Below are 57,671 nucleotides of genomic sequence, written 5' to 3' on the forward strand. Positions count from 1 at the left end.
CAGACGGCGATTCTCGACGCCGTGTCCGTGCTCGTCATCGCCTGCCCCTGCGCGCTGGGCCTGGCGACGCCGGCTGCGCTGATGGCCGGCACGGGTGTCGCCGCTCGTCGCGGGGTGCTCATCAAAGACGCCGAAGCGCTCGAGCTCGCGCAGCGCGTATCGATCGTGGCGTTCGACAAGACCGGAACGCTGACGGCCGGCAAGCCGACGCTCGTCGCATTCGAACCGTTCGGCGTCTCGCGCGATGACGGCCTCGCGCTCGCGGCCGCGGTCGAGCGACACAGCGATCATCCGCTGGCACGCGCCCTGTTGGCCGAGTACGACGCGTTGCGTGCGACCTCATCGCCATCGTCCGCCGCGGCCGGCGAGCCGCGTTCGAGCCTGGCCACGGCCAAGCAGGCGAAAGCGGTTCCCGGACGCGGGATGCAAGCCGAAATCGACGGACACACGCTCTGCGTCGGCAATAGCCGCTGGCTTGCCGAGCTCGGCGCCCAGCCGACGGCCGAGGCGCGTGCTCGCGCGGTACAGCTCGAAGCCGCGGGCAATACCGTTTCGTGGCTCGTCCGTGCAAGCGACGGGCAGACGCCCGCGCAAACGCTGGCACTGATCGCTTTCGGCGACACCGTCAAGCCGACCGCCCGGGCAGCCGTCGAGCAGTTGGCCGCGCGCGGCGTCAAAAGCGTGCTCGTGACGGGCGACAACCGAGGCGCCGCAGCGAGCGTCGCGGCCGCGCTCGGCATCGATGAGGTCTACGCGCAAGTGCTGCCGGAAGACAAGGCCGAGATCGTCGCGCGGCTCAAAGCGCGCACGGGGCAGGTCGTGGCGATGGCGGGCGACGGCATCAACGACGCCCCGGCGTTGGCTGCGGCCGATATCGGCATCGCGCTCGCCACGGGCACCGACGTCGCGATGCATGCGGCCGGGGTGACGCTCATGCGCGGCGATCCGGCGCTCGTGGCCGACGCGATCGACATTTCGCGGCGAACCTATCGAAAGATCCAGCAGAATCTGTTCTGGGCGTTCGTCTACAACTTGATCGGCATTCCGCTCGCGGCGTTCGGGCTGCTCAATCCGATGCTCGCCGGGGCGGCAATGGCGTTCTCGAGCGTGAGCGTCGTTACGAACGCGTTGCTGCTCAAGCGGTGGAAGGGCGTCGAAAGAGGGTGACGCCAATTGCGGCGCCCAGCGTCGTCGGACCGCTGAGTGCCGAGTGCTACTAGCCCAATGCAGCGCCGGAACTTGCTGTTGCAACCCGCGGACTATGCAGATCGTTCAGTGTCCGGCGTAGGTGGAGCGACTCCACTCCGTTTGCCGTTGATGCCGCTCCCTTGCCCTGTGATGCCGCGCGTGCCCGGACCTCGCGTGATGCGTCGGCTGCGGCGGGGCGGCGTTCGTCGAGGATGCCGCTGACTCGCCGTCAAGTGCCGACATCGGCCCATCCGCCGCGCGCAAGCTCCCGGGCGAGGCAGCCGCGGCGCTGGTCAAGTTCGCCAGCGCGGCTTGCTGCTGGTTCAAGGTCAATTGCTGTTGATCTTGCGTGGCCTGCACGCGGTTGCTGAAGCCCATCAGCGCGAGGGTCTGGACGATGGCGATGCCGAGCAGCACCACGAGCCCCGCTAGGGCAAGGGTGAGCCAGCGCCGCGTCCGTTGCCAACGCACTTCGGCCGCCCCCCGCTCTTCGACGAACGCTTCTTCCAGCGAAGCGAGGTTCATCGCGAGTGCGGTCGTTTCGGATTTCGCCAACCCGAGTGCGCCTTCGTCGGCACGATACGCTGCGCGGCCCGCGCCGGCGGTGACGGCGCCCGTCGCGAGCGCTGCCGCCCTGCGAGCGGCAGCCCGCTTCTCGGCTGCAGCGAGCTTGTCGACGGCGGTAGACGGCTTTGCAATCGCCTCGGGCGTATCGTCTACGGCCGGGCTCCCTGCTACCACCGGCTTCTCGCCTGCTACCGGCCTCTCCGGTACGACCGGCTTTCCGTCTACACCCTGCTTGCCAGCTACCGCCGGCTTCTCGCCTACTGCGGACTCATCACCGAGTACCGGGTTGCCATCGACTGTCGGCTTGCCACCTACAGCCGGCTTGTCATCGACAGCCGCCTTGTCACCTACTGCCGGGTTGCCATCGACTACCCGCTTGGCACCTACAGCCGGGTTGCCATCGACTGCCGCCTTGGCCTCGACGGCGGGCTTCTCATCCACAGCCGGCTTGCCGGCCGCACTCGGCCCAAGGCCGACAGCTTCCGCCTTCCCGACCGGCACCGGGTCACGCTGCGGCACCGCTCCGATTTCCGACGACGCCGCAGTCTCGGCATCGGCACGCTCATGCTCAATCGTCATAGCGACCACCCTATCGGCCGGCAGCTCGAAACCTAGCAGCGTGCCTTGGCGCGGATCGAAGTTCGGCAGGAACGGCGAAGAATCGTCCTGCTCCTGGGTCCCCGCGCGCGCCGTTTGCGATTCGGGCTCGATTGCGGTGCGCGTGGGTCGACGCTCCTCGCTCGACGAAGCAGCGCGTGACCGATTTTTGGACGGCGAAGCGCCCGGCGAACGGGAGGAAGCGGATGCTGCAGAATCTGCCATGGCGTGTGGTGACGGCTGCGCCCGCGCGCAACTCGTTGGAATTGTAGTCAAGCATGTGACGAACGCCGCATTGTCTCATGATCGGTCTGCCCCGCGGCGCGCCGGCACAGGCCGTCGCGCCATGCCAACGGGGCTCGCGTCGCCTCAGCGGCCCTCGCCTCGCACGTCCGGCGGGCCATCATCGTTGCCCTCCCCATTCTCGCTGACGTCGCTCAACGCACGGACCCCGCGCGAATGACGCAGCCGGTCGCAGATACCCGCGAACTCGTCGGCGGGCACGCGGGCAAAGCCGATGACGACGTCATCGCACTCCGGCTCCTCTTCGCTTTGCTGGACGATGAATTGCTTGACCCGGCCGTTCGAGCGCCCAAGCACCGCGCGCAGCGAATCGAGCGTGAGAGAACCTCGCTCGACGCGCAACGTCACGCGTCGCCGCAGGCGTGCGGAAATGTAGCGCCGTTCGATCGGCTTCAGGCCGGCCAGGATCGCCAGAATGATGATCGTCGCCGCGATCGCGGCCGTATCGAGCCCCGCACCGACAGCCAGCCCGATGGCGGCGACGGACCAGACGCTTGCCGCCGTCGTCAGGCCGCGGATGACCTCACCGCGCAGCAAGATCGCGCCCGCTCCCAGAAAGCCGATTCCGGACACGACCTGGGCCGCGATCCGGGAGGGGTCCAGCACGACGTTGGGACGACCCAGGACGTCGGCAAAACCAAACGCCGACACGATCATGACGAGCGCCGAGCTGACGCAGACGAGCATATGCGTGCGCAAGCCGGCAGCCCACGCCTGCCGCTCGCGCTCGAATCCGATGACGCTGCCGAGGATCGCCGCAAGGATCAGCCGCAGGATGAGTTCGCCGTTGCCAAGCATCGCCAGCCTCCTTTGTTGCCGCGGGACTGCCCCGCGCCGCGGCTTTGGATTATCCTTTGCGCTTCGCGCGGCGCCGGTAAGGCGCGCGCCGTTACGTCCCCACGCCAAACCGTATCATGTCCATTTCGATCGAGCGTTCGATCGCGGCCGAGGCCGCCGCCCTGCACGCGCACTATGCGCAAATCATCGTACCCATCTGGCGTGGGCCGGGCTACAACCAGGCGTTGCAATTACCGTACGAGGCCGTCGGCACGGACGATCACGCGCCGTTACCGGTCCTGCGGTACCGCGCCATGGCCTGCGCAAGGCAATTGTTCGTGTTTTCGCAAGCGGGCGACGCGGCACATGCCGGGCAACTCTTTCAAGCGATGTGCCGCTATTTCCATGACGCGAAGCATGGCGGATGGATCTACAGCGTCGACGCGCAGGGTGCACCGCTCGATACGACGAAGGACCTCTATACGCACGCGTTCGTAATCTTCGCCTGCGCGCACTACGCCGCGGCAACGGGCGATCGCGATGCATTGCGCGTCATCGACGAGACGGCCTCGCTCGTGCAGGCGCGTTTCGCCGCCTCCGATTCCCTGCTTCATGCCGCGCTCGACGCCGATTTCTCCGCGCCGCGCACCGGCCCCCTGCAAAATCCGCTGATGCATTTGACGGAAGCTTATCTGGCCGCCTACGAAACGACGGGCGAGCCCGGCTACGAATCGGCACTGGGACAACTGGCAGGCGCGGTGGCACGCCACTTCGTCCATGCGCCGACGGGCTCGATCGCCGAGCTGCCGATCGGGAGCGCCGACAACCGGCTCGAGCCGGGGCATCAATTCGAATGGTTCTACCTCGTGAAGCGGGCGGGGCCGGTCGCTGCCGCGTCGGGGCTCGAAGGCGATCTGTCGCGCGCGTTCGACTTTGCACGGCAGCACGGCATCGATCCGGCGACGGGCGGCGTCTGCGCGGCACTCGACGAGACCGGCGCCGTCAAGGATGCGACGCAGCGGATTTGGGCGCAAACCGAGTATCTTCGCGCGCTTGCCACGCGCGGCCGCCCCGAAGACATGGAAAGGCTAGCGTTGCAGATACCGCGCTTCCAAGCGCGCTTTCTGCACGCGCGCGGCTGGCACGAGTGCCTCACGCCGACAGGCGACGTGGCGCGCGCCGACATGCCGTCGACGACGCCTTATCACCTCGCCACGGCATACGCTTCGCTGCCCGTCTAGGGCCTCGGGGGCACAAGCGCTCGCCTAAGTTCGCGCTTGCGGACGTACGCTGAGCGCACCGCGCGACGCTGACGAAGCGTGCGCCCCGATGTGCGATTCGATCCGGCCGCCGCCGACGGACGGCCTCGTTGGGCTCAGTAAGCGAGCATCGGGGCGGTGGCAGCCGCATGCGCGGCGGCGGCGAAACGGGCGTCGCCGAGAACGGCCTGTGAAATCTCGAACACCGAAACGGCTTCCTTCAGCTGGCGCGTTTGATCATGCAGCGACGACGCCGCCGCTGCCGCCTCTTCGACGAGCGCAGCATTCTGCTGCGTCATGCGGTCCATCTGCACGACGGCTTGATTGACCTGCTCGATGCCGGTGCTTTGCTCGTGCGACGACGCGCTGATCTCGGCCATCATTTGCGCCACGCGCGAGATCGACATCGATACCTTCTGCATCGCGCCGCCCGCACGCTCAACGAGCTCCGAGCCGCCTTCGATCTGCGAGACCGATTCGCTGATGAGCCCCTTGATCTCCTTGGCCGATTGCGCGCTGCGCTGCGCCAGGCCGCGCACTTCGCCCGCCACCACCGCAAAGCCGCGGCCCTGCTCGCCTGCGCGCGCGGCTTCGACGGCCGCGTTCAGCGCGAGGATGTTCGTTTGAAACGCGATGCCGTCGATGACGCTGATGATCTCGGCAATGCGATCCGAGCTTTGTGCGATGCCGCGCATCTTGTCGACGACGCTGTCGACCACGCTCGCCCCTTCGGACGTCGAACGCAGCGCGTCGTCGGCCAGCGAATTCGCCTCGCGCGCGTGCTCGGCGTTCTGACGCACCGTGGCCGTCAGCTCTTCCATGCTCGAGGCGGTCTCCTCGAGCGACGCCGCTTGATTTTCCGTGCGTGCCGAGAGATCGGCATTGCCCGTCGCGATTTCGTCGGCACCCGTATGAATCGAGTCCGCCGCGTCGCGCACGGTCTTCACGGTTTGAGCGACGCTCGCCTGCATGTGCGCGAGGCCCTCGAACAGACGGCCGATTTCGTTCGTGCCGCGCGCTGCGATCGGCTCGACGAGCTTGCCGCGCGCGATGCGCTCGAAGTGGCGTCCGGCTTCCTCCAGCGGCGCGATGACACCGCGCTTGAGCGCGGCATAGACGGCAGCCGTGCCGCCGAGCAGCGCCGCGAGGATCGCGAGGCTCACCGTGCGGAACATCGCCAGGCGCGAATCGATCGACTCGAGCGACGCGCGGCTTTGCGCATCGCCGAATTGGGTAAAGGCGTGCTGTTCGCCGATGAACGCGTCTTGGAACGACTGCGTCGGCTGATCCATGAACGCCTTCACGTTGTTGGCATCGAGGTACTGAGCGAGTTCCGTCAGCGCCGTGTGCAGCGCCCGATACTTTTCAGCGAGCGCCGCCGCGTGCGCACGGTCCTCATCGCTCGATTTCGGGGCGTCGGCGAACCGCGCGAACGACTGATCGGCAAGCGCGAGCTGCTCGCGCGCGTGCTCGACGATCTGCGTGGGTTCGGCGCCGCCACCGACCATCCGCGTTCCGGCGCGCGACAAATTGATGCGCGCGTCCATGAGGTGCTGAGTCGTTTCATTGACCGCGTTGACCTGGACGAGCGCGACGTTGTCGAGGTCGCCCACGTCATGATGCGTGCTCGTCAGAAACCAGAATCCGATCCCGCCCGTCACGAACTGCAACAGACAGAAGGCGGCCAGAACGAACAACAGGCCGGAAGCGAGCTTGATCTTGCTGAACATCGAGAACATCCGAAAGAAAAACGAAAGGAAAGCCAGACCGGCGCTACTTACTTAGCGACTTAGACAGGCCTTAGGGTTAACGGCAAGTCGACGGCTCGCTTGAGCGGCGACAGGCGAATCGCGCCGATCCGCACGAACCGGCCGGCGGTTTGTCGAACGCAATGAAGGAAGCGACTACTCGCTTCCTTGACGGAACGCGTCCGCCCTTCCTAGAGTGGTACGCGACACGACACGGGGCCCGGCCCCGAAGGGGTTCGGCATGACCGATTTTTTCGACCTCGCGCGCGGTGCGCTCCACGCGCAACCGTTCAGCATGCTGCTCGGCACGGAACTCGTGGAGATCGGCGAGCGCGAAGTGACACTGCGGCTGCCGATCCGCGACGAACTGCGTCAGCAGCAGGGCTTCGTGCACGGCGGCGTCACGAGCTACCTGGCCGACAACGCGCTGACGTTCGCCGCCGCGCTGGCCCTGGGGCCGCGCGTCGTCACGGGCGAGTACAAGATCAACTACCTGCGGCCGGCCGTGCGCGGCACGCTGCTCGCGCACGCCGAACTGATCTATGCCGGGCGTGGCCACGCAATCTGCCAATGCCGGGTGTTCGTCGTCGACGGAGAAAAGGAAACGCTCATCGCGTTGGCGCAAGGCACGATCAACCGGGTCGGCGACGGCCCGAACGCCTCGCTGCCGCACGCGGAGCACGACGCGCACGGCGACGAACGCGCTTGACGCCCGAAGCCATAGCGCCCTGTCCCACAAGTCGCGTTGATATGAAATCGCTCAAAGAACCCGTTACCGGCCAGGGCACTAGATCGCAGGCTCGAGGAACGCTAGAATGGCGACCCTTCAAAAAAGCGCGCGCGGCTTCGCTCGTGCGCGCCGTCGTTCGATCTCATGGCCAAACTTCTGACTGACACTGAATTCCAGCGCTTTTCCGAACTCCAGCAAAAGCAAGCCAGCTTCACCATTACGAGCGAAGAAGCCGACGAACTGCGCGGCATCGTCGAACGCGCGCAGCAAAAGCGCGATGACCGCGCCGCGGCCATGCAGGCGATCGAGACCCATATCGCTCAGTTCGAAATCACGCCCGACGAGCTCTTTTCGCCCGAGCAGATCGGCGAAGCGGCACGCGCCTACGGCCTGATCGCCGCCACGAAGAAGGAGCGCGCGCTACCGCCCGCGCTGACGCACAACGGCAAGACCTATCAATGGACGCGCGCGCTCCCCGACGACATCCGCGTACCGCTGTTCGATGCGTTCAAGGCCGGGCAATCGATCAAGCCGTTCCTCGCCACGCCGAAGGACACCGCGCGCAACGCAGCCGCGATCGCGCGGCTCGAGCGCGAGACGGGCGCCGTCTACGCCGATGCTTGGCTGGAGGAGCTCGCCATCGCGCGCAATCTCGTCGAAGAAGCCGCCGCTAAGTTGGCCGCTTAAGCGAGTAGCGAGCCGGCATACAAGCATTCGTAGAGAGAAACGTAGAAGCAAACGGAAAATCACCGCTGCGACCACCACCGTGCCCGCGCCGCGTCACGGCGCGTGTGCGTCTTCTCGCAGCGGCATCTTGACTTCCACCACGGCCGGGTCGGCCGTCGAACTCGTCATGAATCCCAGCGCCGCGGCCAGGTGCAGCATCGGGCGGTTTTCGCGCAAAACTTCGCCGACGATGCAGCCCGTGCCGCGTGCGCGCACATAGGCGACGATGCGCTCCATCAAGAGCCGGCCCAGCCCCTTCCCCTTCAGATCCGAGCGCACGGCCAACGCGAATTCGGCACACTCGTTGTCAGGATCGGTGATCGTGCGGACGACACCCAGCGTGACCGCCGCACTGCCTTCGCCGCTGGTCGCGATCAGCGCCATCTCGCGGTCGTAGTCGATCTGCGTCATGCGGGCCAACTGGGTGTGGTCGAAGCCGCTGATTGCGCCGAAGAATCGCAAGCGCAAATCGTTGGGCGTCATCGCTGCCGCGAAAGCGCTGTGGGCCGGTTCGTCTTCCGGACGGATCGGCCGTATCGTCAGCCGCTCGCCGTGCCAGTCGATCGTCTCTTCGAGCTGTCGCGGATACGGCACGATCGCGAGGCGCCCGCGCGCGGACGCCAGCGTCACACGCGGTCCCACGAGCCGCGCACGCGTGCGCGTCACCCTGAGCGTCACCGCGAGCCCGACGATCTGCTCCACGCAGCAGACGGCTTCCGACAGGCCCGTCAACGCTTCGAGCACGGCCTCCACCCGTACGCATTGCGCGTACGGTGAACGCGAGACGAACTCGCGAGCCAGGACGGGATTCAACGGTGGCAGGCCATAGGCCGAAAAGGGAGCCGACATCCCGTCGGCCGCCGGCGCAGCGAACTCGAAGACGGGACCGAAATTCGCATCGTCGCGCAGGCTGACCGCGATATCGACGATGGGCGCCTCGTCCTCTTTTGCGTCGGAAGCCGTTGGCTGCGGCTCATCGTCGGCCAGCCGCAGCCCGAAACCCGCCAGTAATCGCGCGGCGCCTTCGCCGGCCAGCGTCACCGTGCGCTCCGATGCCAGCGCGGCCTTTGCGTAGGCCTGCGCCGCTTCGATACAGGCCGGCACCTGGGCCGGCAACCCCTGCGGCGTCTGCATCAGCAGCTCGCGGCCAAGGCGGTAATCGACGAGGCGCGCGAACGCGCGCGCGAGCCGATGCGGCGTCGAGTGGACCGCGATGCCGTGAGCGCGCAGCGCATCGCGCGTTTGCTCGTCGACCGCGCCGAAGAAGCAGGCCAGCAGCCCCCGATACGCGAGCCGTTGCCGTTCGATCAGCACGCGCGCCACGTCGGCGGCGGGCGCGCTCAGCGTCGAGGCGTGGACGACGAACGCCGTCCCGGTGTCATGATGCGGTGCCAGCGCCTCGAGCGCCAACCCGAAATGCTCGGGCCGGGCATCGTTGCCGAGCACGAGCGGATTGCCAGGCACGGCATCGGGCACGACGGCCGCGATCGACGCCGCCGCAACGCTCGGCCATTCGGCCAACATCGTACCCGCCTGAGCAAATGCATCGGCGGCCAGGGCCGCCACACCGCGGTCGCTCGTCACGAGCGTGGCCGACGAACTCGCCGCGATGCGGCCCACGCCAAGCGTTTCGATCTCGTCGATCAAATCGTCGAGCGATGCCACGCGCACGAGTCCCGCACGCCGGAACGCGGCGGCGTAGAGCGCATCGGCCGGGTCCGCGTGGCCCGTGCGCAGGACGAGCACCGGCTTGTTGCGTGCCGCCGCCCGCGCGGCCGACATGAATTTGCGCGCCGCCCGAACCGTGGACAGCTCGAGCAAAATCGCATGCGTGGCCGGATCGCTCGCGAGATAGTCGAGCACGTCGCCCACGTCCACGTCAATCTCGCGCCCGAGCGCGATCGCGTGCGACACGCCGAGCCCGCGAGCCTGCGCCCAGCCGAGCACTGCGTTCGTCAGCGCATTCGATTGCGAGACCCACGCCGCGCCGCCCGGCCGCACCATCGACGACGGCGCGCCGAGATGCGCGTTCAGCTCGGGCGTCACGACCCCAAGGCTACCGGGGCCGACGATTCGCAGCAGGTACGGCTTGGCCGCGGCCAACGCTCGCTCGAGCGTTGCGGAATCGGCGTCTCGTTTGGTATCGCTGACGATGATCACGGCGCGCGTGCCGAGTCGGCCGAGCTTGCCGATGATGTCCGGCCAGGTCTGGCTCGGCGTGCAAATCAGCGCGACGCACGGCGCTTCGAGCAGATCGGCCGCATCCGAGAAGACGGTGCATCCGTCCAATTCAGCGTACTTGGGGTTGACGGGCCAGACGGGGCCTTTGAAGCCGCCTTCCAGGAGGCGGCGCCAGACTTTGGCACCGACGCTTTCGGACCGGGCCGACGCGCCGATGACAGCTATCGAGGTCGGGCGAAATAGCAGATCGAGGTTGCGAACGGTCATCGCTGCACGCACCTGGCGAAGAAGGGGAAGCCACGAATGGATTGCCGCCCCGTCAGCTTAGATCATGCGGGCGCTCTGTTGTGACCTATCGTGTGCGGCGCTGTTCGCGTTCATGGCTCGGGCTGCTCCCAAAGACGCCCAAGGGCAAAGCGAAAAAAAAGGGCAAGAAGGCGAAGGTTGCCGCCTAAAAATCAAAAGCCCCGCGTTGAGCGGGGCTTTTGGTCATGCAGTCCGAATCCGCTTACCCAGACTTAGCTGGACCCTCTTGGGCGGGATGTCCCTTGCATCGGCTTATAGGACGTCATTGTCTTCGGATGGTAAAGATACCGTCCACCAGTGTCTAGCCTTTTTTGCTGAGCGGACAATGCAGTCCAGCCCCATTATCTAGCGATTTCAACGGTTGACCGCGAAACCAACGCTACAGCTCAACGCCTCACATATTCTTCTTGAACGGCGCGCCCGAATGCTCGCGCAACTCGTTGAAGACGATGTTGGGCCAAGCCTTTTGCGCCACTTCGATCTCGGAGATGTGCGAGGCGAGGTAAGTCGGTGCATTGGCGGCATCGAGCGCCATGCGTGCAGCATAAGCATCGGTGAACCGGCGCAGCTCGGCCGGATCGCCGCAAGTCACCCAGCGCGACATCCGATAGCGCGCAGGCATGATCCGCACGTCCACCTTGTACTCGGCGGAGAGCCGGTGCGAGACCACCTCGAACTGCAACTGCCCCACCGCGCCAAGGATGATCGAGCCGCCGTAAGCAGGACGAAACACCTGAATCGCCCCCTCTTCGCCAAGCTGCTTCAGCGCTTCGCCAAGCTGTTTGGCCCGCATCGGGTCGACCACTTCGACCGTCTGAAAAATTTCCGGCGCGAAAAACGGCAGGCCGACGAATTGAAGCATTTCGCCTTCCGTCAAGGTATCGCCAAGGCTCAGCGTGCCATGGTTCGGAATACCGATAATGTCGCCGGGATAGGCTTCGCTCACCGTCTCTCGCCGCTGCGACAAGAACGTGACGACGTTGTTCGCGCGGAAGGTCTTGCCCGAGCGGGTGACCTTGAGCGCCATCCCGCGCTCGAAGCGCCCCGAGCAAACGCGGATGAACGCAACGCGGTCACGGTGCGCCAGGTCCATGTTGGCCTGCACTTTGAACACGACACCGGTGAATTTCGGTTCTTCCGGCTGCACGGGTCGCTGGACAGCCATCCGGGCCGACGGCGGCGGTGCGAGCTCCACCAAGGAATCCAGGATTTCCTTCACGCCGAAGTTGTTGATCGCCGAACCGAACAGCACCGGCGACTGCTGGCCCGCCAAGAATGCCTCGCGATCGAACGACGGCGTCGCGGCGCAAATCAGATCGATCTCTTCCTTGGCCTTCTTCCATGCAAAACCGAAGCGCCGCTCGCCCTCTTCCTCGTCGATCGCCGAAACGGTCTCGACCGCACCGCCCGCCGTATCTTGCCCAGCGCGAAATACGCGCACCTGGTCGCGAATGACGTCGTAGACGCCCTGAAAATCCTTGCCCATCCCGATCGGCCAGGTAAACGGCACGGCCGATACGCCGAGGTGCTGCTCGATCTCGTCGAGCAAGTCGAGCGGCGCGCGCACTTCACGATCGAGCTTGTTGATGAACGTGACGATCGGCGTGCGGCGGCTGCGGCACACCTCGAGTAGCTTGAGCGTCTGCGCTTCGACGCCGTTCGCACCGTCGATCACCATGACGGCCGCGTCGACGGCCGTCAGCACGCGATAAGTATCCTCGGAGAAATCCTCGTGACCCGGCGTATCGAGCAAGTTGATGACGGCGTCGCCGTATTCGAACTGCATGACCGAGCTCGCCACCGAGATGCCACGCTGCTTCTCGATTTCCATCCAGTCGGACGTCGCATAGCGATTACTCTTCCGACCCTTCACCGTGCCCGCGATCTGGATCGCGCCCGAAAACAGCAGAAGCTTCTCGGTGAGCGTGGTTTTCCCCGCGTCGGGGTGGGAAATGACCGCAAACGTGCGGCGGCGCTTGAGTTCGGCAACTGACATCGTATGAATGGGACTTTCGGGATTGAGCGGCGCGGGGGCGATGATACACGTCTCGCCCCGCGCGCGCCCGATGTCGAGCCGCTGCCGGCGGTTTCGTGCCGATACGAAACGCGCCGACTTCGAGCCGCTCGGCTTCTCCCGAATCAGCTCACCGATCGCAGATCAGACCGAAGCGTCGGCGGTGCGGCTGCCGAGCGCGTCCCGCACCGTGCCCGCCGGCTGCGCGCCGCCGCTGCCCGGACGCCCGATGGAGTGATACTCGATGCCGAGTTCGTCCATCGCTGCCGGCTCGTACAGATTGCGGCCGTCGAAGACGACCGGATGCTTGAGCCGCGTTTTGAGGCTGTCGAAATCGGGACTCTTGAAAGCCTTCCACTCGGTCATGATGACGAGCGCATCGGCGTTCGCGGCCACATCCATTTGGTCTTCGACGAGCGTAAGGCGCGCAAGCGCGTCCGGCTCGCCGCGCAAGTCCGCCGCGAAAGCGCGCTGTGCTTCCTTCATCGCCACGGGATCGAACGCCGCCACGCGCGCCCCGCGCTCGAGCAATGCCGCGATCAGGACGCGGCTCGGCGCTTCACGCATATCGTCCGTGCCCGGTTTGAACGCGAGCCCCCAGACGCCGAACGAGCGGCCCGTCAAGTCCTCGCCGAACCGGTCGACGATCTTGGCGACGAGCACCTGCTTTTGCGCGGCATTGACCTCGGAAACGGCATCGAGGATGTGCAGCGTCTGCCCTTGCTCGTGCGCCGTTTGCATGAGAGCACGCACGTCCTTCGGAAAACACGAGCCGCCGTAGCCGCAGCCGGCATAGAGGAAGTGGTAGCCGATGCGCGGATCGGAACCGATGCCGCGCCGCACGGCTTCGATGTCGGCGCCGACACGCTCGGCCAGATTCGCGAGTTCGTTCATGAACGAAATGCGCGTGGCAAGCATCGCGTTCGCCGCGTACTTCGTGAACTCGGCCGAGCGCACGTCCATGAACAACATGCGATCGCGGTTGCGGTTGTACGGCGAATACAGGCGCTTCATCGTGTCGCGTGCGCGCTCGCCCGGGACATCCTCATCGCAGCCTACGACGATCCGCTCAGGCCGCGTGAAATCCTCGATGGCGGCCCCTTCCTTCAAGAATTCCGGATTCGACACGACGGAAAACATCGAATCGACGCCACGCTGCGCCAACTGCTCCGCGATGGCCTCGCGTACGCGGCGGGCAGTGCCCACGGGCACCGTCGACTTGTCGACGACGACGGTGAAACCCTCGATGTGGCGTCCGATTTCGCGCGCCGCGGCCAGCACGTACTGCAAATCGGCGGAGCCGTCTTCGCCGCTCGGCGTACCGACGGCGATGAAGATCGCTTCGCGCTGGCTCATCGCGCGACCGGCATCCGTCGTGAACGATAGCCTGCCTGCTGCCTTGTTGCGGGCGACGATCTCGTGCAAGCCTGGCTCGTGAATCGGAATGCCGCCCGATTCGAGGATGCCGATCTTGTCGCGATCGACGTCGTAGCAGCAGACGTCGTTGCCGACGTCCGCCAGACACGCAGCCGTTACGAGGCCGACGTAGCCGCAGCCTATGATGGTCACATTCATGGTGGTGGCCCTTCAAGGAACTAACGAGAAGATTGGGCAGCGTGGGACAGCGCCCTCGACGGCGAAGCGCTTACCCAGCGGCGAAGCGTTCATCAGGCGATAACAAAAAGCGGACGGCAAGCAAAGCAAAATGTAAAAAAATGACGCCTTGCATGAGCCGGCAATCTTTCGGAATTTTTTCATGCCGTGAAAGCACCAACGGCCCGGCCAGCCTCATTCGTCCGTTACCTTCTTTTTGTCGATTTACTTTCTGTCACATTTGCGGTGAGCGGATCGCTCGGCGAAATCGAATGAAGTTAGCGCGTAAGGGGCAATCCTGGCCGCGAGGAAGCACAAGAACGAGCGATGAACGCTCGCGGACGGCAACGTCGCGCGAGCGCTTCAGTGCGGCAATGCTGGCAATTTTTACAACGGGCGTGTCAGGCGTGGTAAAGCAACTCGGGCGGCTTCGTATCGCCACGACTGTCTGCGTGCGAGTGAAGAAGCCACTCGGGCGCGCGGCCGCGGATAATGCTCGGTTCAAGCGCATGCGCGCTCGGGTCCGCCGGCACCGCAGCCAGGGCAGGCGCCGGCGTGCGAGGCTGGGGGTCTTGCTCGCTCGGTTGCGTTTGAGATGCCGCAGCGGCGGCCTCAGCCGTGAGAGGCTCCCGCTGGGCTTGCGCCGCTGCCTCGTGCCGATCGACCCAATCGCGCGCCCATTCGAGCGCATAGGCCTCGGCCGTGTAGTTGTCGGGGAAGCGCGGGCCGATCAACCCCGAACGTTCGATGCGCCGGCCTTGCTTGACGATCTCCGCCGACGCGCGGTAACTGGCCTGGCATTGCTTCACGACTGGCTGAGCCGATGCGTGAATGACATAGTCGCCGTATTCTTCAGAACGTTTCGTGACGGCCAACGAATCGACGCTCGCCACTTCGTTCGGCCGCTCGCCGCCAGCTCGCTGCGGGACGCCGGACATCGGCGCGCGCCTCGATGAAGCGATGGGTAGTTCACGGCGCGTGGCGTGGCCGCACACCGCATTGGCGCCGGCGATGTCCGCTGCCTCGATGGCATCGGCGGCATCGACGCTATCGGTGACGTCCGCCGTGTGCGTGCCGTTCGTTGTATCGATCGCTTCGCTGCCCATGTGCCACGATTCAGGATTCGTCCAGAACACGCCGCGCAAACGCGGCGATTCCGGCGCCGGCAACGGCGCGGGCGCCTTCGGTGGGGCATGGGGAACGGTGTCCGGTTGCGGAACGTAAGCAAACGTACGGCCGGACTCCGACAAGACAGCGACGATCTGGCCGAGCGTGCCGTCTGCGAGCCAGTCATCGAAACGGCGGCGGCACGTGGGACCGGACGGATAGCGTGCGGGCAGCTTCGACCATCGCTCGCCGGTGGTCAAAATCCACAACACCGCGTTCGTGACGACGCGCGGCTCGGCCCGAGGCCGGCCGCGGCGATGCGGGTGCACGGGCTCGTCGGCAGCCAAAGGCGCCACGCGAGCCCACTCCTCGTCGGTCAATTCCTCAAAGAACATGTTTTTCTCCACGCAGCCTGGCCGGCTGCGACACTTGGCCGTCGCGAATGGCCCATTCGCGGCGACCGCCAGGTTGCACAAATCGTATTGTTCTCGGCTACGCCAAATCAAAATCGCACATTGATTGTGCGGCTTTGCCCTCGGTTGACGCACAAAAGGCAGTCTTGTTCTGCATGGGAAAAATAGCTGCAGAAAGCATACCATCGCGGCGACGTAACAAAAAACATGCCACGCCTAAATACCGCACGTAACAATCAGCCAAGCGAGGCTTCGCCGGCAGTGAATTCCTGAGAGGTGTCCATATTAGAAGATTTTTTGCGGACCGCAATCCCGGGATATGTAACGAAGTGATTCCGAAACGATTTCAGCGCCCACATCGACGCGTCGAACTGTCATTTCGCGCAATAATTCATACCAGCAATCGTTTGCGCGCAGCAAACGTACCCCAATTTAGTCGAGATCGTGAAGTAGGGCTTTTCGGACGGCTTCGTCCACCACGGCGGGCGGCACGCGGTAATGCGGGTGGTCACAACCCAGACACAAAGGCGTGCCCGTCCGCAGCGCGGTTTTCATGGAATCGGTCAAATCGAAACATAAAAAATGGACAGCGGAAGTTTTTTCACTATTCTCCCTCGGAAGATCTTGGTCGGCGGCCGCGTAGACGGCGGGGAGTTCATCGCCCACACGGATAAATATGCGATCTTCGATACCGATTAGCCGTCCGAGCGCGGCTCGCCGTTCGGTTTCGTTTTCATATTCGATTTGCATCGTTGCCTTCAGATTGCTTCCATCGGGCACAAGCGGTAAATACGCCTCTAATTCGGCATCGATGCCCACATCGTCAAAAATTTTCTCGATGTGCAGCATTTCCTGTATCTGATACCGGATGGTCGTCTCATCTTCGAACAGAAAAGTCAGATGATTACCGAGGTGAACCACCCTCTTTTTCTTGTGTTCGATGACGTCGGCCCGCGCCTGGTCGCGGATCCTTGCATAAGCTTCCAACGTCAATAGGGAGTCGCGCGAGATGGTCATTTACGGCTCCTCGCCAACGAATGACACGATAGGATTTTAGAGGCCATACGCCTTGCGCAGCAGCGACAACGGATGCGCGAGCGGGGCGCTTTGGGCTCCGCTTTCGCCGATGCCTTGCTCGATATGGTGTCCGGCCAGTTGGCAGTCGGATGCAATATAAGTAGACGGATGCTCCGACATCGCCTTGAAAACAGGCTTGCCGAGCCGCATCGCCGTCGCATGGAACTCCTTCTTGACCCCGAAGGTGCCCGCATGTCCGGAGCATCGCTCGACGACTTTTAGATCGGTGCCCGGTATCAGCGAGAGAAGGTCATATGTTTTCCGGCCCAGGTTCTGGACGCGGCCGTGGCAAGGCACATGATATGAAACCGTGCCCAGCGCCTGCCGGAAATCCGTCTTCAAGAGCCCGTCGCGATGGCGCGAGACGAAATATTCGAACGGGTCCCAGAATGCTTCCGCAACCAAGCGCGCATCGGCGCTCTCCGGAAACATCAGCGGAATTTCCTGCTTATACATCAGCACGCAACTCGGAATGGCAGCCAACAACGCATACCCCTCGCGAGCATAGCGGGCGAGCACAGGGAGATTCTTGGCCGTTTTTTCTGCCACCCCTTCTAGGTTGCCCTGTTCGAGCAGCGGCATGCCGCAACAGGCTTCCTTGTCGACGAGCACATACGGAATCTCGTTGTGCTCGAGCACGGCGAGCAAATCATGGCCGATCCCCGGCTCGTTGAAATTGACGTAACAGGTCGCATAAATGGCGATTTTGCCCGGGGTGCGCTCGCCGTCGCGCACGGGCGCGTCGGGCGAGGCCTTCGCGTGCGGCCGAAATTTGCGCGCGGCAAACGGCGGTAGCCACGCGTGCCGGTCCACACCGAGCGCCGTCTCGAGGGCGGCGCGGGCCGGCTTCGTGCCGTTGACCGCGTTCACCGCTTGCGTGACTACCGGAATGCCGGCGAAATGGCCGAGCGCATCGGTATTCGACAGCACCTTGTCGCGCAAGGCCACGTCGCCGCGCTTATAGCGCGCGGCCTTCGCGCGCAGCATCAGGTGGGGAAAGTCGACGTTCCACGGATGCGGCGGCACGTACGGACATTTCGTCATGTAGCACAGGTCGCACAGGTAGCACTGATCGACGACCTTCGGAAACGCCGCATGCTCGACGTCGTGCGCTTCGCCGCTGTCGGTCTCGTCGACGAGATCGAACAGCGTAGGAAATGCCCCGCAGAGTGAGACGCAACGCCGGCATCCCGCGCAGATGTCGAACACGCGGGCGAGCTCGGCGTCGATGGAAGCCTGGTCATAGAACTCCGGGGAGCGCCAGTCGAGCGGATGACGCGTCGGCGCCTCGAGGCTGCCTTCTTTATGGGGCATGGGATGACGCTCCGGCCCGGCCCGTCAATCCGCCAACGCGTCGAGCGCCTTCGTATAGCGATTCGCGTGGCTGCGCTCGGCTTTGGCCAATGTCTCGAACCAGTTTGCAATCTCGTCGAATCCTTCTTCGCGCGCGGTCTTCGCCATGCCGGGGTACATATCCGTGTACTCGTGCGTCTCGCCCGCGATAGCCGATTGCAAGTTCTGCCGAGACGTACCGAAAGGCAGCCCTGTCGCCGGATCGCCGACGGCCTCGAGATATTCGAGGTGCCCGTGTGCATGTCCCGTCTCGCCCTCCGCCGTCGAGCGGAACAACGCGGCTACGTCGTTTTGACCTTCCACGTCGGCCTTGGCCGCGAAATACAGATACCGGCGATTCGCTTGCGATTCGCCGGCGAACGCCGCTTTGAGATTGTCTTCGGTTTTGGAGCCTTTCAACTGAGCCATAGTGAGCCTCCTTCGTCGACCGGCGCGCGGCGCAAGGCTCGTGGCCGATGTCTTGTGCGGTATCGGGGGATGGGTACGGTGAGCCGCCGCGCCCGGCAGCGAGCGCGGCTCTTTCAATCTAGGACGGCGCGGTACCGTTCCCCAATTGGCATTTTCTATGTCGACGATAGGCTTTTACGCATCACTGCCCCTTGAGCCGGATGTCTCTCGAAGACGCGCCGACATAGAACTGGCCGCCCGTGGCGAGCTTCCAATCGTTGTGGCTCGTATCCCACACGCGCCGCATTTGCGCCGGGATTTCCACGCGCACGCGGCGCGCTTCGCCCGGATTGAGACTCACCTTGTCCCACCCGACGAGGCGCTTCGGTGGCTCCACCGGATCGTTCAGGCCGGCCAGATACACCTGCGGCACTTCCGCGCCAGCCATCTGCCCGTCGTTGCGCAACGTGAACGACACCGTGGCCGAATGATCGCCGTGCTCACGAACGCGCAGGTCGGAATAGGCGAAGTGCGTGTACGACAGACCATGGCCGAACGGGAACATCGGCTGGATGTGCTTGGCGTCGTACCAGCGATAGCCCATCTTGAGCCCTTCCGAGTACACCGGGTTTTGCGCGATCGAGCCATTGTCCCAGGTGGGCGTATCCGCATCGCGCAGCGGGAACGTGACGGGCAGCTTGCCTGAAGGATCGACCTTGCCGAACAGCACGTTCGCAATCGCGTTGCCGCCCCCTTCGCCCGGATACCACGCTTCGACGATCGCCGAGACTTGATCCTTCCACGGCATCAGCACGGGGTTACCGCTTTCGACGACGACGACGACGTGCGGATTGGCCTGCGCAACGGCTTCGACGAGTGCATCCTGATTCGACGGATTGGCGAGCGCGAGACTATGCAGTTCGCCGAAGTCCTCGCCGCCCGATTGCGTGACGAAGACGACTGCGACGTCCGATTGCCGCGCCAAGTTCGCGGCCGCGTCGATCTCCTGCTGCGTGTACGCTCTGAACGGGTTTTGCATGTCCTCGCTGCCGGCGAACGTCACCGTCGCGTTCGGTGCCAGGTTCTTGATCGCCGCCGTGATCGGCGTGGGCAGCTTGATCCAAGGATTGGGCCACCAGTTGCACCCCGTCGAGTTCGGGAACGTCAGGCCGCCGCATCCCGGGAACGCGCCCGTGACCGGGTCGCGCGTATCGCCCGAGCCGCCGCCGGTGATCACGCCGACGTCCGCGTGCCCGCCGATCACCGCAATGCGCTTCACGCTCGATGCATCGAGCGGCAACTGCCGATCTTGATTCTTTAGGAGAACGATCGATTGCTCTTCTGCGTGCTGCGCGAACTTACGTGCAGCGTCGAAGTCGATCGGCTGGCCGCCCTTCGGAGGATCATCCATGACGCCCGTGCGGATCATCACGTACAGCTTGCGGCGCACCATGTCGTCGAGGCGCGCTTGCGTGATTTGATGGCTGTCTAGCACTTGCTTCACGAGCGTAGGCGTGAGAAATACCGTCGGCCCCACGTCCTCTTCCTCGTCCAAGCCCGCGTTGATGGCTTTCGCCGTGCTGTGTGCCGCACCCCAGTCGGATTGCACTTGCCCCTTGAAGCGCCAATCGCCCTTGAGCACGTCGCTCAGCACATGCTCGTTTTCACACGCATAGTCGCCGTTGACCTTGTTGTAACTGCACATCACGCTGCCGGGATGCCCTTGCTCCACGGCCAGCTCGAACGGCAGCAGATAGAGTTCGCGCAGCGTGCGTTCGTCGATCGTGTCGTTGCCGCCCATGCGGTTGGTCTCTTGCTCGTTGCCGACATAGTGCTTGATCGTCGCAATGACCTTGTGATCTTGCGTGGCACGCGTGCGCGCCGCCAGCATCTCCCCTGCCAGCACGGGATCTTCGCCGAGATATTCGAACATGCGGCCGCCTCGCGCTTCGCGGGCGAGGTTGGTGCCGCCGCCGAGGCCCATGGCGAAACCTTGCTCACGCAGCTGGTGCGCGATGACCGCGCCGAATCGATAAGCGAGCATCGGGTCCCAGCTCGCGGCAAGCGCGAGCGTGGCCGGAAATGTCGTGCTCGGTTGAACGGTGCTGCCCGAGCCGGTGGCGGAATCGACCATGTTGATGCTCGGAATGCCGAGCCGCGGCACGCCTTGGATGTAACCCGCGCCGCCGCCCGGCACGTCGCTCATCTGGAATTCCGAGTGGATCAGTTGCAGCTTTTCGTCGAGCGTCAACCGTTTCACGAGCGCATCGGCGCGGCGCTGCGCGACGTCGTCCATGAACGTATTGCCTGCCGGCTGGCCGGCAGCGTGTGAAGCAGTGTGCGCGAAGAGGCAAATCGCCGCCGAAGCGAGGGTGAGGGATAAACGCTTTACCTGCATGGGTTCGTCTCCGTGATTAATGGTGTGATGTGCACCGCCTCGTGATTGCTCGATTGCTCGCGCGACGCCGTGCAAGGGCGAGCGAAAGCACGAGACAGGCGTCTCGTCGCAAAGCGTCTTACGGATGAAACTCAGTCATGCGGCGCGGTGGGCCGGTGTGGCCGATAAGCGGCATCGACGAAATCGGCTGACCGCGAGATGTAGCGAAACTCCGGGGTTAGTAATAGCGCATAAGTAGCCTGACTACAAGAAAAGTTTTGAATGATTTGAGGCGAGCGGTGTTCGACGCGATAAAAGCGGAATAATTTTCCGTCGACCCACAACTATTTGGATATGCAGTCGCCGCCTCGGAAATTCTTATACGACTCTATGACCGATGCGCGTCCGGCGCGGGAAGAAATGCCGGCACGGCGCGCATTCCGGCATCAATCTCGCATCAATGCGGATATTCGATGCCCCGAAGCCGGTCATCCGTGGCGGGCGCGGCGGCCGCGGCGGCTGCTTTTTGGCAATGAAGTTTTGTAGTCGGTATCGATAACGTCCGACTTTATGTTGTTACATAATAAAAAAATCGACTACAAAACTCCGTGAAAAACGCCCGTAATCGACGTCGAGCGAACATTTTTCATTCGGCGAATCGCTTCGCCCGCACTCATGCGCATTCGTCGATAGATGCGGTTTCCACTTGAATAAATCGAATGCCGAGCAAGCGACAAAAAATCGAGATCGCCTTTCGATGAATGAAGTGAAATACGCTCAAAAATCCATGAGGCCATCGGCCGGTTCCGCACGATGGCGAGCGTGACTGACCTTTTGGCGATTCTGGCGCTAGAAGAAGTCGGACAGATCAATAGAATGAAAACGGTTCTACTCGCCGAATGGCAAACGCGGCACATATCCGGGCTCATTCGGCGCCTATCAATAAAAGGAGCTCACCGTGCAGGCCTCATGGATGGGACGATCACATCGCTTGCAACGCACCGCGCTGCCGGCTCTCACACCGATCTTCATCGCACTTTCGCTCGCCGCGCCGAGCGCCGCACACGCCGCCGGGCCGCTCCCGAGCGGCGGGCATTTCGTCGCCGGAACCGGCTCGATGACGGGCAATGCGACATCGCTGACGATCAACCAAACATCCAATCGCGGCGTCATCGATTGGACCAGCTTTTCGATCGGCAGCGGCAATCGCGTCAACATCCAGAACGGCACGGGAGCGACGCTGAACCGTGTCACGGGAGCCAACCCCTCGTCGATCCTCGGCACGCTTTCGGCAACAGGCAGCGTCTATTTGATCAATCCGCAAGGCATCGTCATCGGCAGCAGTGGCGTCGTCTCGACCGGTGGCAGCTTCCTCGCCTCGACGCTCGACGTCGACAACACCGCTTTCATGAAGAACGTCCCGCTTACCTTCACGGGCGATACCGGCTATGTGATCAATCTCGGCAAGATCTCGTCCAGCGGCGGGGACGTGTATCTCATGGCGGCCAACGACATCGTCAACCTCGGCACGATCAGCGCGCCCCGAGGCAACGCCGAATTGGCCATCGGACAATCGGTGCTGCTCGGCGATACGTCGCTCGACCGGAAGCTGTGGGTACAGGCTGGCACGGGCGGGGACGCAACCGTGATCAATCGAGGCGCGATCGAAGCGGCACAGATCAACGTGGAGGCGGCCGACGGCAATATCTATGCGCTCGCCGGAAACCACGCCGTCCTGCGCGCGACCGGCACGGCTACGCGCGACGGTCACGTGTGGCTCGTCGCCGATACGGGCAACGTCACGATCGACGGCGCCATCGAAGCGCGCAATGCGAACGGCAGTGGCGGCATCGTCGAAACGAATGCCGCCAACTTGCGGATCGCCGACGATGCCATCGGCAAAACTCTGGTAAAGGCCAGCCGGTGGAACATCACCTCGCCGAGCTTCACCATCACCGGGCTCGTCGCTCCTGTCTTTCAGCGCAGCCTCGACAAAGGCACGTCGATCAATGTCCAAACGACAGGCGCGCTCGGCGCGAGCGGCGACATCGACGTGGCCTCGAGCATCCATTGGGTGGGCGCGGCATCGCTTACGTTGGGTGCCTATCGCTCCTTGACGATCGAAGCCGGCGCAAAATTAAAGAATTGCGGTAGCGGCAATCTCACACTGCGTGCCGATTCGACCGGCATCGACAACGGCGGCAGCGTCGTCAATAACGGCACGGTGGACTGGTCGCACAGCCGCGGCATCGTCAGCGCTTTCTACGACATGAATGGCCGCTACCGGCCCGGTAAGCTGCTTGCAAATGCGTCGTGGACGTCGCCGGCCTATAGCGGGCTCGTCACGCAGATCACGGGCTACAAGCTCGTCAACTCGTTGACGGACCTCGAGAAAATCAATTCGGACCTCACCGGGAGTTTCGCGCTCGGCAAAGACATCGATGCAAGTGCGACGAGCGACGGCTCGTACATTCCGATCGGCAGCGACGACACCCCGTTCACCGGACAGTTCGACGGCGAACACCACCTCATCAACGCGCTGACGTTGCGGGGCGAAACCGAATATGTCTTCGACAACCGGCCCGTCGTTTTGGGGTTGTTTCGCACGCTCGGCGCGAGCGCCGTGGTTCGCGATTTGGACATCACCGGACACGTTTTGATCAGCGACTCAGGCGAGTGGAAATCCGGGACGGTGGGTGTCGAGGGCCTTTTGGCGGCCAACAACTACGGCACGATCGTCCGCGTGGGCACCGCGGGAACCATCGAGAACTCAGGCTGGTACGATCTCTCGACAGCAGGTGGGCTCGTGGGCGTGAACCACGGCACGATCGAACGCTCGTCGAGCAGCGTCGATCTTTCCGGCGGCGGCACGTTCGGCGGTCTCGTTGGTGAGAACGACGGTGTCATCGCTCAATCGTTTGCCGGAGGAACGGTGGAAACGACGGACGGCGTTGCCGGCAGCAGCCAATCGTGGGGCGTTCCCGGCGGGCTCGTTGGCGTCAACAACGGAACGATCGCTCAGTCTTATGCGACGGGCGCAGTGTCGATCGAATGCGAGTATCCGTGCTCTGCCGGAGCGCTGGTGAACATCAACCGAGGGACGATCACACAATCGTTCGCCACCGGTGCAGTGTTGGGCGCTTTGGAGGCGGGCGGCATCGCGGCGGAGAACTACGGCATCATCGGAAGCGATGTGTATTGGAACAAGGACACGACTCACATGACGGCCGGTGTGGGCTCCGGCATTCCTATGCCGGCCTCGAATGGACTGACGACGGCGCAGATGTCGAATCCGGCAAATTTCTCGGGCTGGGATTTTAGTTCTACCGGTGCGTGGAAAATGCCGGCCAATGAGCCTTTCCCGTTTTTGCGGTGGCAGTTTTTGGGGCTGTCGGGTATTTAGAGGTCAGCCGACATCGATGGGTCGACTCACACGATGCCGACCCTACTCGCCTCGCCCACCCACCGTTACCACCGTGCCTGACCGGCCAATGGGTCGCAGCGCCAGGCAAATCGGTGAATGATGGATATTCACCAGATTGATATTGGGTCGGTGGCCATCGGGAAGCACCACGGGTGGTGCGCCTGGCGCGTGTTCTTGGTCTTCAAGGACGCGCATCATCGAAGTTGAGAGACGTCCCCCCGATCTCTCGCCTTGGGTAAACTCCAATTCCGGCGGTTCGACCTGGACCGTAGAACGGTTACCAAGACCAACATTGCGGGGATAACAAGGTGCAAAGATCGGCAATCACGATCAGGCTCAAAGTTTGGCTGGCATTCGGCGCTTGTACGGCACTCATGTTCTTTGCGGGGCTCGTCGGCGTAATCGGATTGTGGTCGTCCAATGTCCCCGAGGGGTACAAGCCCTGGCTGCTCGCACTGGTCGCCGCCGCGTCGGTCGGCGGCATGGTGAGCATCTATAGCGGCTTGCATTTCTTGCGCGTCGTATGCGGCGGGCTCGAGCGCATGTGTAGGAAGTTCGAGGACATCGCCGAATCGCTCGATGTCTCCAAGCGGTCGAACAGCCCCCGCAAAGACGAATTCGGCCGCTCGGCCGCCGCATTCGACAAGCTGATGCTTCGTATGGAGCAAACCATATCGTCCGTGCGGTTGTCGACAGACTCGGTTACCACGGCGACGCAGGAGATTGCCGCGGGCAACTTGGATTTGTCCACTCGCACAGAGCAGCAAGCCGCCTCACTGGAGCAGACCGCGTCGAGTTTGACGCAGTTGACCGCCACGGTGAAGCAGACGGCCGACAACGCCCGCCAAGCCAAAACATTGGCGACGAATGCTGCCGATATCGCTGTTGCGGGTAACGATGCCGTGCAATCCGTCGTCGCCACCATGGAAAGGATCAGCGATAGCTCGGGCAAGATTTCCGCCATCACGGGCGTGATCGAAGGGATCGCATTCCAGACGAACATCCTCGCACTCAACGCTGCCGTGGAGGCCGCCCGTGCCGGCGAGCAGGGGCGGGGTTTTGCCGTCGTGGCGAGCGAGGTTCGAAGCTTGGCTCAACGGTCCGCCACTGCAGCGAAAGAGATCAAGGACTTGATCGCTCTGTCTGTCACCACCGTTCAAGACGGTTCGCAGCAGGCCGTCCAGGCGGGTACGGTCATGCACGACGTCGCATCGGCCATCACGCACGTATCCGGCATCGTGAAGGAAATCGCGGAAGCGACGAGCGAGCAAAGCCGAGGCATCGAACAAATCAATGACAGCGTCGGCCAGATGGACGACGTCACGCAGCAGAACGCGGCGTTGGTCGAGCAAGCGGCGGCCGCGACTCAATCGCTCGAGGAGCAGGCGGCGAAGCTTAGGGGTATCGTGTCGTCGTTTCGGTTGGCTGATGCGGCGGCGAGGTAGGCCCGGCGAAGGTTGCCCGGAGAGGCAATGCACGGCCTTGCTTGGCAATCTGTCGAGCGCCGTCGCGCCGGTCAGCTCTCGGGATCGTAGCCGAACTCGCGGAGTTCCTGCGAGCAGCAGCAGGCTTGCGCTATCTTCGCGGCCCATTGGACGGCGGCATCCTTTGCCTCACGTATGACCGCGTGTGCCGCTTCGCCAACCGCTGCCAGCACGGACGTAAAAAAGCCAGCTCACCAAGGCTGGCTCATCGACTACGGCAGGTCGCCGTTCAGCCCGGCAGGAACTCCTCGTCCAACACCTGCGCCATCGACCAAGGGCACGACTCCGGCAGCAACGCCACGCCGATCTGCATCTCGGCAGCAGCCAGTTGACGGGCATCGCCCCACATATCGCTAATCCAGTCGCCATCACTCAGCATGGGCTTCAAACTCGGCGTCTTGTCCAACCGCCGCACACTCGCCGCTCGCTGAATGCGCAGGGTCGTCTGCCAACTCGCACCACGCCTTTCCGGCTGGCATTGCCACTTTAACAAGTGCGCCAACAGCACCGCCATGCGGCTCGCTAGCTCGCGCTGTTCGCTCTTGCCCACGTCCTCGATCTCCTCCGCGATGTGCTCGATGTCCAGCGCCGAGAACTGACCCGCGCGCAACAACGCAGCCTGTTCGTTGGCCCAGGCCACCACGTCCTTTTCGTAGCTCGTTCCCATTTTTTGGCCCCTAAGCTCAGTCACGCATGGCGCCATTTTAACCATTTCCATCGCTCACCCTATTCCTCCGTCTGGCCCTCTGCTCGCGCCTCGGCGGCAGTGCATCCAGTAAGCCAGCCACCGTCGCCGGTGCCTCGTCTAGCCTCAGTGTCGCACGCGTAAGCCGCGCAGGATGCGTAGCCGAATGGATATCCTTCAGCGCCCGGATGCTCACCCGCGTCATGAGCGCCCCAGCCGCTCCGCCAATCGCCCCATATCCAGCACCCGAGGCAACCTTTGCCTGCAATGGCCCGCAAACCTAGACGCGGCGTGGCTTTGCGGCCCGTCATCGCCTAGATGCAGTTCGGTAGTGAGGATTTTTCGCCCAGACGCGGTTTTACGGCCATCTGAGGCGTCGGCGGAGGAAGTTAAAGAGCGAGGCGCACAAGCGCCGATGGGCCGGATTGTAGCGGCCGGTGAAGCGCGCAGAAGGTAGAGAGCCGCCCTAGGCGGCTAAGAGGGGAAGGCCAGTCGGTCAGTTGCCATCAATTCGAGATAGGTGTATAAACACCTATACACCGATTTGAGGGAAACAGCCATGAATTCAGTACGTTGGAACGTCGCCGTGTCAGCCGACACCGATCAGTCGGTTCGCATGTTCCTTGCCTCCCAAGGTGGAGGCCGCAAGGGCGATCTGTCGCGCTTCATCGAAGAAGCCGTGCGTGCCCATCTGCTCGAGCTATCGGCCGAACAGGCCAAGATGGCCAATGTCAACGTCAGCGAAGCTGACCTGATGGCCATCGTCTCCGAAGCGGTGCAATGGGCGCGTGAACATTGATGCGGGTCGTTCTAGACACCAATATCCTGCTGAGCGCCCTTATTTCTCCACACGGCTCGCCCGACATCATCTATCGTGCTTGGCGAGCCGGCCGCTTCGAACTCGTCACCTCAACCATACAGCTCGACGTATTTCGCCGCGCCAGCCGTTACCCGAAGTTGAAGGCCATTTTGCAGCCGCATCTTGTCGGCACGATGATCAACAACCTACAGCGCGCCATCGTCCTGAATCATCTGCAGGTGAACATCGAGACCGATGATCCCAACGATGCCTTTCTGCTTGCGATGGCCCAGACCGGCGAAGTGGACTATCTCGTGACCGGTGATCATCGCGCCGGACTCTTGCAGCGAGGCAACCTTGGCCGCACTCGCATCGTTACACCAGCAGCATTCTGTGCCGAAGCACTCTAACTGACGCTCATGCCATTGGCGCTCGTCAATGGCTTCGACTTAGCTACTGCCCTGCTCGTCCATCTCTTCGGCGTCGAGCGCGGCTAGCAGGTCAGGCGATTCGTCGCTCTCCTCACCGATCCTCGACACCGTACGGCCAAGCCGCGCCGGATGCGTAGCCGAATGGATATCCTTCAGCGCCCGGATGCTCACCCGCGTGGAGACCTGCGTCGTCTTGATGTCCGCGTGCCCTAGCATCGCCTGGATGAACCGCACGTCGGCCCCGTTCTCCAGCATTTGTGTCGCCATCGCGTGTCGGAACAGGTGGCAGCTCCCGATGCTGCCCAGCCCCGCCGCTCGCACGCAATTGCGCACCATCTGCGTCATCCGGTTATCCGAGAACGCTTGGCCCGTTACCGTCAAGAACAGCGTGCCGTCGTCACCGGCGATGGCCAGTTCCGGCCGCACCTCGTCGCGATACCGGGCCACCCAGGCCAACGCCCGATCGCCGATCGGGATCATCCGATCTTTCTTGCCCTTGCCCTGCCGAATCATCAGCGTGCCGCGATCGTAATCGACGTCGCGCTGCTGTAGCCCGTGTAAAGCGAAGCGCTTCACGCGTCTCGTCCCGGGCCTCGCATTCATCCTTGACCCAATCGACCAACATCGTCAGCAAGCGCCGCGTCTGCGGCGGCAGTTCATCGAGCGTGCGGCCCAGCACGTCATGCTCGATGCGGTTCGCCAGCGATAATGTTTTCCCGCTCCGACCATTGATTGGTATGCGAGCGGCGATTGTAGCCGCCTCGGAATTCTCGATAGCCTTCGGCGCTCTCACTGCTCGCATTGGTATGTCCTCGAGGTAGCCTCCCGGGCGCGGCGAGCACGGCCTGGCTTAGGTTCGCGCTGAGTCACAGCTCGAGGACTCGAACTGATCGGTGGGTTGTCATCAATTCGAGATGTCTGCATAAACAGAAATACGCCGACCGGGACGGCGGCGGCCGGCAGCCAATTCCCGTGGCCCTGCGTCGCTCTCGGCTCGAGGTCTGCACACCCCCTCTCCGGCTTGATTTTCGGGCGCATGGCCCGCTCTGCATTGCTCAGAGTCCTAGGCCTCTCGGCTAGTAGTTAGGACTGCTTATTTCTAATACGATCAAATACTTGACTTCACCGCAAACAGGAGAACGGCTACCCCTTCCATCGCCGTAAACGCAGCGCGGGCCGCATGGGCGCCAACCCATGCGACCCGCTGACCAACATCAACTCACAAGGAGAGTCGATATGGCTACAGTCGATATTAACGCACGTCCCGCTTACCCGGCGCGACACGCCACCATTCAGCAGTCCTGGCGCTATCGCCAATGGAAGCCCAACCGCAGTCACCGCGACGACCCGCCGCTCGTCCCTTGGTTCAAGGTCTCGGGCCGATGGCTCGAAGAAGCCGGGTTCTTGCCCCGCCAACGACTCAAGATCGAAGTTCAACAGCAGCGGCTCGTGATTACACCCACCTGAATGGGCGCATAAGCTGCGAACTCGTTCGCAGCCGCATTCACTGCTGCGGCTGCGTGCTGGTTCAGTGCCGCCTCGATCGTTCCGTTCAACAGCGTCGTACCGACCGTGATCATGGCCAACTGCGCCTGGTTGGTCACCCACTAACAGGAATGGCTCTCCACTCCCGTTGGCGGCAAACGCCGATACCGCCTCGCCAACGCCTCTTGACGAACCTCAGTGCGCCTTCCACCAATCAGTCGCCTTTTGCTTGTCCCACGCCGGCAGCAGTTCCTTCTGGACCTCGGCTTTCGCCAGCACCGGGAACGTCGTGCGGAAGTCGGTCATGTCGTGATCGAACTGGTCGCTCGCATCGATCGTCCAGGTACCGCCGCTGAATCCAGTAACCGCTTGATCGACCAACGGAATCACAGGCCCGGCTCGCAACTCGCCTTCCTTGCGCTCGACGATGGTTGCATCGACGTGCCCGAGGTAGATTACCGAATTCGGTGCAACGTCGATATCGTAGTCAAGCGGTGTAAAGAACATGCCGTGGAACGGGAAGATGCCACTCTGGCCAGTCACGCCGCGCAGAACGTACTTGCCGGGCGGCAGCGACATGCGCACGAGATAGTGGTTTCCGGTCTTGCTCTCGCTCGTCCCCTCGCTATCGAACAAGAAGTTCAAGCGATCCGATCTTTGGTCCGCCGCACCCCGTTCTACGTTGACGACAATAGGGCTGGGCTGATAGCTCGGATGGAAAGCGTTCGTCAACGTCAAGGACATCAGGACGACGGAGTCCTTCGACGTGTCGAGGGTCTGCGTGGCCGTTGTCGGGCTCATGTGGATCGGTGTCGCACAACCCGACAGGAGAACCATGATCGTAACGATGAATGCCCCGTATATCTTCTTCATTTGCTGCTCTTCCTTGTTTTAAAAAAATGCTCCTCGATGGAGCTGATTGGTATTTTTAGTTGGCTGGCGGTTGGTCGCTTTCATGGGCTGGCCGGTGCCGGATTGGGCCGGATGAGCCTTTGTGACGGGCCTCGATCGACACTTTCGTCATTTCGGGTACCTTGGAACGTTTGTCGGGAAGGCGGTGTGGATCCCGCCTCCCTTGCTAGGAGGCTCAATAACAACGCGAATGTTCACCGCCATTTTTTGGGCAACGCGACTCGCGCGCGCGATCGCCGCGCGTGTCGTTTTCCCGCATTCCATGGATCTTTATGCTGGTATTAACGGCCTTGGATCATTGGTCTTCCCCGCGAATGCATCGGAGATCTTCGAAGAAGGGCACGACGCTATCCGAACGTCACCTACCGATGGCATACGGATGCGCGGTTCGCTGGATTCACGGCAGTGGAAAAGGGCCGCTAGCCCCACCCGACGACCGGGGCGGGAAAACCGCAACCCGGCGGATGGCATCGCATCGCGGCGCGAATGCGCGAAACGCCCGATCGCGGAGGGGATCGATGAGATTCGATTTAGATATCGGCCCACGCGCCAATGTGGCGCGAGCCAGGATTCGACGGTTTCAGCCGTGAACCCTGCACGGTGTATCCGCATTGCATTGGTCTCTCTCATCGGCGCGATCATGCCGCCATGGCTGGCGGTCTTGCGCACCGTTGTGGTTCATCGCTTACGTTGCTCCGCCATCGAACTGCGCAATGGCAGGTGGCCCCCGGAACAGCGTGCGAATCCTATCAAAGGAACCGCAGAGGTTTCCATATGAAAAATCAACCCATATGGATGCGGGAATCGGACCGGTTAGTCCATTTCATCGACGCATCGATGCGATGAAAGGAAACGATCAAGGCGCGCAACCGAGGCACACCCCGACGGAACATGGGATATCAGGAGGTGGCGGAGCCAATAGCGAACGAGAAATCCTTACCAATCATTACGTCATTCTTTCTAAAAACTTTCCATTTAAAGATAATTCAGATTGTCAATAGCTGTTGTAAAAGACCATCGGTTTTGATTGCCGACGATACGCAAACGTTTGCGGAACTTGCGCCCATTTACACACACGCGGCAATTTGCAATCGGGCAGATAACGCTACGCCCCCTCGACGATGATCGCCTCGGCCCGCGCGGCGCGTTCACGAATCGCTCTTGCCGCTCGGTACGCGGGCGAGTCGTACCAAGTGCGCGCCTCCTCCACGGTATCGAATTCCAAGACCACGACGCGCTTCGGGTCCCAGGCCCCCTCGAGCGTGCTCGCCGGCCCACCGCGAACGACATAGCGCCCGCCGTATTGCGCAACGGAAGGCCCGGCCAGTTCCCGATACGCCCCGTATTGCTCGGGATCATATACGTCGATGTCGAAAATCACGTAAGCGGTCATGGGCACGCCCTCCTTCATCAAGTTGAACTGCAAAGCCCGATAGTACCGGCGGATGAGGCGGCCCTCCAAGCCGCCGGCACTTAATTCTCCGATCAGTGCTTCTGCATCTCCGCCATCGCGCGCTGCATTTCTTCAGGGCTCGGATCGCGCATGTGCGAGGCAATGTGCCAGAAATGGCCGTACGGGTCTTCCACTGCACCCCAGCGATCGCCCCAGAACATGTCGGCGAGCGGCATCTTCACCGTCGCGCCGGCAGATACGGCCCGGTCGAACGCTTGATCGGCGTTCTCGAAGTACAGATAGAGGCTGACGGGCGTGCCCTTGAGCGTCTTCGGGCTGAGCGATCCACATTCGGCGTTTTCTTCGGTGATCATCAACACCGAGTTGCCGATCTTGAACTGTGCATGTGCAATCTTGCCGCTAGGGGCCGGCATGCGGAACAACTCCACGGCGCCGAATGCCTTCTGATAGAACGCGATCGCCTCTGCTGCGTTCGCGCAGACGAGATGAGGCGTCACGGTATGCATGCCTTCAGGAATGGGTTTCACGGATGAGGTCATGGCAGCGCTCCATTGTCAGTAAGTAGTCAGTACAAGGTTGATGAACGGGCCTCTTGGACATCGGTAGACCAAGGGCGAGCCTGCGTGCGTCCGGTCGCATCACAGCGTTCGCCCCGAGCATTCGTCATTTCGTGAGGCTCCGACCTTACGACGAGCGGGCGCGCGCCATTTCGACATCGGTGCCTAGTTTTTTTGAATGGATACGCTGGCGTGCTCCCGCGCGCACTGAAATCTAGGCGATCCATCGCGATCGAGCCGGACTTTCTGCCTGCACGAATCACGAATTTGCCGTGGTGCAGCATGCCGACCTCTGTACGAACGTCCGTATTCGCACCACTTGTTAAGTAGTTGACGACATGTCACATTCGCAAGGGGGTGACTTTGGAAGCGCTATTCGATCGAAACGCAGGCGCTGCAAGGCATTCGAAGACATTCGACAGCACAACGCAAAAGAACGGAAAGAGGCGAAGATGTCAAATCAGCAATCTCTAGCAATCGCAGCGCGGTTCGACCGCCTGCCGCCGTCGCGCACCGTGTGGACCATGGTGATGCTCATCTCGCTCGGCGGCGTATTCGAGTTCTACGACCTGTTCTTCACCGGCTATGTCGCGCCCGGCATGGTGCAGTCGGGATTGTTCAAGCCCGAATCGCTCGGCTTTTTCGCCGCACTCGCGCCGATCTCCGTCGCGGGCTTCGGCACGTTCGTTTTCGCGACGTTCGCCGGGCTCTGGCTCGGCACGCTCGTCTTCGGTTTCGTGGCGGACCGGTTCGGACGCCGGTTCGTCTTCACCTGGTCGCTGGTCTGGTACGTCGTCTGCACGGCCATCATGGCGTTCCAGCACTCGGGGCAGGCCATCAACATATGGCGGCTCATCGCCGGCATCGGCATCGGCGTCGAGCTCGTCACGATCGACTCCTACATTTCCGAGCTGATTCCGAGCGGCGAGCGCGGCCGCGCTTATGCGGTCAATCAGTTCATCACGTTCTGCGTGGTGCCGGTCGTTGCCTTCCTCGCTTTCATCCTCAAAGGCACGCAGCCATTCGGGCTCGACTACTGGCGCGTCGTCATTCTGATCGGCACGCTCGGCGCGGTGTTCGTCTGGATCATCCGCCGCAACGTTCCCGAAAGCCCGCGCTGGCTCGCACGGCAAGGGCGCATGGACGAAGCCGAGCGCATCGTCGCCGATATCGAGCGCCGCGTCGAAGCCGAAAAAGGCATCAAGCTGCCGCCGCCACAGGCCATCGGCAACGAAGCGGAAGGCCAAGGCGCATTCAGCGAAATCTTCGGTCCGCTCTATCTGAAGCGCACGATCTTGCTGTCCATCTTCAACATGGCGCAGGTGATCGGCTTCTACGGCTTCGCCGCCTGGGTGCCGACGCTGCTCATCAGCCGCGGCGTGCACGTCACGACGAGCCTGCAATACGCGTTCATCATCGCCATTGCGAACCCGTTCGGTCCGCTGCTCGGCACGCTCTTCGCCGACAAAATCGAGCGCAAGACGCAAATCTGCGGCGGCCTGCTCATCATGGGCATCGTCATCGCGCTGTTCTCGCAAGCCTCGGCCCCCGCGCTGCTGATCGTGCTCGGCGTGCTCTTCACGCTGGCCGCGAACGTCATGTCGTACGCCTATCACGGCTACCAAGCGGAGCTCTTCCCCACGCGCATCCGCGCGCGCGCGGTGGGCTTCGTCTATTCCTGGAGCCGGCTCGCCGCGGCATTCGCGGGCCTTGCGATCGGCGTCTTGCTGCACAAGTACGGCGTGCCCGGCGTGGCCATCTTCATCGGCGCCGCGATGGTCATCGGCATCATCATGATTCTCATCGGGCCGTCGACCAAAGGACGCTCGCTCGAATCGATCAGCCACTGACCGCCCCGATCCGCCTCCGACGAACCGCACGCGGTGCAACGCCGCGTGCGCTCGATGCGCAACAGGCGTACTCTTTTTCCATGGTGGGTACTTCGCCAGTTGATGCCAGCCGCGCGCGCCCATGCCGGCTTGCATCGTCGAGCAAGCGCTAACTCTGGTTCCGAGGAGGCCTCAATGACCGCACCGGTTCGCACGGGCACCCATGTCGAAGGCATTCATTGGGTCGCCGAATATCTCGAAGACACGCATGAAATCCGCGTGCTGCGCGAGGGTTTCGAAGTCGGCGTGTGTGACGCGCCGCCCAGCCTCTTCGGCGAGGAAGCCGATGCCGGCTCGAAGAGCGTCGCCGATCATCGTGCACTCGACGCTGCGCTGCGAGCGTACTTGTTGCGCTTCGTCGCCGAGCACGACGCCGAAGAATAGCCGCGGCGCCAACGCTTCGATTCGCATCGCTTCCGGCAGGGGTGCCGGGCGCGAGCGATACGCAAGAAGTGGGAATCATGCAACAATGCCGCGATCTCAGAGAGCCGCGCAGGCGCAGCACACCAGGAGCAAACGATGAAGGAAGGACCCCGAGCGAAAAAGGCGGGCCCGGCGAGCAAGCGCGGCAAACGCGCGGAGGCATCGGCAGCGCTACCTTTGCGCCCGAGCCGCGACGAGGCGGAAGCCGCCGTGCGCGTGCTGCTGCGCTGGGCCGGCGACGATCCCGCACGGGAAGGTTTGCTCGATACGCCGGCGCGCGTCGTGCGCGCCTACGAGGAATTCTTTCAGGGCTATTCGCACGATCCGCGCGACATCCTTGCGCGCACGTTTTCCGAGGTGGATGGCTACGACGAAATGGTCGTGCTCAAGGACATTCGCTTCGAAAGCTACTGCGAGCATCATATGGTGCCGATCATCGGCCGCGCGCACGTCGCGTACCTGCCGAATCGCCGCGTCGTCGGGATCTCCAAGCTCGCGCGCCTTGTCGATGCGTTCGCGAAGCGGCTCCAAATCCAAGAAAAGATGACGGTGCAAATCGCCGACACGCTCAACGATATCTTGCAGCCCAAGGGCGTCGGCGTGATCCTCGAAGCCGCCCATCAGTGCATCACGACGCGCGGCGTGCATAAGCCGGGCGTGCAGATGGTGACGTCGCGCATGCTCGGCTCGTTTCGCGACGATCCTTCGACGCGGCGCGAATTCTTGGCCATCATCGGCAACGTGGGCGGAGCGATTCCGAACGTCTGAGCGGTGCGCCGTCGCACGCAATGAGCACGACGGCACCGAGCACGCACGCGATCGCCCACCATTGTGCCGGCACGATCGCTTCGTGCAGCACGATCGCTGCAAATGCGGCTGCCGAAACCGGCACGAATGCCGTCAACGCACTGGCTTGCGCACCGGCAATGCGCGCCGCGCCGGCGAACCACAACATGAACCCGCCGACGGTCGGCACCAGTGCGTAATAAACGACGCCCGCGACGGCCGTTCGCTCGTAGTGAAGCGCCCAGGGCCGTTCGAGTAGCGCCGGCGCGAGCGACAAAGCCAGGCCGATCCCCGACATCAGCGTGGACATTTGCAGCGGTGAAACCGGTGTCCGCAGGCGCTTTCCGAGCAAGATGAACAACGCTTCGCCGAGCACGGCGAGAAGGACGAAGGCGTTGCCGAGCAGCACCGATGCCGATCCGCCCGAGCCAGCCTCGCCCCCCCCGTCGCCGCCCTGCATCGTGCAGACGAGCACGCCCGCGGTGGCCAATGCAACGGCGCCCATCGTCAGCGCTCCCGGCCGTTCACGCAGCGCGACGATCGCCACGAGCGCCGCCACGGCCGGCAGGCAGCCCGCGATCACTCCAGCATCGGTGGCCGAGGTCAATCGCATGCCGCTCAGCAACAGCACCGTATAGCCGACGCTGCCGGACCCGGCTTGCAGGACGAGCAGCATCGCCTCCCTTCCGCCCACGCGCGGCCATGCTTCGCCCGTCAGCTTCATCGCGAGCACGAAGAGCGGAAATGCGATGGCAAAGCGCAGCGCCGTCGCGGTGAACGGCGGCAGCCCATGCGCGATCAGTTTGCTCGCCACCACGGTGCTGCCCACGCCGATCATCGCCAGCGCGCAAAAGAGGTAACCCATCCAACGTGAACGCATCGTGTCGCTCCCAACGCAAAAGGATGCGACGCAGATTAGGCGGATCGGAACGAAGGGTCTTGAACGAAATTGCAGCGAAGCGACGATGACCGCGAGGCGCAGAGCAGCCGACTCGACGAAGTCCACTCCAAAAACGCTTCAGCTACGGACGCTGCCCCGCGGCTAGCGAACCGCGCCGGCGTACTGTGCCGGCGTCACGCCGAAGGCACGCGCGAACGCGCGCGTCATATGGCTTTGGTCCGCGAAGCCCGCACTCGCGGCTGCATCGGCGAGCGGCAAGCCTCGCTCGATCAGGCGCCGGGCGAGCGCAATGCGCCTTTGAATCAGATAAGCATGCGGCGGCAACCCCGTCGCACGCACAAAGCCTCGCAACAGCTGGAACCGGCTCAAACCCGCATCGAGCGCAAGGCTGGCCAAGGTAACGGGTTGGCACGGATCATCATCGATACGCGCCTTGGCGTGTTCGATCGATGCGACAGCGCCGTCGATCGCTGCATGCGCCGAGGCATGCAGCCGCACGGTGGTATGGCTGCGCACGCACTCGGCCATCAACGCGTACAGCGCTTCTTCGCACGCCAGGGCGTCGGATGACGCGGCAGCGTTCGTCGCCGCGGCAAATGCGCGCTTGAAACACGCGGCGAAGCCGTCATCGCGCAACACGGGCCGCTCGAGTTCGACCGCGGCCGGCGCGGCCGCCCCTAGTTCCAACGCGACGTCATGAACGACGCTCGGCTCGAAGTAGAGCATGTGCCACGCACGGCCGCGCTCGTCGAACGCCCTGCCGTCATGCACTTCGCCAGGGTTGACCGTAATGACGTCGCCGGCCCGCGCCTCGACGGGCCCGCGCCCGCTTGCCGACCGCTGGGCGCCGCGCCACATCACGCCAATACCGAACGTGTCGTGCGAATGACGGGCAAACGAGCGCGTCGTATCGGCTGTCGTCGCCTGCACGCCGGCGACGGTGCAACGATGCATGACGACGCGCCCGCCGCTCATCGGCGTGTACGGACGCGCGGCTCGCCGTCGTCGCCGCGCGCGCCCTCGCGCACGCTGCCTTGCGAGACGCTCGCACCGGCCGCGACGCTGTGCGTGAGCCAAACGTTGCCGCCGATAACGGCACCGCGCCCGATCGTCACGCGGCCGAGAATCGTGGCGCCCGCATAGATGACGACGTCGTCCTCGACGATCGGATGCCGTGCGTGCCCCTTGACGAGCGTGCCGTCGGCATCGGCGGGGAACGTTTTAGCGCCGAGCGTCACGGCCTGATAAACGCGCACGCGCTCGCCGATGATCGCCGTTTCGCCGATGACGACGCCGGTGCCGTGATCGATGAAGAAGCTAGGGCCGATCTGCGCGCCCGGATGAATGTCGATCCCCGTCAGCGAGTGGGCGATCTCGTTGATGAAACGCGCGAGCAACGGCACACCGAGGCGGTGCAGCGCGTGAGCGAGCCGGTGATGCATCATGGCGAGCACGCCGGGGTAGCACAACAGGATTTCGGTGATGTGCTGCGCGGCGGGATCGCCGACATGCGCGGCTTGAATATCGCTGACGAGCATCGCGCGAATGCCCGGTAGTTGCGCGCCGAACGACCGCGTGATCTCGAATGCGAGCACTTCGAGCTCCGGCGCCGGCGTGTCGGCATGCTCGGGCAGAAAGCGCAGCGCGCGACGCACTTGCTCGCACAGAAGCCGCAGCGTGCTTTCGAGCGTATGCCCGACGTAGTAATCGACGCTTTCGTCGGTCAGATCGGCCGCGCCGTAGTGCGTCGGAAACATGACGGCCCGCAGGCCCTCGACGATGCCGACGATGGCCTCTCGTGACGGCAGTTCGCGAATGCCGCGCGGGTGGCGTGTTCGGTGGAGCTCTTCGCGCGACGCGCGCAACTCGGCCACGATTTGATCGAGGCCCCAATGGCGGGAAAGCGAATTCGGCATGATGGTGAGGACGGCGGCAATACGGCTTGTATGTCGGAGATGCGAAGAGATTACCGCGTTTCACGCGACGTTGCCCGGATGCGTCCTCCGCCGGCCCTTACACCGTCAAGCTGCTTGCGTCGATCCAGCGCACGGCCCAGTCGCGCGCATGCGCAATGGCCGCCGCTTCGTCGGCAAAACGCAGATCGTTGGGGAAAAATCGGTTCGCGACGAGCTCACCGTCGCTCGAGCGCGAGATCACGACATACGGCTGAAAAGAGCCGTCTCCGGACCGCGCGGGCGCGCAATTGAGCAAGTATCCGCGATGCGTGAATGCGGCGTCGGGGTAATGCATGAGTCACCTGCCTCCCTGAATACGCTTGCTGCGGCGTCGTGCGATGCGTCGCGCAGCCGCGAAAGCGAGCGCCTGACTGCGTTTTGACTACGGGCGCAGGCTCGCAGGATTCGAATCATACTCTGTAGGGAACGTCGGTTCTATCGAAAAAATTGCCGTTTTTCCGATCCATGCATCGAATGAGCCGCCGCGCCAAGCCCGGCTTGAGCCGGAACAGCTTTTGCAGCGCCTGCGTGTCGGTTCGTGCCCAAGCGGGCATCCGAACCCGACCCTGTGCCCGCGCACAAGCGACGCTCGTAATGCGTGTAATTGTTCGGGGCCGCCCTACGGCGAAGCAAGCAGCCCAAAGAAGGAGAAGAAGCGAGTACGCAGCCTCGATGCAGCGGGCCTATCGACGGCGAACGAGCGCAGCCATGGCGGCTGCCGCTCGTTCGCGCATTCGTTCGATCAGCGCCGCTCGAACGTGCCGTCGCGCAACCGCCAAAGATTCAGCGGATTATCGTCTTGCACTGCTTCCGGCAGCAATTCGGCCGGCAAGTCCTGATAGCAGACGGGGCGCAAGAACCGCTCGATCGCGAGCGTGCCCACCGACGTCGAGCGTGGGTCCGACGTAGCCGGGAACGGGCCGCCATGCACCATCGCATGCGAGACTTCGACGCCCGTCGGATATCCGTTCGCCAAAATGCGGCCGGCCTTGCGCTCGAGCGTGGGCAGCAGCTTGCGCGCAAGTTCGACGTCGTCGCGCTCCATATGCAGCGTTGTCGTCAATTGGCCTTCGACGTGCTCGGCCAACTCGATCATTTCGTCGATGTTCGCGCAGGTCACGATGAGCGACGTCGGCCCGAAGATTTCATCTTCGAGCGGCGGCGCCGCGAGGAAGTGCGATTGCGTCGTCGCGAACAGCTCGGGCAAGGCCGCATGCTGAGCATCGGTGCTCGCCCCATGCGCGAGACGCGTCACGCCTTCGACGCCCGAGCGCCGCTGCACGCCGTCGCGATAGGCACTGGCGATGCCCGCGGTCAGCATCGTCTGCGCGCCCTTCTTCTCGAGCGCTTTCGAAGCTGCTTCGACGAACGCTTGACGATGCGGGCCGTCGAGCACGACGATGAGCCCAGGGTTCGTGCAGAACTGACCCACGCCGAGCGTCAGCGAATCGACGAAACCGTTCGCGACGGCTTCCGCGCGCGCGGCGAGCGCGCCCGGCAAAACGAAGCAGGGATTGATGCTGCTCATTTCCGCATAGACGGGAATCGGCTCGCGGCGACGCGCGGCGATGTTCATCAGCGCGATGCCGCCACCGCGCGATCCCGTGAAACCGACGGCCTTGATCGCGGGGTGCGCGACGAGCGCTTCGCCGACGGCGTTGCCCGCCCCGAGCACGAGCGCGAACACGCCGGCAGGCAGGCCGCACTCGGCCACGGCCTCTTGAATCGCGCGGCCCACGAGTTCGGACGTGCCCAAATGAGCGGGGTGCGCCTTCACGACGACGGGGCAGCCGGCGGCCAGCGCCGACGCCGTATCGCCGCCCGCCACCGAGAACGCGAGCGGGAAATTGCTCGCGCCGAACACGGCAACGGGGCCGACGGGGATCTTGCGCAGACGCAGGTCGGAACGCGGCAGCGGCTTGCGCTCGGGCATCGCGGAATCGAGCGTCGCGCCGAGCCAGCGGCCATCGCGCACGAGTTGTGCGAAGAGCTTGAGTTGGCCCACCGTGCGTGCGCGCTCGCCTTCGAGTCGCGCTTTCGGCAGCGCCGATTCGGCGTGCGCACGCTCGATCAGCGTGTCGCCGAGCGCCATGATGCGTTCGCCGATTGCGTCGAGCAGGCGTGCGCGCGTCTCGAGCGGCGCCTCGCGGAACGGATCGAGCGCGGCGCCAGCCAGCCGGCAAGCGCGATCGACGTCGTTCGCGTCACCGGCGCCGAAGGCCGGCTCCATTTCGGCGTTACGAGCCGGGTCGAACGCGCGCAGCGTTCCTGCGGTCCCGCGCACTGCGCCGCCGCCGATCAGCATGTCTCCCGTGATCTGCATCGTCAGGTTCTCCAGTTGAGCCGGCGCTTGCCGGCAAGTAGTCGCAATGGCGATGACGGGCCAAGCCACGTCGGAACCTTCGATGATCGCATGGATCGGCTTTCGGCGATGAATGCCGGTCGGGTTGCCCAAACTGTGGAACATCCCGGAAAAGCTCCCTTTTTTGCGCGCTCCCGAAAACGCTCACCTCATTGCTTGCGTTCGTGGTCGCGGCCAGCAATCGCCGGGCTACGGCCCGGTTATGGCCCGCTCAACGTCTGCCCAAGCAACAGCGCATTCATCGCCACGACGATGATTAATACCGCCACGGCCAGCAGCAGCATCGCGCGCCCCAACCGATGCTCGCCCATGAGTCGCCGGCTGCTCGCGAATCTGATCAACGCCAGCATCGGCACCGGCACCGCGAAGCTCAGCACGACCTGGCTCAGGACCAGCGCGCGCGTCACGCCAACGCCGAGCGCGACGACGATGAAGCTCGGCACCATCGTCACGAGGCGCCGCAGCCACAGCGGCAGGGAGACGCCTAGAAAGTCCTGCATGATCATCTGTCCCGCCATCGTGCCGACGACCGAACTGGAAATGCCCGATGCCATCAGCGACGTCAAAAACAAACCCGCTGCCATCGAGCCGAACAGCGGCGTCAACGTGCGATAGGCCGCACCGATCTCGGTCATCTCGCGATGCCCATTGTGAAACGCACCGCACGCCATGATGACCATCGCCATGTTGACGAGCCCCGCCACTGTCAGCGCAATCACCGTTTCTGCGTTCGCATAGCGGACGAGTGTCGCGCGCTCGTCCTCGCTCCGCGGCACGACGCGCTCGCCGCTCAGTCCCGAATGCAAGAACAGCGCATGCGGCATGATCGTCGCCCCGACGATGCCGGCGCAGACGACAAGCGCCTCCCGATCGGGCACCACCGGGACGAACATGCCGTGCAACACCGGGCGCCACGGCGCACCGACGAACAAGAGCTGCGCGACATAGGCGACGGCGATCAAGCCGACGAGCGCGCCGATGGCGACTTCGATCGGACGAAAGCCGCGTCTTTGCAGCAACAGCAGCCACCAGGTGAGCACCGCCGTGATCGTCATGCCGACCAGCAACGGAATGCGCGCCAGCAGCGAAAACCCAATCGCGCCGCCCAGGAATTCGGCAAGGTCGGTCGCCATCGCAGCAACCTCGCTGATCGCCCACATCGCGAGCGCAACGGGCCGCGGCAATCTGCCCGCGCAGAGCTTGGCGAGGCTCACGCCGGTCACGACGCCGAGCCGCGCCGAAACGGCCTGAAACAGCATCGCCGCGGCGTTTGCGAACAGCACGGCCCACAGCAGCGCATAGCCGTAGCCGGCGCCGGCCTGCAGGTTCGTCGCGAGGTTGCCCGGGTCCATATAGGCCACGGAAACGACCACCGCCGGCCCCGCGAACGGCAGCAGCAAATGCACGCCGCGCCGGCGGCCGGCAAGCGCTTCGCGAACCTGCGACGCCGTGCGCGCACTCCGACTGCGCTCGCGCTCCGACACAGGCGTGTCGTTCATGATCAAGCCTCGCTTGGAGACCGACGACGGACCGTTGCCGCCGAGCACACGCGTTCCATGCGGTCTCACTTCGAATGAATACACGTCAAGTTTGGCAGCGTTCAAGGCTTTCGACAGTATCCGCCTAAGCCGCTCGCCGCACGCAAATCGGGAATGGAACCTGCTGTCTGCAACGCGTCCGCCTGCATGCACCACGCCGCCTCATGAACAGACCGCGCGCCTCGATCCACTGCCTCAGGCCGCCGACCGTGCGCCTGTTGCTCCCGCGCGGCCGGCATGTCGTCGCAAGGGCCGTGCCGAGCATCGCAACGGCAATGCCGCTCGCGCGCCCGGCTGCCCCGCTCGAGCATAGTGCGCTTGCGCCGGCCGGCATTCAGGCCGAACACATCGCCCGCCTCTGGCAGTTGACGCTGATCGTTTGCGGATGCGTCTTCGCCGCCGTGCTGATCGGTGTCCTCTTTGCGCTCATGCGGCGCCGCGGCGCCACCCCCGCCACGCCGCCGGACCTGTCCGTCAACGTGACGCCGGAGCGCCGCACACGGCGCGCCGTCGTCTGCGTCAGCATGCTCTCGGTCTTCCTGTTGGTGGGTCTCATCGTCGCCGACGTGTTGACCGACCGCGCGTTGTCGAAGCTCCCTGATGCCGATGCGCTGCACATCGATCTGACGGGATGGCAGTGGTGGTGGCAAGCTCGCTATGCCACCGACCACGCACATGCGGCGTTCGCCACGGCCAATGAGCTGCATATCCCCGTGGGCAGGCCGATCGTCATCACGCTGCACGGCGGCGACGTCATCCATAGCTTTTGGGTGCCGAACCTGCACGGCAAGAAGGATCTGCTGCCCGGCATCACTTCGACGATCGAACTAAGAGCCGACCGCGCAGGGACCTACGACGGTCCTTGCGCCGAGTTCTGCCGCGCCGAACACGCGCGGATGGCATTGCGGGTCGTGGCCGAGCCGCCCGACCGCTATGCGGCCTGGGCGACGGCGCAAAGTGCGAGTGCGGCGCCCGTCCCGGCCGACGCGCACGCCGCCCGCGGCATGCGAGTGTTCGAGCAGTCAGCATGCGCGAATTGCCATACCGTTCGCGGCACGAGTGCCGTCGGGCGGCTCGGGCCGGACCTCACCCACTTGATGAGCCGGCAAACGATCGCCGCGGGCGTCCTTCCGAACGACGCCGCCGACTTGACGCGATGGATTCGCGACCCGGGTGCGGTCAAACCGGGCACGACGATGCCGGCCGTGCCGCTCTCCGCGCCTGATCTCCAAACGCTCGTTGCCTGGTTGACGACACTGAAATGACCGAACGCGCCGCTCTTTCCGGGCCGCAGCCCGGCCCGCGTCTCTTCGACGGCCCCGAGGCACCCGAGACGGTGCGCCGGGCGCTGGCCCTCACCTGGGCGGATCCGCCCGGCTGGCTCGGCGCACTAGCGGCGATCAACCACAAGACGATCGCCCGGCGCTTCATCGCCACGACGTTTGCGTTCTTCTTGCTCGCCGGCGTGCTGGCGCTCGTCATGCGCCTGCAGCTCTCGCGCCCCGGCAACCATGTCGTCGGGCCGGACACCTACGACGCGCTGTTCACGCTGCACGGCACGACGATGATGTTCCTGTTCGCCGTGCCCGTGATGCAGGCGGTTGCCGGCTATCTGATTCCGTTGATGATCGGCGCGCGCAGCATCGCGTTTCCGCGCATGAACGCCTACGCCTACTGGATGTTCCTGTTCGGCGGGATAACGCTCTACGTGTTCGCGCTGCTCGGCGCGGCGCCTCGAGCGGGCTGGTTCAGCTACGTGCCGCTGTCAGGGCCGAACTATGGGCTCGGCAAAGGCCCGGACATCTGGGCGCAGATGATCACGTTCACCGAATTGTCGGGACTGCTCGAAGCCGTCATTCTCATCACGACGATCCTCAAGATGCGGGCGCCCGGCATGTCGTTGAACCGCATGCCGCTCTTTGCCTGGGCCACGCTCGTGACACAGTTCATGGTCATCTTCGCGATGCCGTCGATCATGCTCGCCAGCACGTCCCTGATTCTCGACCGGCTCGTCGGCACGCAATTCTTCAATCCTTCGCTCGGCGGCGACGTGCTGCTCTGGCAACACCTGTTCTGGTTCTTCGGCCACCCGGAGGTGTACCTCATTTTCATTCCGGCGCTCGGCTTCATCTCGTCGATTCTGCCGACCTTCGCGCGCCGGCCGATATTCGGCTATACCGCCATCGTGCTCGCTCTCGTCGCCACCGCATTTCTCGCGTTCGGGTTGTGGGTTCACCATATGTTCGCGACGAGCATCCCAGCGCTCGGCAAGAGCTTTTTCACGGCGGCTAGCGTCATGATTGCCGTACCGTCGGGAATACAGATCTATTGCTGGATCGCGACACTCGTAACGGGCCGGCTCGACGTGAAGGCGCCGCTGCGGTTCGTGCTCGCGTTCTTCTTCATCCTCGTCATCGGCGGCATGACGGGCATCATGCTAGGCGCCGTCCCGCTCGATCTGCAATTGCATGACACGTACTTCGTCGTCGCGCATCTGCACTACGTGCTGCTCGGCGGCGCCGTCTTTCCGCTGTTCGGCGCCTTCTACTACTGGTTTCCGAAAATCACGGGCCGACTGCTCGGCGAACGCATGGGCCGCTGGCAGTTTTGGCTCTTCTTCATCGGCTTCAACGTCACCTTTTTCCCGATGCATCTGCTCGGTCTGCACGGCATGCCGCGCCGCGTGTGGACTTATCCCAGCGGGATGGGCTGGTCGAGCATGAACATGACCGCCAGCGTCGGGGCGGTCATGATCGCGCTCAGCATCGCGCTGTTTCTCGTCAACGTCGCGTGGTCGTATCGCCTCGGCGCACGGGCGGGGAACGACCCGTGGGGCGCAGGCACGCTCGAATGGAGCACGCCCAGCCCACCGCCGCCGCACAACTTCGACGCCGTGCCCGTCGTACACGGCCGCGAACCGCTATGGGATCCGCCCGCCGCGCCGGCCTACGTGTCCGGGCTCGCAGCCGACTCTCGCGAGGTGCTCGTCACGACCGTCCTCGATGCCGAGCCCGATTTGCGCTCGCTGTTTCCCACGCCCTCGATCTGGCCGTTCGTCAGCGCGATCGCGACGACGGTGCTGTTCATCGGTTCGGTGTTCACGCCGTGGGCCATCGTATGGGGTTCCATTCCGGTCGTTGCGGCGTTGACCGCCTGGTTTTGGCCGACGCATCGCGAAAACGCAGGTGCCGTTGCCCTGGAGCGCGAACCATGAACACGGGATCGACCACGAGCGCCGGCAGCGATTTCGCCATGTCCGCTGCCTCCGACGCGATCGACGTTCGACATTTGCCGAGCTTCGGCTTCGGCGCCCGCAGCCTCCTATGGTGGGCAACGTCAGGTTTGATGCTGATCGAAAGCACGGGCTTCGCGATCGGCATCGCCATGTATTTCTATCTGCGCGACATCAACGCCGCTTGGCCCCTGAACGCACCGCCGCCCGACTGGCGATGGGGCACGCTCAACACGATCGTGCTCGCCGTCAGCATGGTGCCCAACGCGTTCGTCAAGCGCGCCGCCCAGCGGCGTGATCGAGGCGCCACGCGCGCTTGGCTCGTCGTCTGCCTCCTGTTCGCGATCGCGTTCCTCGTCGTCCGTACGTTCGAGTTCGCGTCGCTGAACGTGACCTGGTATGCGAACGCCTATGGATCGATCGTTTGGTTCTTGCTCGGGCTGCATACGACCCATCTCGTCACGGATACGATCGATACGGCCGTGCTTGCGGTCTTGCTTTACGTCGGGCCGTTCCAAGGCAAGCGCTTCGTCGATGCGAGCGAAAACGCGCTCTATTGGTATTTCGTCGTATTGAGTTGGCTGCCGATCTATGCGGTCATCTACATTGCGCCGCGGATCCACCCATGACCGGACCGGGCGAGGAGGCATCGCAGCGATGAAGACTTGGCTCGGTTTGCTGGCCGCGCCCACCGTCGTGCTGGGCGCACAAAGCGCCGACTATATGTTGGTGCAGTTCGCCTGCCGTTGGGGGACGCCTGCCCCTTTGTGCGCGGTGAGCGCACTCGGTTTCGTCTTCTCGGCTATCGCGACGATAGCGGCGTTCAATCGGTGGCGTGCAACGTCGGCGCCGTTTCCCGCAAGCTACGATGCGCGCAACGCACGCACGGCATCGTTAGCGTTGGCCGCGATGGTCGTCGGCGCGCTTTGCACGCTGATTCAGTTGACGATGTGGTTTCCGCAATGGCTGCTTTCGCCTTGCCTCTAGTCCAGCGCCGTCGGCGCATTGCGGCGCGCGTGCTGTCCGTTGCCTGCGCGGCTGCGCAGTGCGTGCCGGCACACGCGCACGAACTGACCGTAACGGCGGCAGGCACTCCCGTGTTCGGCTGGCAGTTTCCGCTTTGGGTCACGACGTTGCTTGCGATCAGCATCGGCCTTTACGGCGTCGGCTTCGTTCGCCTCGATCGGCGTGGTGCCGCCGGACGCGCCGCGCGCCGAATGCAAGCCGCTGCGTTCGGTGCCGGATGGAGCGCGTTGGCACTCGTGCTGCTCTCGCCGCTCGGCGCGCTCAGCGCTGCACTGTTCTCGGCGCATATGGTCGAGCATGAGGCAATGATGCTCGTCTGTGCGCCGCTCGTGATACTGGGGCGCCCGCTCGGCATCATGCTGTGGGCGTTTCCGCATGCGGCGCGCGTGGCGTTCGGGCGGGCCGTGCGCTCGCGGCAATGGGCCGCGTGTTGGGGGCGGCTCGCCTCGCCGCTGTCGGCATGGATGCTTCACGCCGCTGCGCTCTGGTTGTGGCACGTGCCCGCATTGTTCGAGGCCGCGGTCGCCGATCCGGTCGTTCATACGTTGCAGCACGCGAGCTTCTTGCTTACGGCGCTACTGCTTTGGCACGGCATCGTGGGCGCGGGTGCCACGCGGCACGGCAGCGGCTCCGCGATGCTGTCCTTGTTCACGACGATGGTCCACACGGGCGCACTGGGCGCATTGATCGCGCTGGCGCCCGGCATCTGGTACCCGTCGTACATCGAGTCCGCGAGCGCGCTCGGCATCGACCCGCTCCACGACCAACAACTCGGCGGCCTCATCATGTGGATCCCCGGCGCGGTGGCCTATCTGGCCGGCGCGTTGGCGGTCGCATCGCGATGGGTCAGCCGCGGACATAGCGCCACGAGGCCGAGCCGTTGGCCGGCACTCGCCGCGCAAGACCGCCTTGCTTCGGGGAAACGAACATCATGAAAAAGCCGCCGCGCATGGCCACGGACTTATTCGTGCTGACGCTGCCCGCCATCCTCGCGATCGCCATGAGCGGCTCGAAACATGGCGCGCCGCCAGCCCCCGAGGCGCCCGTCGCCGCCGATGCCGCGTTGCTCGCCCATGGCGAGTACGTCGCCAAGGCGGCCGATTGCGCAGGCTGCCACACGGCCCCCGACGGAGGTGCTCCGTTTGCCGGCGGGCTCGGCATGGCTTCGCCGTTCGGCACCATCAAGACCAGCAACATCACGCCCGATCGGCAATACGGCATCGGCCGCTATAGCTATCAAGAGTTCGACCGCGCCGTTCGGCACGGCGTTGCGCCGGGTGGAAAGGCACTTTATCCGGCGATGCCTTACCCGGAATTCTCGAAGATGTCGGACGAGGACCTGCGTGCGCTTTACGCCTTTCTCATGCAGCGTGTCGCACCGGTCGCGAAGCCGAACGAACCGGCCGACGTCGCCTTCCCCTTCAATCAGCGCTGGACGCTGTACGGCTGGCAGTTCGTCTTCATGCCCCATGGCGGGTTCAAGTCTCATGCACCGAGCGATCCGCAATGGACACGCGGCGCGTACCTCGTGCAGTCGCTCGGGCACTGCGGTGCCTGCCATACGCCGCGCGGATGGGGTTACAACGAGCGCGGCTATGACGAATCGGCGTCTCGCTTTCTGACGGGCGGCATCAACGATCACTGGTTCGCGCCGAATCTGACGGGCGATGCCGGGTCCGGGCTCGGGCGCATGAGCGAAGCCGACATCGCGCGCTTCCTCAAGACCGGGCATGCTCGCGGCAACGTGGCATACGGCAGCATGGTCGAGCAGATCGAAGACAGCATGCAGTACTACTCGGACGCGGATTTGCTGGCGATCGCGCACTACCTGAAAAGCCTGCCGCCCCGGCAGCCGTCGGGCACCTACGCACCGGCCATGCAACCCGCGCGCGCAAGCACGAACGGCAATCGCGTCGCGGATTCACAATCGCTCGGTTACGTGGTCTATCAATCGTTTTGCGCGAAATGTCACGGCGATGACGGCAAGGGCGTGCCGGAGGTATTCCCCGCGCTTGCGGGGAACCCGTCGGTGCTCGCGAAAGACACGACGTCGCTGATCCGCCTCATCGTCGAGGGCGGCAACAGCCCAGAGACGCTGGGTGGCCCCCCGCGACAACGAATGCCCGCCTTCGGCGGCACCCTCTCGAACGCGCAATTGGCCGACGCGCTGACCTACGTCAGAAGCGCTTGGGGCAACGTAGCGCAGCCCATCAGCGGCAACGACGTCGCATCGCTGCGCCAGACTCTGCACAAGTAGAAAGTATCGGACCGTTCTCGGGGACGGCGAAGCGCACTCGCCGTGCGCGCTGGGGTCGGGCGCTTTACACTTCGGGTATTGCCGCCCTCGCGGCGCTTGCAGATAACCGCTCCACTTCCATGGCAATGCCATTTGACGATAATGAACGCGCTGCCATATATCGCGCGATTTACGAACGCCGCGACATGCGGCACTTCGTGCGCGGGGACGTCGACCCCGATGTCCTCGCCCGCTTGATCGATGCCGCTCACCACGCGCCGAGCGTCGGCTATATGCAGCCTTGGCGGATCGGCCGCGTGACCGATGCGGCGTTGCGCGCGGCGCTGCACGCGGCGGTGGAGCGCGAGCGCATACGCACGGCCAATGCGCTCGGCGAGCGGCACGATGAGTTCATGCGGCTGAAAGTCGAAGGCATGCTCGACTGCGGCGAGCTGCTCGTCATGGCGTTGATGGACGGCCGCGAACGCCACGTATTCGGGAGACGCACCCTGCCCGAAATGGATCTCGCATCGGTCGCCTGCGCGATCCAGAACATGTGGCTCGCCGCACGCGCGGAAGGGCTCGGGATGGGCTGGGTGTCGCTGTTCGACGTCGACGAAGTACGCACGCTCATGCGGATGCCGTCCGGCGCCAAACCGGTGGCCATACTCTGTCTCGGCCATGTCGAGGCCTTTTATCCGAAGCCGATGCTGGAGCTCGAACGATGGGCCGCGCGAATGCCCATCAGCGAATGCCTCTACGAAAATCACTGGCCTGGCGAAAAGGCCGCCGCCAAAACGGCCCTCGAGGAATGACGCCGCGCGCGCGTCAGCTCTCGCAGCGGTAGAAATCCATATGCTGGCCGGCCGCGACGGCTCGGCGCAGCCAATCGGGCGGGTCCCCATAGCCATCCCACGTATTGCCCATCGCGTCACGATAAAGGATGGGCCGTTCCGCCTCCTTATCGGCGGCAATCGATTCGGCGACGGCTTCCACGGTAATGCCGTACTCTTCCATGCGGCGTCGCAGCCAGCGAATCAACCGTTCGCGAGCTTCGCCTTCAAGCTGTTCCATCGATGATTCCGGTTATGGTTGATGCGGGGGTGGCTAAATCGCCCCCGCTGACCCGAGCCGAATCATACTCGACTCGCGGCCGAAAGGTTGCAGCCGTCCACAGGCGCATGCCGGGAAGGCAGCGCACGATCGTCATCAGGCGGTGTCGACTCGAATTATCGATACAAAATCAACAAAAAGCAAAAGCAGCAAAAAGCCACTGCGCAAATTCCCATGCATGGAACGTTCCAACCACCGGCGAGCACGTTTCCAAGCGGGCCGCGCCGCCGGAAGTTCGCTATCGTCACACGTTTGCTGAGGGCCGGGAGGCGGGCCACGCTCCGAGCCGCGCCCCGGCGCATGGCCAGCGCTCTCGCCACGGCACGCGCGCGATCGGCATGAGCATTGTGGGTTCTTTCGGCCACGATTAACGTGCGATCACCGACATAGCCATTTTTCTCTCATAATCGCTTTCACGCAGCCATTCGATAATTCCTACAACGCAGTCCTATTAATCATGCGGATCGGCTGATCGAGCCAGGACGATACATAGCAGGATGCCGTTCCCGAAAATGCTCACCTTATCCCTTAAAACGTTTTGAAAGGTGAGCCTTTTCGGGAGACGGCACACCGCCACGATCGCTGCGCTGCCGGGTCCCGGAAGCGCTCACCTTTGAGCGTTTGCTTGCGTGAACCTAGAACGCGAGCGAAGCAACGCGACGGCTGCACCTCATGCTCGACCGAACCGTGACGAGGCGCGTTTCATATCGACGGCATGGGCTTCGCGGGCTTCGGTTCGGCACCCGCCGGAGCGGCGCGTTCTTCGATCGGCGCGTGCGAAGCGCCGGCCGCCAGCCGAGCCGCGATGGCCGAGTTCATCGCCTCCTCGATCCGCTCCTTGTTGTACGGCTTGCGCAGCAGCATCGCACCGGCGAGCGCTTGATGATTGCTGTCCTCGGGCAGCGCGTCGTAGCCTGTCGCGAATATCACGCGCAGGCCCGGCTGCAACGCAAGCGCACGCATGGCTAGTTCGTCGCCCGACAAATCGGGCAGGGAGATGTCGGTGACGATGACGTCGTACGCATGCTCGCTGAGCAGCCGCAGCGCCTCCGTCGCGTCGCCCGCCTCCGTGACGGCATGCCCCAGATAACCAAGCATATCGGCCGTCGTGAAGCGCACCATCGCATCGTCGTCGACGAGCAGCACGCGCGCCGTCAATCGCGAAGCGGCGGGCAACGCTTCCTGCTCGGGCGGCGTCAGGACCGGCAACTGAGCGGGCGCGGGGATTTGACCGCGCGGCTGAGTGCGCAGCACATGGCGAATCTTGCGTGCCATCGCCTCCCGGCTATAGGGCTTGCTGAGCAAATCGACGCCCTCGTCGAGGCGCCCGCCATGAACGATGGCGTTGTCGGTGTACCCGGACGTGAACAGCACCGCGATGTTCGGCAGACGTTCGCGCGCCTTGCGCGCAAGCTCGGGGCTGCCGAGCGGGCCCGGCATGACGACGTCGGTGAACAGCAGATCGATCGGCACGCCGCTTTCGACGATCGCCAACGCGCTGAGCGCATCCTTCGCACGTAGCACGCGATAGCCGAGCTCCGACAGCAAATCGACGACGGTGCCGCGCACGTCTTCATCGTCCTCGACGACGAGCACCGTCTCGCTTCCACCCGTGATCGGGCCCGTCTCGATGTCGGTCTCGACGTCTTCCGGTTGCCGCGCGCGCGGCAGGTAAATGCGCACGGTGGTGCCGTGCCCGACTTCGCTATAGATCTTGATATGACCGCCCGATTGCTTCACGAAACCGTAGACCATGCTCAAGCCGAGGCCCGTGCCTTGTCCCTCCGGCTTCGTCGTGTAGAACGGCTCGAAGACGCGCTCGAGCAACTCGGCCGGAATGCCGCATCCGGTATCCGTGACGGCCACCATCACGTATTGCCCGGCCGCCACGTCGCCGTGCCGCGCGACGTAGGTGTCGTCGAGGAATGCATTGCCCGCTTCGATCGTGAGCTTGCCCTGCCCTTGCATCGCATCGCGCGCGTTGATCGCTAGATTGAGCAGCGCGTTTTCGACTTGGACGGTATCGACGAACGTATTCCACAACCCGCCGGTAATGACCGTTTCGATCTCCACGCTTTCGCCCAGCGAGCGGCGCAACATGTCGTCGATGCCGCGGATCAAGCGGCCGAGATTCACGGTCTTCGGCGAGAGCGGCTGCCGGCGTCCGAATGCAAGTAATTGAGAGGCAAGGCGCGAGCCGCGCGACGTTGCCGCAATCGCCGTCTGCAAGCGTTGCTCGGCGCGCAAGTTACCGGCTACGTCGCGGCTGAGCAATTGCAGATTGCCGGCGATCACCTGCAACACGTTGTTGAAATCATGCGCGACGCCACCGGTCAGCTTGCCGATCGCCTCCATCTTCTGAGCCTGCCTCAATTGCGCCTCCGTATGCACTCGCTCGGCAATGGCCGCCGCCACGCGCCGCTCGAGCACCATGTTCGCTTCCTGCAAGATCCGTTCGGCTTCTTTGCGATGCGTGATGTCGACGATCGAGCCGATATAGCCGAGAAACGCGCCGTCGTCGCCGAAACGCGGTGCGGCGGCGCTGAGGGCCCAACGATAGACACCGTCGGAGCGGCGCACGCGGCATTCCGCACTGAACGTCTCGCCGTTCGCGTTCGCCGCCGCGAAAGAAGCTTCATACTGCTTGCGATCCTCGGGATGCAAAGCTTCCCACGCGCCGGTGCCCAACGCCTCGTCGAGCGATTGCCCCGTGAACTCGCACCAGAGCCGATTCAAATAGGTCAAGGAACCGGTGGGATCGCTGACCCACATCATCACGGGCGCATGATTGGCCATGTTGCGAAAACGCGCCTCGCTTTCGAGCAGGTCGCGCGTCGCATCGCGCCGCAAGCGTGCCATTTCGAGGTTCGCACTCACGCGAGCCAACAGTTCGCGCGACGAGAAGGGCTTCGTCAAATAATCATCGGCGCCCAGTTCGAGCCCCTCGACTCGCGCCTCTTCGCCGGCTCGCGCCGAAAGCATGACGACCGGCAAATGACGCAGTTGGGCATCGGCGCGTATCTCACGCAACAAGCCGAAGCCGTCGAGCACGGGCATCAACACGTCCGTCAAAATCAGATCCGGTTTGCGCCTGCGGATGGCATCGAGCGCCGCGCGGCCGTCGGTAGCCGTCTCCACCTCCCAGCGCGAACTGAGCAAACGGCCGATGTAGTCGCGCATGTCGGCGTTGTCGTCGACGACCAAGACGCGCTCGCCCTTCGTGCCTCGGCCGAACGACCATTGAGACATTTCCTGGTCACGCTCGACCGGTTCAGCCTCGCCGCGCTCGGCCCCCTGCGCGTCGCTCTCGGGGAGCCAGCGCAGCGCTTCCTCCACGTAGGCATCCGCACGGGCGACGCGCGCGGAAGAACTGCGCGCCGTACCGACGTGCTCCGCCGGCAAATGGGCGCAGCCGAACGGCAGCCGCAGCGTGAACGTCGTGCCGCGCCCCACCTCGCTCTCGACGGCGATCGTGCCGCCGTGCAGTTTGACGAGTTCTTGAACGAGCGCGAGCCCGATGCCCGACCCTTCGAACGAGCGGCTGCGCTGCCCTTCGACGCGATGAAAGCGCTCGAACAGCCGCGGCAGCTCGCGCGCCGGAACGCCGACGCCCGTATCGCGTACGACGACTTCGGCTGCCGTGCCGTCGGCCGCGAGCCGCGTCCGAACGCCGATCTCCCCTTCGAACGTGAATTTGAACGCATTCGACAGCAGGTTCAGGACGATCTTCTCCCACATGTCCCGATCGACGTAGACCGGTTGCGGCAACGGCTCGCACGCGATCGAAAGCGCGAGCCGCGCACGGTCGGTCGCCGATTCGAAGTTCGACGCGAGTTCGGCCGTCAGCTTTGCAAGGTCGGTCGGTTCGAACGTCGCCATCACGCGCCCCGCCTCGATCCGCGAAAAATCGAGCAGGGAATTGACGAGCTTGAGCAGACGCAGGCCGTGGCGGTGCGCCGTCAGGAGGCGCTCTCGCTGCGCGGCCGCGGATGGTGCGGACGGTGCGGGCGCCGCCTCGCCGAGCGCGTCCTCGATCGGCCCGAGCATCAGCGTCAGCGGCGTACGGAATTCGTGGCTGACGTTCGAGAAAAACGCCGTTTTCACACGGTCGATTTCCGCGAGCGCCTCTGCGCGCCGGCGCTCGTCCTCATAGGCCTGTGCGTGCGCCACGGCGGCGCCGATTTGACCGGCGACGAGGCTCAGGAAGCCACGATAGTGCTCGTCGAACAAGCGGAACGGATTCAACCCGACGACGAGCGCACCCGCGCGCCCGGTGTCGCCCGAGGGCAAGATCGGCACCACGACGCCCTGAGCCGGCGGCTCGTGCCATGGGCCACGAGGCAGCGGTGTCCGGACGCGCTCGCGCAAATTCGGCACGAGGATGGGCCGATGGATGCGCAACGCTTCCTGCACGGGCCATAGCTCGGCGCCATCCGTCGATAGATGTTCCGGCGCCGCTTCGTGTCCCGCCTCGATGCCCGACGCACCGGCGAGCTTGATGCCGTCCGCACCGGGCTCGGCGAGATAGAGCATCGCAAAAGGCAAATCACGGCCGTCGCGGGCGAGCGCGCGCACGCTGCATTCGCTCGCCTCCTGCCAGGTACGTGCATCGGCCGCCCCCGCGGCCAGATCGCGCAACAGCGCAAGCTGCCGCTCGCCGATTACGCGCTGCGTATCGTCCGTGTTCGCGCAGATGATTCCGCCGATGCTGCCGTCGTCGTTCGGAATCGGGCTATAAGAGAACGTGTAGTACGTTTCCTCGGGATAACCGTTGCGCTCCATGATCAAAGGCTGCGCTTGCACGTATGTCGCTTCGCGGCCGGTCATTGCGAGCTCGAGCATTTCCCCGATGTCGTCCCAGAGCTCGTGCCAGACGTCGGCGGTCGGCCGGCCGAGCGCCCACGGATGCTTGCCGCCTACGATCGACAGATAGGCATCGTTATAGAAATAGATGAGCGACGTCCCCCAGCCGATCCACATCGGCTGGCGAGAGTTGAGGATGATGCGCAGCGCGAGCTTCAGATTCTGAGGCCACGTTTCGGGATCGCCGAGCGGCGTCGAGCGCCAATCGTAGGCGCGGATGAGCTTTCCGAGCTCGCCCCCGCCGGATAGGAAATCGCCCTCGTTTTTACCGGGCGGCAGGCTAAATACGTCGCTCATAAGATGTCCGTGTTCCGATCCACAGCGAACAGAGGCTGAGGGCGCGTAAAGACCGACGGCGATCGGCCGACATGGCGTGTCGAGCCGTAACCGGCGTTTCGGGAACGATGCCGCGACGTCTTCGTCCGCAGGAAAAACGGCCGCGCAGGGCAAAACGTAGAGGCTCGGACCAGCTGCCGCAGAGCAGATGGCCGGAATGCGTTGGCGACCCCCATATGGCGCACTGCTCCTCACGCTCGCCGTTCGAAGCGGCGAGACAAATGCTTGAAAGGGAGAATAAGCACAGCCTGTGCCACACGATGACGGCGAGCGCCGAGAGATGCAGGCGGGGCATGGCCGAGCCTGCCAGGAATCGCCTGCGGCCACGCGGCGACGCGATCTGGAAGCGGTTTTCGATCGCGTCCGTGCGATTCGAAAGACGCAGCGGTGTCCGAGGGGCCGCGCTGCGTTGCCCTCGGAGAGCCGCTTCTTTTTTTCACTCGCTGTGGAGTAACGACAATGCGCGGCCGACCAAGCGGCGCTTTCGGCGAAGCCTCGGTCCGGATTCGGTGGCGCGCTTGCCGTCAAGGCGGTCACCAGCGTGTTTTGCGGCCCCGGAAAAGCTCACCTGTGAGGGGGCTGCGGCCGGCAGTCGAACGTGCACTCGCTTCGCCGCAAACCGTTCTCTTCCCGAAAACCCTCACCTTTCCGGTCCCGGCGAGGTCGTATAGCGGGCGGCGGCCGATAAAAGGTGAGCGTTTTCGGGAGTGTCTAGGGCTCGGTAGCGCCGGGGCGGTATGGCCTTACGACGTCATCGAGCGCGGTGCGACTCACGCTTGCTGCTGCGCTCGAATGCGAGCGCGGAAGTGCTCGGTGCCCGCGACGATCTTGTCCAGCACGGCATCGAGCGCCCAGAAACGCTCCCGCACGTCGTAATCGATCGCACGGCAGCGAATCGACGAGAAGGTGCCGATGCGTTGGTGGTAAAGCTTGGCGAGCGCGGGATAGCCGAGCGTTTCGGATACCGCCGCAACGACGAGGAAAATCGACAACTCTTCGGCAAGCGCGGGATTCGTGGCGCTGCGGGTGCGCAGCCATTGATAGAGATCGGGATGAAAATTCGCGAATACGCCGTTGAACCCGGCCGACCCGGCTTTCATCGCATCCCATGCAATGGCCGCGTTCGCATTGAGAATTTTCAAAGGCGAGCCTTCGGCGAGCTTCACGCGGCGCTTCACGGTCGCGAGATCGCAGCTCACGTCCTTCAGCATGACGAAGCGGCCCGTGTCGATGCAGGCTTTCAGCTCGTCATCGCTGAGCAAGCGCCGGTAGGGTGCGGGACATTCGTACAAACCGAGCGGCACGTCCGACGGCAGGCGCGCAAGCAAATGCCGCAGATTGGCCAAAAACGCGTCCGTACCGGCGCGTGCGGGATCGAGGTGGTTAGTGACGAGCACGACCCCCTGCGCGCCTGACGCGGCCGCAACGTTGAGCTCTTCGACCTGAGCGTCGAGATCGTCGCTGATGTGACCGGACGCCACGACCGGCACGCGCCCCGCCACGCGCTCGACGACGAAGCGCGCGAGCTCCCCGCGTTCCGCGAGGCTCAGAAACTGCATCTCGCTCGACTGCGCAACGGCGAAGAGTGCATCGGACCCGTGCGCTAGATACCAATCGATCAGACGTTCGAGGCCCGCGTAATCTATCCGGCCGCTGTCGTGAAATGGCGTGAGCATCACCGGCACGATGCCCTCGATGACAGTGGATGGATGCGAGACGGCTGACATATTCCCTCCTTTGGGTGAACGATCCTGCCGGCGCTGAAAACGAGCGCCTCCTATCAAGCAGGCAAAGCGGTGCTGGCTTCGGTGCCGTCCTGCTCGGGTATGGGTTTGCGCACGAGGGCCAAATAGGCGATGGCGCCGGCAAATGCGACACCGGCTGCCGTCAGCAGCGCGGGCACGAACGACGAGACTTGGGCGATATAGCCGGTCACGATCGGTGCCAGGGCGCCGCCGAGGAAGCCGCCGAAGTTCTGGATCGCACCGAGCGACGCGACTCGGTCGGACGGTGCGACGGCCGTCGCTAGCGCCCACGAGCACGCGGAAGCCGCATTCGCCAAAAAGATGACGACCGAGATGCAGGCAAGCGCCACCACGTTGCTTTGAACGAGCGGCACAGGAATCGTGAACGCAACCATGCCGAGCATCGTGATGACCACCGCATTGCGGCGGCTCGCCACGGGCGAGCGGCTGCGCTTCGTGATGACGTCCGAGAACCAGCCCGCCATGAGCGCGCCGAGGAATCCGCAGAGGAACGGCACCGAAGCGGCGAAGCCCGTGCGCACGAGGCTCATGTGACGTTCCAGCGTGAGATAGCCGGGTAGCCAGGTCAGATACACCCAGTTCAAGTACACGGAGCCGAAGAAGCCAAGCAGCATTCCCCACGTCTCGCCATGCGAAAACAGCTGACGCCATTCGGCGACGCTGAGCCGGCGGCGGACCACCGGAGTGTCGCCGGCCTCGAGATAGCGGCGCTCGTCGTCGGTCAGACGCAGTGCTTGCGGATCGCGATATACGGCCAGCCAGACGACGGCGACGACGAGGCCGAGCGCGCCCGTTGCGATGAAAGCGGTACGCCAGCCGAACGAGGCGATCACCACCGACAGGCAAAGCGGGGCAAGCGCGGTGCCCAGCGGCGATGCGGCGTTGAAGATGCCGGTGGGGGTGCCCCGCGCCCGCAGCGGAAACCAGTTCGCCACGACGCGCGCCGCCGACGGAAACTGCGGGGCCTCGCCGATACCGAGCACGATGCGGGCGGCGATGAACGCGCCGAATGTCCCGACGAGCCCACCCGCCGTTTGCGCGATCGACCATATGATGAGCCCCGCGCCCAGCAAGCGGCGCGGCCCGATGCGGTCGACGAGCCCGCCCACCGGCAGTTGACACAGCGCGTAGCTCCACGAGAAAGCGGATAGCAGCACGCCCATCTGCACGAGCGACAACCCGAGGCTTCCGCGAATCGCCGGACTTGCGATCGACAACGTGCCGCGGTCGAGGTAGTTGACGATGCCGCTCACCATCAGCAAGGCCAACGAGATCGTCTGCGCCCGGCGCACGCGGCGCGGAACGGGCTGTTCCTGGATATCGCTCATGCTCGTGTCTCCATGTTTATGTT

Annotated in this window: 46 protein-coding genes (1 of these 46 only partly in view); 20 read left to right on the forward strand and 26 right to left on the reverse strand. The window is 63.9% G+C overall.

The window, feature by feature from the left end; all coding sequences use genetic code 11:
* Positions 1-1,167: the 3' portion of a heavy metal translocating P-type ATPase gene (locus tag ACTHNZ_RS22845; RefSeq protein WP_440544904.1), read on the forward strand. Its footprint begins 1,152 nt before the window's first position; only the last 1,167 of its 2,319 coding nucleotides appear in the window; the start codon falls outside the window, past its left edge; its stop codon occupies positions 1,165-1,167.
* Between the two features lie 105 nt (positions 1,168-1,272).
* On the opposite strand, the gene ACTHNZ_RS22850 is transcribed toward ACTHNZ_RS22845, so the two are convergent.
* Entirely contained in the window at positions 1,273-2,334 is a 1,062-nt protein-coding gene (locus tag ACTHNZ_RS22850) for a hypothetical protein (protein ID WP_440544863.1), read from the reverse strand.
* Between the two features lie 387 nt (positions 2,335-2,721).
* Positions 2,722-3,453 (reverse strand): MgtC/SapB family protein, encoded by a 732-nt coding sequence (locus tag ACTHNZ_RS22855; RefSeq protein ID WP_440544864.1) that lies wholly within the window; start codon positions 3,451-3,453, stop codon positions 2,722-2,724.
* A gap of 122 nt (positions 3,454-3,575) precedes the next feature.
* On the opposite strand from ACTHNZ_RS22855, the gene ACTHNZ_RS22860 reads away from it, so the two are divergent.
* Positions 3,576-4,673, forward strand: a complete 1,098-nt coding sequence (locus ACTHNZ_RS22860; RefSeq protein WP_440544905.1) for an AGE family epimerase/isomerase — start codon at positions 3,576-3,578, stop codon at positions 4,671-4,673.
* Between the two features lie 134 nt (positions 4,674-4,807).
* Here ACTHNZ_RS22860 and ACTHNZ_RS22865 read toward each other — a convergent pair whose 3' ends face one another.
* Entirely contained in the window at positions 4,808-6,421 is a 1,614-nt protein-coding gene (locus ACTHNZ_RS22865) for a methyl-accepting chemotaxis protein (protein ID WP_440544865.1), read from the reverse strand.
* 259 nt (positions 6,422-6,680) lie between these two features.
* Here ACTHNZ_RS22865 and ACTHNZ_RS22870 point away from each other — a divergent pair, with 259 nt between their 5' ends.
* Positions 6,681-7,148 (forward strand): PaaI family thioesterase, encoded by a 468-nt coding sequence (locus ACTHNZ_RS22870; protein WP_440544866.1) that lies wholly within the window; start codon positions 6,681-6,683, stop codon positions 7,146-7,148.
* A gap of 165 nt (positions 7,149-7,313) precedes the next feature.
* Positions 7,314-7,856, forward strand: coding sequence for a hypothetical protein (locus ACTHNZ_RS22875; protein WP_440544867.1), 543 nt, complete (start codon positions 7,314-7,316; stop codon positions 7,854-7,856).
* 93 nt (positions 7,857-7,949) lie between these two features.
* On the opposite strand, the gene ACTHNZ_RS22880 is transcribed toward ACTHNZ_RS22875, so the two are convergent.
* The 8 genes from ACTHNZ_RS22880 to ACTHNZ_RS22915 form a co-directional block, all read right to left on the reverse strand.
* Entirely contained in the window at positions 7,950-10,343 is a 2,394-nt protein-coding gene (locus ACTHNZ_RS22880; RefSeq protein ID WP_440544868.1) for a GNAT family N-acetyltransferase, read from the reverse strand.
* Positions 10,344-10,776: 433 nt separating this feature from the next.
* Complete coding sequence (locus tag ACTHNZ_RS22885; RefSeq protein ID WP_440544869.1) at positions 10,777-12,378, reverse strand: peptide chain release factor 3; 1,602 nt, start codon at positions 12,376-12,378, stop codon at positions 10,777-10,779.
* A gap of 162 nt (positions 12,379-12,540) precedes the next feature.
* Positions 12,541-13,971: a UDP-glucose dehydrogenase family protein gene (locus ACTHNZ_RS22890; RefSeq protein WP_440544870.1), complete on the reverse strand. Its 1,431-nt coding sequence runs from the start codon at positions 13,969-13,971 to the stop codon at positions 12,541-12,543.
* 419 nt (positions 13,972-14,390) lie between these two features.
* Entirely contained in the window at positions 14,391-15,491 is a 1,101-nt protein-coding gene (locus ACTHNZ_RS22895; protein WP_440544871.1) for a transposase, read from the reverse strand.
* A 450-nt stretch (positions 15,492-15,941) separates the two neighbouring features.
* A complete protein-coding gene (locus ACTHNZ_RS22900) occupies positions 15,942-16,526 on the reverse strand; it encodes a DUF3501 family protein (RefSeq protein ID WP_440544872.1) in 585 nt (194 codons plus the stop codon).
* Between the two features lie 36 nt (positions 16,527-16,562).
* Positions 16,563-17,900, reverse strand: coding sequence for a heterodisulfide reductase-related iron-sulfur binding cluster (locus ACTHNZ_RS22905; protein WP_440544873.1), 1,338 nt, complete (start codon positions 17,898-17,900; stop codon positions 16,563-16,565).
* Positions 17,901-17,924: 24 nt separating this feature from the next.
* Entirely contained in the window at positions 17,925-18,347 is a 423-nt protein-coding gene (locus tag ACTHNZ_RS22910) for a rubrerythrin family protein (RefSeq protein ID WP_440544874.1), read from the reverse strand.
* A gap of 181 nt (positions 18,348-18,528) precedes the next feature.
* The gene (locus tag ACTHNZ_RS22915; RefSeq protein WP_440544875.1) at positions 18,529-20,724 is read right to left on the reverse strand and encodes a beta-glucosidase family protein; all 2,196 of its coding nucleotides are present in this window, start codon (positions 20,722-20,724) and stop codon (positions 18,529-18,531) included.
* 970 nt (positions 20,725-21,694) lie between these two features.
* On the opposite strand from ACTHNZ_RS22915, the gene ACTHNZ_RS22920 reads away from it, so the two are divergent.
* Entirely contained in the window at positions 21,695-24,106 is a 2,412-nt protein-coding gene (locus tag ACTHNZ_RS22920; RefSeq protein ID WP_440544876.1) for a two-partner secretion domain-containing protein, read from the forward strand.
* A gap of 329 nt (positions 24,107-24,435) precedes the next feature.
* The gene (locus ACTHNZ_RS22925; protein WP_440544877.1) at positions 24,436-25,572 is read left to right on the forward strand and encodes a methyl-accepting chemotaxis protein; all 1,137 of its coding nucleotides are present in this window, start codon (positions 24,436-24,438) and stop codon (positions 25,570-25,572) included.
* Between the two features lie 268 nt (positions 25,573-25,840).
* Here the strand turns inward: ACTHNZ_RS22925 and ACTHNZ_RS22930 are convergent, their stop codons facing one another.
* The gene (locus ACTHNZ_RS22930) at positions 25,841-26,278 is read right to left on the reverse strand and encodes a DUF29 domain-containing protein (protein ID WP_440544878.1); all 438 of its coding nucleotides are present in this window, start codon (positions 26,276-26,278) and stop codon (positions 25,841-25,843) included.
* A 577-nt stretch (positions 26,279-26,855) separates the two neighbouring features.
* On the opposite strand from ACTHNZ_RS22930, the gene ACTHNZ_RS22935 reads away from it, so the two are divergent.
* Both ACTHNZ_RS22935 and ACTHNZ_RS22940 read left to right on the forward strand, forming a co-directional pair.
* Positions 26,856-27,095 (forward strand): ribbon-helix-helix domain-containing protein, encoded by a 240-nt coding sequence (locus tag ACTHNZ_RS22935; RefSeq protein ID WP_085227281.1) that lies wholly within the window; start codon positions 26,856-26,858, stop codon positions 27,093-27,095.
* Positions 27,095-27,505: a putative toxin-antitoxin system toxin component, PIN family gene (locus tag ACTHNZ_RS22940; RefSeq protein WP_440544879.1), complete on the forward strand. Its 411-nt coding sequence runs from the start codon at positions 27,095-27,097 to the stop codon at positions 27,503-27,505. Before ACTHNZ_RS22935 ends, ACTHNZ_RS22940 begins: the two co-directional genes overlap by 1 nt.
* Positions 27,506-27,544: 39 nt before the next feature.
* Here ACTHNZ_RS22940 and ACTHNZ_RS22945 read toward each other — a convergent pair whose 3' ends face one another.
* Entirely contained in the window at positions 27,545-28,102 is a 558-nt protein-coding gene (locus ACTHNZ_RS22945; RefSeq protein WP_440544880.1) for a tyrosine-type recombinase/integrase, read from the reverse strand.
* 660 nt (positions 28,103-28,762) lie between these two features.
* Between ACTHNZ_RS22945 and ACTHNZ_RS22950 the strand changes: the two genes are divergently transcribed.
* Entirely contained in the window at positions 28,763-28,993 is a 231-nt protein-coding gene (locus ACTHNZ_RS22950) for a SymE family type I addiction module toxin (protein ID WP_440544881.1), read from the forward strand.
* 213 nt (positions 28,994-29,206) lie between these two features.
* On the opposite strand, the gene ACTHNZ_RS22955 is transcribed toward ACTHNZ_RS22950, so the two are convergent.
* Positions 29,207-29,884, reverse strand: coding sequence for a hypothetical protein (locus ACTHNZ_RS22955; protein ID WP_440544882.1), 678 nt, complete (start codon positions 29,882-29,884; stop codon positions 29,207-29,209).
* Between the two features lie 229 nt (positions 29,885-30,113).
* Here ACTHNZ_RS22955 and ACTHNZ_RS22960 point away from each other — a divergent pair, with 229 nt between their 5' ends.
* Positions 30,114-30,701 (forward strand): hypothetical protein, encoded by a 588-nt coding sequence (locus tag ACTHNZ_RS22960; RefSeq protein ID WP_440544883.1) that lies wholly within the window; start codon positions 30,114-30,116, stop codon positions 30,699-30,701.
* A 327-nt stretch (positions 30,702-31,028) separates the two neighbouring features.
* Here ACTHNZ_RS22960 and ACTHNZ_RS22965 read toward each other — a convergent pair whose 3' ends face one another.
* Together ACTHNZ_RS22965 and ACTHNZ_RS22970 are read right to left on the reverse strand one after the other, a co-directional pair.
* Positions 31,029-31,316, reverse strand: coding sequence for a DUF1330 domain-containing protein (locus ACTHNZ_RS22965; protein ID WP_440544884.1), 288 nt, complete (start codon positions 31,314-31,316; stop codon positions 31,029-31,031).
* 92 nt (positions 31,317-31,408) lie between these two features.
* Entirely contained in the window at positions 31,409-31,876 is a 468-nt protein-coding gene (locus tag ACTHNZ_RS22970) for a VOC family protein (protein ID WP_440544885.1), read from the reverse strand.
* A 542-nt stretch (positions 31,877-32,418) separates the two neighbouring features.
* Between ACTHNZ_RS22970 and ACTHNZ_RS22975 the strand changes: the two genes are divergently transcribed.
* The 3 genes from ACTHNZ_RS22975 (at position 32,419) to folE (ending at position 34,974) form a co-directional block, all read left to right on the forward strand.
* Positions 32,419-33,744, forward strand: coding sequence for an MFS transporter (locus ACTHNZ_RS22975; RefSeq protein ID WP_440544906.1), 1,326 nt, complete (start codon positions 32,419-32,421; stop codon positions 33,742-33,744).
* Positions 33,745-33,918: 174 nt separating this feature from the next.
* Positions 33,919-34,167, forward strand: coding sequence for a hypothetical protein (locus ACTHNZ_RS22980; RefSeq protein ID WP_440544886.1), 249 nt, complete (start codon positions 33,919-33,921; stop codon positions 34,165-34,167).
* A gap of 135 nt (positions 34,168-34,302) precedes the next feature.
* A complete protein-coding gene (gene folE / locus ACTHNZ_RS22985; RefSeq protein WP_440544887.1) occupies positions 34,303-34,974 on the forward strand; it encodes a GTP cyclohydrolase I FolE in 672 nt (223 codons plus the stop codon).
* On the opposite strand, the gene ACTHNZ_RS22990 is transcribed toward folE, so the two are convergent.
* The 6 genes from ACTHNZ_RS22990 to ACTHNZ_RS23015 all read right to left on the reverse strand — a co-directional run bounded on the left by ACTHNZ_RS22990 (position 34,937) and on the right by ACTHNZ_RS23015 (position 41,709).
* On the reverse strand, positions 34,937-35,872 hold the full coding sequence (locus tag ACTHNZ_RS22990) for a DMT family transporter (RefSeq protein WP_440544888.1): 936 nt from the start codon (positions 35,870-35,872) through the stop codon (positions 34,937-34,939). The genes folE and ACTHNZ_RS22990 overlap by 38 nt on opposite strands.
* Before the next feature lie 162 nt (positions 35,873-36,034).
* Positions 36,035-36,847, reverse strand: a complete 813-nt coding sequence (locus tag ACTHNZ_RS22995) for an AraC family transcriptional regulator (protein WP_440544889.1) — start codon at positions 36,845-36,847, stop codon at positions 36,035-36,037.
* A 17-nt stretch (positions 36,848-36,864) separates the two neighbouring features.
* The gene (epsC, locus tag ACTHNZ_RS23000) at positions 36,865-37,809 is read right to left on the reverse strand and encodes a serine O-acetyltransferase EpsC (protein ID WP_440544890.1); all 945 of its coding nucleotides are present in this window, start codon (positions 37,807-37,809) and stop codon (positions 36,865-36,867) included.
* A 97-nt stretch (positions 37,810-37,906) separates the two neighbouring features.
* Complete coding sequence (locus ACTHNZ_RS23005) at positions 37,907-38,143, reverse strand: hypothetical protein (RefSeq protein WP_440544891.1); 237 nt, start codon at positions 38,141-38,143, stop codon at positions 37,907-37,909.
* A gap of 447 nt (positions 38,144-38,590) precedes the next feature.
* The gene (locus ACTHNZ_RS23010; RefSeq protein WP_440544907.1) at positions 38,591-40,171 is read right to left on the reverse strand and encodes an aldehyde dehydrogenase (NADP(+)); all 1,581 of its coding nucleotides are present in this window, start codon (positions 40,169-40,171) and stop codon (positions 38,591-38,593) included.
* Between the two features lie 239 nt (positions 40,172-40,410).
* Positions 40,411-41,709: an Nramp family divalent metal transporter gene (locus ACTHNZ_RS23015; RefSeq protein WP_440544892.1), complete on the reverse strand. Its 1,299-nt coding sequence runs from the start codon at positions 41,707-41,709 to the stop codon at positions 40,411-40,413.
* Positions 41,710-42,023: 314 nt separating this feature from the next.
* Between ACTHNZ_RS23015 and ACTHNZ_RS23020 the strand changes: the two genes are divergently transcribed.
* The 7 genes from ACTHNZ_RS23020 (at position 42,024) to bluB (ending at position 49,057) form a co-directional block, all read left to right on the forward strand.
* Positions 42,024-43,013: a cytochrome c oxidase subunit II gene (locus ACTHNZ_RS23020; RefSeq protein WP_440544908.1), complete on the forward strand. Its 990-nt coding sequence runs from the start codon at positions 42,024-42,026 to the stop codon at positions 43,011-43,013.
* Positions 43,010-44,962, forward strand: a complete 1,953-nt coding sequence (ctaD, locus tag ACTHNZ_RS23025) for a cytochrome c oxidase subunit I (RefSeq protein WP_440544893.1) — start codon at positions 43,010-43,012, stop codon at positions 44,960-44,962. Before ACTHNZ_RS23020 ends, ctaD begins: the two co-directional genes overlap by 4 nt.
* Before the next feature lie 38 nt (positions 44,963-45,000).
* Complete coding sequence (locus tag ACTHNZ_RS23030) at positions 45,001-45,609, forward strand: cytochrome c oxidase subunit 3 (protein WP_440544909.1); 609 nt, start codon at positions 45,001-45,003, stop codon at positions 45,607-45,609.
* Positions 45,610-45,637: 28 nt separating this feature from the next.
* Positions 45,638-45,967: a hypothetical protein gene (locus tag ACTHNZ_RS23035; protein WP_440544894.1), complete on the forward strand. Its 330-nt coding sequence runs from the start codon at positions 45,638-45,640 to the stop codon at positions 45,965-45,967.
* Positions 45,958-46,941: a cytochrome c oxidase assembly protein gene (locus ACTHNZ_RS23040; RefSeq protein ID WP_440544895.1), complete on the forward strand. Its 984-nt coding sequence runs from the start codon at positions 45,958-45,960 to the stop codon at positions 46,939-46,941. Before ACTHNZ_RS23035 ends, ACTHNZ_RS23040 begins: the two co-directional genes overlap by 10 nt.
* Positions 46,938-48,263, forward strand: coding sequence for a c-type cytochrome (locus ACTHNZ_RS23045; RefSeq protein ID WP_440544896.1), 1,326 nt, complete (start codon positions 46,938-46,940; stop codon positions 48,261-48,263). Before ACTHNZ_RS23040 ends, ACTHNZ_RS23045 begins: the two co-directional genes overlap by 4 nt.
* A 119-nt stretch (positions 48,264-48,382) precedes the next feature.
* Complete coding sequence (gene bluB, locus ACTHNZ_RS23050; protein ID WP_440544897.1) at positions 48,383-49,057, forward strand: 5,6-dimethylbenzimidazole synthase; 675 nt, start codon at positions 48,383-48,385, stop codon at positions 49,055-49,057.
* Between the two features lie 13 nt (positions 49,058-49,070).
* Here bluB and ACTHNZ_RS23055 read toward each other — a convergent pair whose 3' ends face one another.
* The 4 genes from ACTHNZ_RS23055 to ACTHNZ_RS23070 form a co-directional block, all read right to left on the reverse strand.
* Complete coding sequence (locus ACTHNZ_RS23055; RefSeq protein ID WP_440544898.1) at positions 49,071-49,316, reverse strand: H-NS family nucleoid-associated regulatory protein; 246 nt, start codon at positions 49,314-49,316, stop codon at positions 49,071-49,073.
* 741 nt (positions 49,317-50,057) lie between these two features.
* Positions 50,058-54,515: a response regulator gene (locus ACTHNZ_RS23060; protein ID WP_440544899.1), complete on the reverse strand. Its 4,458-nt coding sequence runs from the start codon at positions 54,513-54,515 to the stop codon at positions 50,058-50,060.
* 809 nt (positions 54,516-55,324) lie between these two features.
* On the reverse strand, positions 55,325-56,281 hold the full coding sequence (locus ACTHNZ_RS23065; RefSeq protein WP_440544900.1) for a dihydrodipicolinate synthase family protein: 957 nt from the start codon (positions 56,279-56,281) through the stop codon (positions 55,325-55,327).
* 53 nt (positions 56,282-56,334) lie between these two features.
* Positions 56,335-57,648: an MFS transporter gene (locus ACTHNZ_RS23070; RefSeq protein ID WP_440544901.1), complete on the reverse strand. Its 1,314-nt coding sequence runs from the start codon at positions 57,646-57,648 to the stop codon at positions 56,335-56,337.
* Positions 57,649-57,671 lie beyond the last annotated feature (23 nt).

Origin of the sequence: Trinickia sp., from assembly GCF_051953955.1 — a bacterium.
GTDB lineage: Bacteria > Pseudomonadota > Gammaproteobacteria > Burkholderiales > Burkholderiaceae > Trinickia.

Bases quoted from the DNA above. Each gene is read 5' to 3' on its own strand.
- ACTHNZ_RS22850 (WP_440544863.1), bottom strand. From the start codon at position 2,334: ATGACGATTGAGCATGAGCGTGCCGATGCCGAGACTGCGGCGTCGTCG.
- ACTHNZ_RS22855 (WP_440544864.1), bottom strand. From the start codon at position 3,453: ATGCTTGGCAACGGCGAACTCATCCTGCGGCTGATCCTTGCGGCGATC.
- ACTHNZ_RS22865 (WP_440544865.1), bottom strand. From the start codon at position 6,421: ATGTTCAGCAAGATCAAGCTCGCTTCCGGCCTGTTGTTCGTTCTGGCC.
- ACTHNZ_RS22870 (WP_440544866.1), top strand. From the start codon at position 6,681: ATGACCGATTTTTTCGACCTCGCGCGCGGTGCGCTCCACGCGCAACCG.
- ACTHNZ_RS22875 (WP_440544867.1), top strand. From the start codon at position 7,314: ATGGCCAAACTTCTGACTGACACTGAATTCCAGCGCTTTTCCGAACTC.
- ACTHNZ_RS22880 (WP_440544868.1), bottom strand. From the start codon at position 10,343: ATGACCGTTCGCAACCTCGATCTGCTATTTCGCCCGACCTCGATAGCT.
- ACTHNZ_RS22885 (WP_440544869.1), bottom strand. From the start codon at position 12,378: ATGTCAGTTGCCGAACTCAAGCGCCGCCGCACGTTTGCGGTCATTTCC.
- ACTHNZ_RS22890 (WP_440544870.1), bottom strand. From the start codon at position 13,971: ATGAATGTGACCATCATAGGCTGCGGCTACGTCGGCCTCGTAACGGCT.
- ACTHNZ_RS22895 (WP_440544871.1), bottom strand. From the start codon at position 15,491: ATGTTCTTTGAGGAATTGACCGACGAGGAGTGGGCTCGCGTGGCGCCT.
- ACTHNZ_RS22900 (WP_440544872.1), bottom strand. From the start codon at position 16,526: ATGACCATCTCGCGCGACTCCCTATTGACGTTGGAAGCTTATGCAAGG.
- ACTHNZ_RS22905 (WP_440544873.1), bottom strand. From the start codon at position 17,900: ATGCCCCATAAAGAAGGCAGCCTCGAGGCGCCGACGCGTCATCCGCTC.
- ACTHNZ_RS22910 (WP_440544874.1), bottom strand. From the start codon at position 18,347: ATGGCTCAGTTGAAAGGCTCCAAAACCGAAGACAATCTCAAAGCGGCG.
- ACTHNZ_RS22915 (WP_440544875.1), bottom strand. From the start codon at position 20,724: ATGCAGGTAAAGCGTTTATCCCTCACCCTCGCTTCGGCGGCGATTTGC.
- ACTHNZ_RS22930 (WP_440544878.1), bottom strand. From the start codon at position 26,278: ATGGGAACGAGCTACGAAAAGGACGTGGTGGCCTGGGCCAACGAACAG.
- ACTHNZ_RS22935 (WP_085227281.1), top strand. From the start codon at position 26,856: ATGAATTCAGTACGTTGGAACGTCGCCGTGTCAGCCGACACCGATCAG.
- ACTHNZ_RS22940 (WP_440544879.1), top strand. From the start codon at position 27,095: ATGCGGGTCGTTCTAGACACCAATATCCTGCTGAGCGCCCTTATTTCT.
- ACTHNZ_RS22950 (WP_440544881.1), top strand. From the start codon at position 28,763: ATGGCTACAGTCGATATTAACGCACGTCCCGCTTACCCGGCGCGACAC.
- ACTHNZ_RS22955 (WP_440544882.1), bottom strand. From the start codon at position 29,884: ATGAAGAAGATATACGGGGCATTCATCGTTACGATCATGGTTCTCCTG.
- ACTHNZ_RS22960 (WP_440544883.1), top strand. From the start codon at position 30,114: ATGTTCACCGCCATTTTTTGGGCAACGCGACTCGCGCGCGCGATCGCC.
- ACTHNZ_RS22965 (WP_440544884.1), bottom strand. From the start codon at position 31,316: ATGACCGCTTACGTGATTTTCGACATCGACGTATATGATCCCGAGCAA.
- ACTHNZ_RS22970 (WP_440544885.1), bottom strand. From the start codon at position 31,876: ATGACCTCATCCGTGAAACCCATTCCTGAAGGCATGCATACCGTGACG.
- ACTHNZ_RS22975 (WP_440544906.1), top strand. From the start codon at position 32,419: ATGGTGATGCTCATCTCGCTCGGCGGCGTATTCGAGTTCTACGACCTG.
- ACTHNZ_RS22980 (WP_440544886.1), top strand. From the start codon at position 33,919: ATGACCGCACCGGTTCGCACGGGCACCCATGTCGAAGGCATTCATTGG.
- folE (WP_440544887.1), top strand. From the start codon at position 34,303: ATGAAGGAAGGACCCCGAGCGAAAAAGGCGGGCCCGGCGAGCAAGCGC.
- ACTHNZ_RS22990 (WP_440544888.1), bottom strand. From the start codon at position 35,872: ATGCGTTCACGTTGGATGGGTTACCTCTTTTGCGCGCTGGCGATGATC.
- ACTHNZ_RS22995 (WP_440544889.1), bottom strand. From the start codon at position 36,847: ATGCATCGTTGCACCGTCGCCGGCGTGCAGGCGACGACAGCCGATACG.
- epsC (WP_440544890.1), bottom strand. From the start codon at position 37,809: ATGCCGAATTCGCTTTCCCGCCATTGGGGCCTCGATCAAATCGTGGCC.
- ACTHNZ_RS23005 (WP_440544891.1), bottom strand. From the start codon at position 38,143: ATGCATTACCCCGACGCCGCATTCACGCATCGCGGATACTTGCTCAAT.
- ACTHNZ_RS23010 (WP_440544907.1), bottom strand. From the start codon at position 40,171: ATGCAGATCACGGGAGACATGCTGATCGGCGGCGGCGCAGTGCGCGGG.
- ACTHNZ_RS23015 (WP_440544892.1), bottom strand. From the start codon at position 41,709: ATGAACGACACGCCTGTGTCGGAGCGCGAGCGCAGTCGGAGTGCGCGC.
- ACTHNZ_RS23020 (WP_440544908.1), top strand. From the start codon at position 42,024: ATGCCGCTCGCGCGCCCGGCTGCCCCGCTCGAGCATAGTGCGCTTGCG.
- ctaD (WP_440544893.1), top strand. From the start codon at position 43,010: ATGACCGAACGCGCCGCTCTTTCCGGGCCGCAGCCCGGCCCGCGTCTC.
- ACTHNZ_RS23030 (WP_440544909.1), top strand. From the start codon at position 45,001: ATGTCCGCTGCCTCCGACGCGATCGACGTTCGACATTTGCCGAGCTTC.
- ACTHNZ_RS23035 (WP_440544894.1), top strand. From the start codon at position 45,638: ATGAAGACTTGGCTCGGTTTGCTGGCCGCGCCCACCGTCGTGCTGGGC.
- ACTHNZ_RS23045 (WP_440544896.1), top strand. From the start codon at position 46,938: ATGAAAAAGCCGCCGCGCATGGCCACGGACTTATTCGTGCTGACGCTG.
- bluB (WP_440544897.1), top strand. From the start codon at position 48,383: ATGGCAATGCCATTTGACGATAATGAACGCGCTGCCATATATCGCGCG.
- ACTHNZ_RS23055 (WP_440544898.1), bottom strand. From the start codon at position 49,316: ATGGAACAGCTTGAAGGCGAAGCTCGCGAACGGTTGATTCGCTGGCTG.
- ACTHNZ_RS23060 (WP_440544899.1), bottom strand. From the start codon at position 54,515: ATGAGCGACGTATTTAGCCTGCCGCCCGGTAAAAACGAGGGCGATTTC.
- ACTHNZ_RS23065 (WP_440544900.1), bottom strand. From the start codon at position 56,281: ATGTCAGCCGTCTCGCATCCATCCACTGTCATCGAGGGCATCGTGCCG.
- ACTHNZ_RS23070 (WP_440544901.1), bottom strand. From the start codon at position 57,648: ATGAGCGATATCCAGGAACAGCCCGTTCCGCGCCGCGTGCGCCGGGCG.